This window comes from Pseudomonas sp. BNK-7 (assembly GCF_048072025.1).
GTDB lineage: Bacteria > Pseudomonadota > Gammaproteobacteria > Pseudomonadales > Pseudomonadaceae > Aquipseudomonas > Aquipseudomonas danubii.
The window spans coordinates 5999585-6056829 of sequence record NZ_CP182252.1 but is presented as its reverse complement, the minus strand read 5'-3'; the positions used below and the strand labels follow the sequence as shown (position 1 = coordinate 6056829).

General features: G+C 59.8%; 48 protein-coding genes (2 of these 48 running past the window's edge). 35 read left to right on the top strand and 13 right to left on the bottom strand.

The genetic code is table 11. From position 1 onward, the window contains the following. The 3 genes in view from aroC to ACMGF8_RS27150 are tightly spaced (at most 28 nt apart) and all read left to right on the top strand, a layout consistent with a single transcriptional unit that may run on beyond the window. On the top strand, window positions 1-1036 hold the 3' portion of the coding sequence (gene aroC, locus ACMGF8_RS27160; protein WP_102860816.1) for a chorismate synthase. The gene continues 56 nt to the left of window position 1, outside the view; 1036 of the gene's 1092 nt are visible here — the last part of the coding sequence; its start codon lies off the left edge, out of view; its stop codon occupies window positions 1034-1036. A gap of 28 nt (window positions 1037-1064) precedes the next feature. Continuing rightward, window positions 1065-2222, top strand: a complete 1158-nt coding sequence (locus ACMGF8_RS27155; RefSeq protein ID WP_416760386.1) for an MFS transporter — start codon at window positions 1065-1067, stop codon at window positions 2220-2222. Beyond that, complete coding sequence (locus ACMGF8_RS27150) at window positions 2219-2764, top strand: 1,2-dihydroxy-3-keto-5-methylthiopentene dioxygenase (RefSeq protein ID WP_102860817.1); 546 nt, start codon at window positions 2219-2221, stop codon at window positions 2762-2764. The genes ACMGF8_RS27155 and ACMGF8_RS27150 overlap by 4 nt, the downstream gene beginning before the upstream one ends. 71 nt (window positions 2765-2835) lie before the next feature. Here ACMGF8_RS27150 and ACMGF8_RS27145 read toward each other — a convergent pair whose 3' ends face one another. Beyond that, window positions 2836-3114 (bottom strand): DUF3509 domain-containing protein, encoded by a 279-nt coding sequence (locus tag ACMGF8_RS27145; protein ID WP_019093389.1) that lies wholly within the window; start codon window positions 3112-3114, stop codon window positions 2836-2838. A 678-nt stretch (window positions 3115-3792) separates the two neighbouring features. Between ACMGF8_RS27145 and ACMGF8_RS27140 the strand changes: the two genes are divergently transcribed. The 9 genes from ACMGF8_RS27140 to ACMGF8_RS27100 all read left to right on the top strand — a co-directional run bounded on the left by ACMGF8_RS27140 (window position 3793) and on the right by ACMGF8_RS27100 (window position 14966). Then, the gene (locus ACMGF8_RS27140) at window positions 3793-5631 is read left to right on the top strand and encodes a long-chain-acyl-CoA synthetase (protein WP_102860818.1); all 1839 of its coding nucleotides are present in this window, start codon (window positions 3793-3795) and stop codon (window positions 5629-5631) included. A gap of 97 nt (window positions 5632-5728) precedes the next feature. After that, window positions 5729-6247 carry an ankyrin repeat domain-containing protein gene (locus ACMGF8_RS27135; protein ID WP_102860819.1) on the top strand — a complete coding sequence of 173 codons (519 nt, stop codon included), beginning with the start codon at window positions 5729-5731 and terminating at the stop codon, window positions 6245-6247. Window positions 6248-6361: 114 nt separating this feature from the next. Further along, window positions 6362-6892, top strand: a complete 531-nt coding sequence (locus tag ACMGF8_RS27130) for a hypothetical protein (protein ID WP_102860820.1) — start codon at window positions 6362-6364, stop codon at window positions 6890-6892. 84 nt (window positions 6893-6976) lie between these two features. Then, window positions 6977-7168 (top strand): PLDc N-terminal domain-containing protein, encoded by a 192-nt coding sequence (locus tag ACMGF8_RS27125; RefSeq protein WP_102860821.1) that lies wholly within the window; start codon window positions 6977-6979, stop codon window positions 7166-7168. 339 nt (window positions 7169-7507) lie between these two features. After that, window positions 7508-9595, top strand: coding sequence for an LTA synthase family protein (locus ACMGF8_RS27120; RefSeq protein ID WP_115580667.1), 2088 nt, complete (start codon window positions 7508-7510; stop codon window positions 9593-9595). A gap of 354 nt (window positions 9596-9949) precedes the next feature. Beyond that, complete coding sequence (locus ACMGF8_RS27115; RefSeq protein WP_102860823.1) at window positions 9950-10474, top strand: fimbrial protein; 525 nt, start codon at window positions 9950-9952, stop codon at window positions 10472-10474. 55 nt (window positions 10475-10529) lie between these two features. Further along, window positions 10530-11267 carry a fimbria/pilus periplasmic chaperone gene (locus ACMGF8_RS27110; protein ID WP_416757866.1) on the top strand — a complete coding sequence of 246 codons (738 nt, stop codon included), beginning with the start codon at window positions 10530-10532 and terminating at the stop codon, window positions 11265-11267. Between the two features lie 233 nt (window positions 11268-11500). Further along, window positions 11501-13993 (top strand): fimbria/pilus outer membrane usher protein, encoded by a 2493-nt coding sequence (locus ACMGF8_RS27105; protein WP_240322033.1) that lies wholly within the window; start codon window positions 11501-11503, stop codon window positions 13991-13993. Window positions 13994-14000: 7 nt separating this feature from the next. Beyond that, window positions 14001-14966 (top strand): fimbrial protein, encoded by a 966-nt coding sequence (locus ACMGF8_RS27100; RefSeq protein WP_060844319.1) that lies wholly within the window; start codon window positions 14001-14003, stop codon window positions 14964-14966. A gap of 99 nt (window positions 14967-15065) precedes the next feature. On the opposite strand, the gene ACMGF8_RS27095 is transcribed toward ACMGF8_RS27100, so the two are convergent. Then, complete coding sequence (locus ACMGF8_RS27095) at window positions 15066-15218, bottom strand: DUF3309 family protein (RefSeq protein WP_007945780.1); 153 nt, start codon at window positions 15216-15218, stop codon at window positions 15066-15068. Window positions 15219-15514: 296 nt separating this feature from the next. Here ACMGF8_RS27095 and ACMGF8_RS27090 point away from each other — a divergent pair, with 296 nt between their 5' ends. Continuing rightward, window positions 15515-16330: an SDR family oxidoreductase gene (locus ACMGF8_RS27090; RefSeq protein WP_102860826.1), complete on the top strand. Its 816-nt coding sequence runs from the start codon at window positions 15515-15517 to the stop codon at window positions 16328-16330. 64 nt (window positions 16331-16394) lie between these two features. Beyond that, window positions 16395-16727 carry a YnfA family protein gene (locus tag ACMGF8_RS27085; protein WP_102860827.1) on the top strand — a complete coding sequence of 111 codons (333 nt, stop codon included), beginning with the start codon at window positions 16395-16397 and terminating at the stop codon, window positions 16725-16727. A 35-nt stretch (window positions 16728-16762) separates the two neighbouring features. On the opposite strand, the gene ACMGF8_RS27080 is transcribed toward ACMGF8_RS27085, so the two are convergent. The 5 genes from ACMGF8_RS27080 to mnmC form a co-directional block, all read right to left on the bottom strand. Beyond that, complete coding sequence (locus ACMGF8_RS27080; protein WP_025127101.1) at window positions 16763-16990, bottom strand: YheU family protein; 228 nt, start codon at window positions 16988-16990, stop codon at window positions 16763-16765. Between the two features lie 86 nt (window positions 16991-17076). Beyond that, window positions 17077-18261, bottom strand: coding sequence for an osmoprotectant NAGGN system M42 family peptidase (locus ACMGF8_RS27075; RefSeq protein WP_115580662.1), 1185 nt, complete (start codon window positions 18259-18261; stop codon window positions 17077-17079). A gap of 127 nt (window positions 18262-18388) precedes the next feature. Beyond that, entirely contained in the window at window positions 18389-20134 is a 1746-nt protein-coding gene (gene ngg / locus ACMGF8_RS27070) for an N-acetylglutaminylglutamine synthetase (RefSeq protein ID WP_102860829.1), read from the bottom strand. Between the two features lie 3 nt (window positions 20135-20137). Continuing rightward, complete coding sequence (locus tag ACMGF8_RS27065; RefSeq protein ID WP_416757861.1) at window positions 20138-21910, bottom strand: N-acetylglutaminylglutamine amidotransferase; 1773 nt, start codon at window positions 21908-21910, stop codon at window positions 20138-20140. Window positions 21911-22113: 203 nt separating this feature from the next. Further along, the gene (gene mnmC / locus ACMGF8_RS27060; protein ID WP_416757859.1) at window positions 22114-24090 is read right to left on the bottom strand and encodes a bifunctional tRNA (5-methylaminomethyl-2-thiouridine)(34)-methyltransferase MnmD/FAD-dependent 5-carboxymethylaminomethyl-2-thiouridine(34) oxidoreductase MnmC; all 1977 of its coding nucleotides are present in this window, start codon (window positions 24088-24090) and stop codon (window positions 22114-22116) included. 148 nt (window positions 24091-24238) lie between these two features. Between mnmC and pap the strand changes: the two genes are divergently transcribed. The 3 genes from pap to ACMGF8_RS27045 all read left to right on the top strand — a co-directional run bounded on the left by pap (window position 24239) and on the right by ACMGF8_RS27045 (window position 28172). After that, on the top strand, window positions 24239-25762 hold the full coding sequence (gene pap / locus ACMGF8_RS27055; RefSeq protein ID WP_102860832.1) for a polyphosphate:AMP phosphotransferase: 1524 nt from the start codon (window positions 24239-24241) through the stop codon (window positions 25760-25762). Window positions 25763-25865: 103 nt separating this feature from the next. Then, complete coding sequence (locus ACMGF8_RS27050) at window positions 25866-27050, top strand: thiolase family protein (RefSeq protein WP_416757857.1); 1185 nt, start codon at window positions 25866-25868, stop codon at window positions 27048-27050. Window positions 27051-27212: 162 nt separating this feature from the next. Beyond that, entirely contained in the window at window positions 27213-28172 is a 960-nt protein-coding gene (locus ACMGF8_RS27045; protein WP_102860834.1) for a DMT family transporter, read from the top strand. Between the two features lie 72 nt (window positions 28173-28244). Here the strand turns inward: ACMGF8_RS27045 and ACMGF8_RS27040 are convergent, their stop codons facing one another. After that, entirely contained in the window at window positions 28245-29639 is a 1395-nt protein-coding gene (locus ACMGF8_RS27040) for a class II fumarate hydratase (protein WP_416757854.1), read from the bottom strand. Window positions 29640-29832: 193 nt separating this feature from the next. Between ACMGF8_RS27040 and ACMGF8_RS27035 the strand changes: the two genes are divergently transcribed. The 7 genes from ACMGF8_RS27035 to ACMGF8_RS27005 all read left to right on the top strand — a co-directional run bounded on the left by ACMGF8_RS27035 (window position 29833) and on the right by ACMGF8_RS27005 (window position 37655). Next, complete coding sequence (locus tag ACMGF8_RS27035) at window positions 29833-30348, top strand: DUF2059 domain-containing protein (protein ID WP_102860836.1); 516 nt, start codon at window positions 29833-29835, stop codon at window positions 30346-30348. Between the two features lie 12 nt (window positions 30349-30360). After that, complete coding sequence (locus ACMGF8_RS27030; RefSeq protein ID WP_102860837.1) at window positions 30361-30660, top strand: BolA family protein; 300 nt, start codon at window positions 30361-30363, stop codon at window positions 30658-30660. Between the two features lie 104 nt (window positions 30661-30764). Then, window positions 30765-31706 carry a rhodanese-related sulfurtransferase gene (locus ACMGF8_RS27025; protein ID WP_102880484.1) on the top strand — a complete coding sequence of 314 codons (942 nt, stop codon included), beginning with the start codon at window positions 30765-30767 and terminating at the stop codon, window positions 31704-31706. Window positions 31707-31742: 36 nt separating this feature from the next. Further along, window positions 31743-32345 carry a DsbA family protein gene (locus ACMGF8_RS27020; RefSeq protein ID WP_170003873.1) on the top strand — a complete coding sequence of 201 codons (603 nt, stop codon included), beginning with the start codon at window positions 31743-31745 and terminating at the stop codon, window positions 32343-32345. After that, on the top strand, window positions 32338-34158 hold the full coding sequence (locus ACMGF8_RS27015) for an ABC transporter ATP-binding protein (protein ID WP_102860840.1): 1821 nt from the start codon (window positions 32338-32340) through the stop codon (window positions 34156-34158). The genes ACMGF8_RS27020 and ACMGF8_RS27015 overlap by 8 nt, the downstream gene beginning before the upstream one ends. A gap of 207 nt (window positions 34159-34365) precedes the next feature. Then, window positions 34366-36825 carry an EAL domain-containing protein gene (locus ACMGF8_RS27010; protein WP_102860841.1) on the top strand — a complete coding sequence of 820 codons (2460 nt, stop codon included), beginning with the start codon at window positions 34366-34368 and terminating at the stop codon, window positions 36823-36825. Between the two features lie 77 nt (window positions 36826-36902). Next, complete coding sequence (locus ACMGF8_RS27005; protein ID WP_222933806.1) at window positions 36903-37655, top strand: TenA family transcriptional regulator; 753 nt, start codon at window positions 36903-36905, stop codon at window positions 37653-37655. Between the two features lie 100 nt (window positions 37656-37755). Here the strand turns inward: ACMGF8_RS27005 and ACMGF8_RS27000 are convergent, their stop codons facing one another. From ACMGF8_RS27000 to ACMGF8_RS26980, 5 genes are all read right to left on the bottom strand, one after another. Continuing rightward, window positions 37756-38682, bottom strand: coding sequence for a GGDEF domain-containing protein (locus ACMGF8_RS27000; protein WP_102860843.1), 927 nt, complete (start codon window positions 38680-38682; stop codon window positions 37756-37758). Between the two features lie 368 nt (window positions 38683-39050). Further along, on the bottom strand, window positions 39051-39791 hold the full coding sequence (locus tag ACMGF8_RS26995; RefSeq protein ID WP_102880480.1) for a YciK family oxidoreductase: 741 nt from the start codon (window positions 39789-39791) through the stop codon (window positions 39051-39053). A gap of 57 nt (window positions 39792-39848) precedes the next feature. Beyond that, window positions 39849-40520, bottom strand: a complete 672-nt coding sequence (gene mupP, locus ACMGF8_RS26990) for an N-acetylmuramic acid 6-phosphate phosphatase MupP (RefSeq protein ID WP_102860845.1) — start codon at window positions 40518-40520, stop codon at window positions 39849-39851. Between the two features lie 3 nt (window positions 40521-40523). After that, the gene (gene ubiG / locus ACMGF8_RS26985; protein WP_016964097.1) at window positions 40524-41222 is read right to left on the bottom strand and encodes a bifunctional 2-polyprenyl-6-hydroxyphenol methylase/3-demethylubiquinol 3-O-methyltransferase UbiG; all 699 of its coding nucleotides are present in this window, start codon (window positions 41220-41222) and stop codon (window positions 40524-40526) included. A 62-nt stretch (window positions 41223-41284) separates the two neighbouring features. Further along, window positions 41285-42616 carry a TRZ/ATZ family hydrolase gene (locus ACMGF8_RS26980; RefSeq protein WP_416757850.1) on the bottom strand — a complete coding sequence of 444 codons (1332 nt, stop codon included), beginning with the start codon at window positions 42614-42616 and terminating at the stop codon, window positions 41285-41287. A 108-nt stretch (window positions 42617-42724) separates the two neighbouring features. Between ACMGF8_RS26980 and mtnA the strand changes: the two genes are divergently transcribed. From mtnA to gmd, 11 genes are all read left to right on the top strand, one after another. Next, window positions 42725-43801 (top strand): S-methyl-5-thioribose-1-phosphate isomerase, encoded by a 1077-nt coding sequence (mtnA, locus tag ACMGF8_RS26975; protein ID WP_416757848.1) that lies wholly within the window; start codon window positions 42725-42727, stop codon window positions 43799-43801. Window positions 43802-44154: 353 nt separating this feature from the next. Continuing rightward, the gene (gene gyrA, locus ACMGF8_RS26970) at window positions 44155-46824 is read left to right on the top strand and encodes a DNA gyrase subunit A (RefSeq protein ID WP_115580653.1); all 2670 of its coding nucleotides are present in this window, start codon (window positions 44155-44157) and stop codon (window positions 46822-46824) included. A gap of 64 nt (window positions 46825-46888) precedes the next feature. Then, window positions 46889-47974, top strand: coding sequence for a 3-phosphoserine/phosphohydroxythreonine transaminase (gene serC / locus ACMGF8_RS26965; RefSeq protein WP_102880987.1), 1086 nt, complete (start codon window positions 46889-46891; stop codon window positions 47972-47974). Further along, window positions 47974-49068 carry a prephenate dehydratase gene (pheA, locus tag ACMGF8_RS26960; protein WP_016964092.1) on the top strand — a complete coding sequence of 365 codons (1095 nt, stop codon included), beginning with the start codon at window positions 47974-47976 and terminating at the stop codon, window positions 49066-49068. The genes serC and pheA overlap by 1 nt, the downstream gene beginning before the upstream one ends. 10 nt (window positions 49069-49078) lie before the next feature. Next, window positions 49079-50191 (top strand): histidinol-phosphate transaminase, encoded by a 1113-nt coding sequence (gene hisC / locus ACMGF8_RS26955; protein WP_102860849.1) that lies wholly within the window; start codon window positions 49079-49081, stop codon window positions 50189-50191. A 28-nt stretch (window positions 50192-50219) separates the two neighbouring features. Then, window positions 50220-52427, top strand: coding sequence for a bifunctional prephenate dehydrogenase/3-phosphoshikimate 1-carboxyvinyltransferase (locus ACMGF8_RS26950; RefSeq protein ID WP_115580652.1), 2208 nt, complete (start codon window positions 50220-50222; stop codon window positions 52425-52427). Next, window positions 52424-53113, top strand: a complete 690-nt coding sequence (gene cmk / locus ACMGF8_RS26945) for a (d)CMP kinase (protein WP_416757845.1) — start codon at window positions 52424-52426, stop codon at window positions 53111-53113. The genes ACMGF8_RS26950 and cmk overlap by 4 nt, the downstream gene beginning before the upstream one ends. Before the next feature lie 121 nt (window positions 53114-53234). After that, window positions 53235-54929 (top strand): 30S ribosomal protein S1, encoded by a 1695-nt coding sequence (gene rpsA / locus ACMGF8_RS26940; protein WP_007931318.1) that lies wholly within the window; start codon window positions 53235-53237, stop codon window positions 54927-54929. 198 nt (window positions 54930-55127) lie between these two features. Beyond that, complete coding sequence (locus tag ACMGF8_RS26935) at window positions 55128-55409, top strand: hypothetical protein (protein ID WP_207166357.1); 282 nt, start codon at window positions 55128-55130, stop codon at window positions 55407-55409. A 146-nt stretch (window positions 55410-55555) separates the two neighbouring features. Then, window positions 55556-55846 (top strand): integration host factor subunit beta, encoded by a 291-nt coding sequence (gene ihfB / locus ACMGF8_RS26930; protein WP_102860853.1) that lies wholly within the window; start codon window positions 55556-55558, stop codon window positions 55844-55846. A gap of 599 nt (window positions 55847-56445) precedes the next feature. Continuing rightward, window positions 56446-57245, top strand: partial view of a GDP-mannose 4,6-dehydratase gene (gene gmd / locus ACMGF8_RS26925; protein ID WP_102860854.1) — the 5' portion only. It continues 325 nt past the right edge of the window; only the first 800 of its 1125 coding nucleotides appear in the window; its start codon is at window positions 56446-56448; its stop codon lies beyond the right edge, outside the window.

Below are 57245 nucleotides of genomic sequence, written 5' to 3'. Positions count from 1 at the left end.
TGGTCCGGCGTTGGTCGCCATTGTCGACGGCTGCCCGCCGGGCCTCGAGCTGTCCCTGGAAGACCTGCAGCGTGACCTGGACCGGCGCAAGCCCGGCACCAGCCGTCACACCACCCAGCGCCAGGAACCCGATGAAGTCGAGATCCTTTCCGGGGTGTTCGAGGGCAAGACCACGGGCTGTTCCATTGGCCTGTTGATCCGCAATACCGACCAGAAGTCCAAGGACTACTCGGCGATCAAGGATCTGTTCCGTCCGGCTCACGCCGATTACACCTACCACCACAAGTACGGCATTCGTGATTACCGTGGCGGCGGTCGCAGCTCGGCGCGGGAAACCGCCATGCGCGTGGCGGCCGGGGCCATCGCCAAGAAATACCTGGCAAGCCAGGGCATCGTGGTGCGCGGTTACATGAGTCAGTTGGGCCCGATCGAGATTCCTTTCAAGACCTGGGATTCGGTGGAGGACAACGCATTCTTCAGCCCCGATCCGGATAAGGTTCCGGAGCTTGAAGCCTACATGGACCAATTGCGCCGGGATCAGGACTCCGTGGGAGCGAAGATCACCGTGGTCGCCGAAGGCGTGATGCCGGGCCTGGGCGAGCCGATCTTCGACCGGCTGGATGCCGAACTGGCTCATGCGTTGATGAGCATCAATGCGGTCAAGGGCGTGGAAATCGGCGCCGGTTTCGCCTGCGTCGCCCAGCGCGGCACCGAACACCGTGACGAGCTGACCCCGCAAGGTTTCCTCAGCAATAACGCCGGCGGCATTCTTGGCGGGATCTCCTCGGGGCAGCCGATCGTTGCCCACCTGGCGCTCAAGCCGACGTCCAGCATCACCACGCCAGGTCGCTCCATCGACGTTGATGGCAATCCGCTGGACGTGATCACCAAGGGCCGTCACGACCCTTGCGTGGGCATTCGTGCCACTCCCATTGCCGAAGCCATGATGGCCATCGTGCTGCTGGATCACCTGCTGCGTCACCGCGGCCAGAATGCCGACGTGCGCGTCAGCACGCCGGTACTGGGCCAGCTGTAATGGCGGTTCTGCCAGTCGCTACGGTCTGATGACCGTGGCGGCGCTGCCGTACTGGCGGCTTTCCAGTTTCTACCTGTTCTATTTCGCTCTGCTGGGGTCGACGGCGCCGTTTCTGGCGCTGTATTTCGATCACCTGGGGTTTTCCAGCGCGCGGATCGGTGAGCTGGTGGCCATTCCCATGCTCATGCGCTGCGTGGCGCCCAACCTTTGGGGCTGGCTGGGGGACTACACTGGCCGGCGCCTGGCGATCGTGCGTTGTGGCGCCATCTGCACCCTGATCTGTTTCTCGCTGATCTTCGTCAGCAAGAGCTACGCCTGGCTGGCGATGGTCATGGCCCTGCATGCATTTTTCTGGCACGCAGTCCTGCCGCAGTTTGAGGTGATCACCCTGGCGCACTTGCAGGGGCAGACCTCACGCTACAGTCAGATCCGTCTTTGGGGTTCCATCGGTTTTATTCTTACCGTGGTGGCTTTGGGGCGCCTGTTCGAGTGGTTGAGCCTGGATATCTACCCGGCGGCACTGGTGGCGATCATGGGCAGCATTGTGCTCAGCAGCCTGTGGGTGCCCAACGCCCAGCCTGTGGTGCAGGGGCCGCGGTTGGCCGGGGAGGGCTTTATCAAGCAGCTGCGCGGCCCCGGGGTGCTGGCCTTCTACCTGTGTGTGGCCCTGATGCAGATGAGCCACGGTCCTTACTACACCTTCCTGACCCTGCACCTGGAGCACCTGGGCTATACCCGTGGCCTGATCGGCATGCTCTGGGCTCTGGGTGTGGTGGCCGAGGTGCTGATGTTCCTGGCCATGAGCCGGATTCTGGCGCGATTTTCCGTGCGCAGGGTGTTGCTGGCGAGTTTTCTCTTGGCGGCTTTGCGCTGGCTGCTGCTGGGCAGCCTGGCGGAGCATCTCGGGGCACTGTTGTTGGCGCAGGTGCTGCATGCGGCAACCTTCGGCAGCTTTCACGCCGCAGCCATTCATTTTGTCCAACGCAGTTTCGGTGCTCGCCAGCAGGGCCAGGGCCAGGCGCTGTACGCCGCCCTGGCGGGAGCCGGAGGTGCCTTGGGCGCCCTGTATTCCGGCTACAGCTGGAACGCCCTGGGCGCCACATTGACCTTTAGTATTGCTAGCGTCGCCGCCCTGGCCGCAGCCGTTATCATTGCCACCCGCATGCAAGAGGAGTTGCCGTCATGAGCAGCCTGTCCGTCTACCACGTATCCAGCCCGGACCTGCCGAACAAGGTTCTGACCCACTTTGACGATATCGCTGCGACCTTGGCCGAACAGGGGATTGGCTTTGATCGTTGGCCAGCCTCGACGCGGATCGAGCCGGGGGCCAGCCAGGAAGAGGTGGTTGCGGCCTATCAGGAGCAGATCGATCGGCTGATGACCGAGCAGGGTGATGTCAGCGTGGATGTGATCAGCCTCAACCGTGACCATCCACAAAGAGCCGAGTTGCGTGCCAGCTTTCTCGACGAGCATCGCCATGACGAGGATGAAGTGCGGTTATTCGTCGCCGGACGTGGGCTGCTAAATCTGCACATCGACGACTACGTCTATGCCGTTCTTTGCGAAAGAAACGACCTGATTTCGCTGCCGGCGGGCACTGCCCATTGGTTCGATATGGGGGAGGAGCCGCACCTGGTCGCCATCCGCCTGTTCAGTAATCCCCAAGGCTGGTCGGCCAGCCTGACCGGCGACGCTATCGCCAGCCAGTTCCCACGCCTGGACGATTGAGCGGGAAGCGCTACGTCAACGGGCCGGTCCCACGCAAGGTGGGCCGGCCCGAGCAGGAAACCGAAGGTGGCTTACGCGGAGTGGTAAGTCGGCAAGGCAAAGCGGTTCTGGCTTTGCAGCATGGAAATCTGCGGCAGCTCACTGGCCTGTTCGGCCAAGTCACGACGAATTGCACTGATGACCCAGGACAGCTGGTCGGCGGCATGCAGCTGCGCGTAGGAAATCGAACGCTTGAACTGTTTGCCTTCGCTGTTACGCAGGGTGAGCAGGATGCCACCGTCAGGACGGGGTTGAGTGGTCACTTCGAAGTTGGAGAACAGGGAAGAAAACTTTTCTTGGATCAGGCTCATGTCTATCAGCTCCGTTAGCTCTTGAAGGGCAAGCGTGGAGTGATAGGTGCAGCGATTGTGCCAGTATTGTCTTTTTATAAAATCCTTATAAATCAATAGTTTATGATTTTTATGAAATTTCGATCTCGTGCAAATTGCATGAATGGCCATCGTGCATCCTGCATTTTGCAGGTTGGCGGCGATTGGCCGTGGGCGTGGCTACAGCGTTATGACCGCTGGCCCCGTGAGAAAATTCAATCGTTTATGGATGGGGCTGGAGGGCCCTGGAGATAACCGGCGGGGAGATACAAAAGTTTGCAAAAACTCCGTGTACAGGCCCGCGACGGCTGACGTATTTTCCAGCCTGTCACGCCGTTTCAATGCTGCCTCGGCGACCCGGCCGAACAGGTTTGAAAGGTGTTTCTGCGACATGGAATGTGTTGCGGCGCGATCCAGCGATCCTGCCCGACGAATAATAAGAAACAGGACGCCCTCCATGAACGGTCCCACTGCATTAGTGCCGGTGCTGTCAGCAGCGCTGCACTTGCCCTGCCTTTATCCCTTTGCGGGTGATCCCCGCAGTCTTCGCTTGCCGGTTGCCGAACCCTGGGTCGCCAACCCCGGTTGAGCCTTGCGCTGGCTGTTGCCAACGCCCGGCCTGGCCCGGGCACAGACCTTTGCTGTCGAACCGGAGCCACCATGAACAAGTACAAGAGCGACATGATCACCTGGGGCATGATGCTGCGAAAGGTGCCGTCCATTGCCAAGGCGCTACCTCGGGTGGTGCGAGGCATGAGGGCAGGGAACATCGACAACCCTGACCAACCCTGTGGACTGGGCTGGAGTTTCGAGCAGGCCACCCTGCGCAATCCCCAGGGGCCGGCCCTGTTGTATGGCGATCGGGTACTCAGTTACTCCCAGGTCAATCAATGGGCCAACCGCATCGCTGCTTACCTGCGGGAGCAGGGCATCGGCAAGGGCGATGTACTGGCGATTTTCATCGAGAATCGCCCTGAGCTGCTGGTCACGGTGCTGGCGGTGGCCAAGCTTGGCGGGATCTGCGCGATGCTCAACACCGCGCAGACCCAAAGTGTGCTGGCGCACAGCCTGGAACTGGTGAAGCCGGTGGGCATCATGGTCGGTGGTGAGTTGCTGGCGGCTTTTTCCGCAGTACGCGATCAAGTGGATATCGATCCGGCTCGCACCTGGTTCGTGGCCGATCAGGACACCTTCGTCGACCCTGGACCGACTCCGCAGGACCTGGTCAACCTGATGGCCGAGAGCGCCGGTTATCCAGCGGACAATCTGCTGCAGACCCAGCGCATCTTCTTCAACGACCCTTGTTTCTACATCTATACGTCCGGCACCACGGGCCTGCCCAAGGCGGGGATTTTCAAGCATGGGCGCTGGATGCGCACCTCTGCCGGTTTCGGCACCATCGCCCTGGATATGCAGCCCGGCGACGTGGTGTATTGCACCTTGCCGCTGTACCACGCCACCGGACTGTGCGTCTGTTGGGGCTCGGCCATCACCGGCGCCTCGGGGTTCGCCATTCGCCGCAAGTTCAGCGCCAGTCAGTTCTGGGACGATGCGCGTCGGTTCAAGGCGACGACTGTGGGCTATGTCGGTGAGTTGTGTCGCTACCTGATCGATCAGCCCAGCACTGCCCGGGATACCGAGCATGGCGTGTTGAAGATGATCGGCAATGGCCTGCGTCCGGGAGTCTGGAGCGAGTTCAAGCAGCGTTTCGGCGTCGGTCATGTCTGTGAGCTGTACGCGGCCAGCGACGGCAATATCGGCTTCAGCAATATCCTCAACTTCGACAACACCGTGGGTTTTTCCCTGATCCCCTGGGCATTGGTGGAGTACGCCCACGACACCGGGGCGCCATTGCGCAACAGCCAGGGCTTCATGCAGAAGGTCGCCAAGGGCGGTCAGGGCCTGCTGTTGGCGAAGATCGACGACAAGGCGCCGCTGGATGGCTACACCGATCCGGAAAAGAACCTCAAGGTGATCCTCAAGGATGTGTTCGAGAAGGGCGATTGCTACTTCAACACCGGTGACTTGCTGCGCGACATCGGTTTTGGCCATGTGCAGTTCGTCGATCGGCTGGGGGACACCTATCGTTGGAAGGGCGAGAACGTCTCCACCACCGAGGTGGAAAACATTCTCCTGGGGCACCCGCAAGTGGCCGAAGTGGTGGCCTATGGCGTCGAAATCCATAACACCAACGGCCGTGCCGGAATGGTGGCTATTACCCCGGCGGAGTCGCTGGCAACCCTGGATTTCAGTGAGTTGCTGCAATATGCCAGGCAGCAGCTTCCGGCTTACGCGGTGCCGCTGTTCCTGCGGATCAAGGTGAAAATGGACACCACTGGCACCTTCAAATATCAGAAGAGCCGACTCAAGGAGCAGGCGTTCGACCTCGAACGGGTCGGCGACGATCCGGTCTATGCCTGGCTTCCCGGGTCGGATACCTATGTGCAACTGACCCCGCAGATTTTTGCCGATATCCAGGGCGGGCGTCTGCGTTATTGATTCTGCCTATGGCGGCTCTTGGGAAAAAAGGGATGACAGGCTGCGGCCGGCTTGGGGAAACTAGCGCCTTTCCGATTTGCCGAACCTGGAGTTTCCGATGACCGACAAAAGCCGCCAGATGACTGAAGAAGAGGCCGCCCAGTTTGTCGAACAGGTATTCAACGTGGCCCGTCAGGGCGACGCACAGATGCTCGACAAGCTGGCGGCCAGTGGCCTGCCGGTCAACCTGCGCAACCACAAGGGTGACACCTTGCTGATGCTGGCCGCCTATCACGGGCATGTGGACGCCGTGCAGGTGCTGCTCAAGCACCAGGCCGATCCCGAGATTCGCAACGACAATGGCCAGAGCCCGATCGCCGGCGCCGCCTTCAAGGGCGACCTGGCGGTGGTCAAGGCCCTGGTGGAAGGCGGAGCTCAAGTGGAAGGTTCGTCCTTTGACGGGCGTACCGCGCTGATGATGGCAGCGATGTTCAACCGCACTGAAATCGTCACTTACCTGATCAGCCAGGGCGCCGATCCCAAGGCTTGCGACAGCAATGGTGTCAGTGCCCTGGAAGCTGCCAAGACCATGGGTGCGCAGGACACTGCCGCACAGCTGGAAAAACTCCTGGCCTGAGCCGTCAAGGTTCGAGGGGCGAGGGCGCCAGGCCCGCGTCACAGGCGTAGGTCTGGGGGCGCACTTTAGGCTATCCTTCGCGCCCTCGAATTTCCTTGTCTTCAGGATGTCCCCATGAAAACCGCCCTTATCGAACTCATCAGCAAAATCAGCTCCGGGTGCATGGGCGATGCCGAGATCCAGCAGATCGCCGACGAAGCGGCCCAGGCCTACGCCGATCCCCAGGCGTTCCTGGCGGCCAATCCGGACATCAACTACGACGACAGCTTCCCCATTCCCCTGGGCGAGTGGGTGGTGGTCGGCAGCCTGCCGGAGACTGTGCTGTTTCAGGCCGACACTTATGTTGATCTGTTCGCACAGATCGTCGCGTCTTTCGGCAAGGACGTGCCTTTCAACATCAAGCCCAAGCAGTTGGCGAAGATCGAAGCCTTGACGGCCTTGAACCGCATCCAGATCCAGATGGGCAGCATGAACCCGGAAAACGGCGGCTATGTGCTGATGAATTTCAGCCAGTTGCTGGATGACGAACTGCAGATGGTGCTGGTCTACGGCAATGACCTGCCGCGAGTGCTGGAGTTGTGTGCCGAAGTCGGTATCGCCGCAGCGCCGGCCCTGGAAGCGTTGAAGATTGCCGTGCACGTCTGAATCCGCCATAGCGGTGGAATAAAACGGAACCCTGATTCAGCGCGACTATCCTAAAGAGGCACACCTTCATTTGGGAGCGACACCATGGGTTCCACCTTCAATGGCCTGGTTGGCCTGATCATTCTGGCCCTGGATATCTGGGCCATCATCAACGTGCTGAAAAGCAGCGCTGAAACCGGGATGAAGATTGTCTGGGTGTTGTTGATCATCTTCCTTCCCGTACTTGGGTTGATCATCTGGGCCATTGCCGGTCCCCGAGGTAATGTCAGGCTCTGAACCAGGACACGTGACGAACAGCCCCGGCATCATGGCCGGCGATGGAAAAAAAGGGCCGCCAGGCCCTTTTTTGTGTGACTAAACATGCGTTGAACGAAATTTTCACAAGGCCTCAAAGACAATTCGCCGGCGTTTTTCCCCTGGTGCGAATCCCGGCAATCTGTTGTTCCAGAGCCGTAGGAGCTGGGCTTGTGGGGAGCGCCCACTAATCAATGGCAATGCCTTCAGTGATCGTGCAACATCTGCGCACCGCGTAATCCCCGTCGCCCTGGCGACAAAAAGAGGGCAGAACGCCACTTTTTCTCTGCAACTTAAACTTCCAATGGGTCCTAAAACCACATGGCAAACTCGGATGCCCTGAGTCAGCAGCGATCCTCGAATCGCCTGCTGCAACCGACCGTCAAATCCCATCTGGCCTACACGCTGCTGTGCGCGCTGGTCATGATGGTGATGTTTTCTTTGTTGCGCGTCGCGCTGTTGGTCTACAACCGCGAGATGATTCTCGACACCCCGGCTTCGACCTTCCTCGAAGCGTTTGCCAATGGGCTGCGTTTTGACCTGCGGCTGGTGGTCTACCTCAGCGTACCGCTGGTGCTGGCCATGCTCAGTGCCCGGGCCATGGCGGCTCGCGGGCTGCTGCGCTTGTGGCTGACGGTGACCTCCAGCATTGCCTTGTTCCTTGGCCTGATGGAGATGGATTTCTACCGTGAGTTCCACCAGCGTCTCAACGGTCTGGTCTTCCAGTATGTGAAGGAGGACCCGAAAACCGTGATGAGCATGCTCTGGTACGGTTTCCCTGTGGTTCGCTACCTGCTGGCCTGGGTCGTGGGAGCCTGGATCCTCAGCCTGGCGTTCAAGTGGGCCGACCGTGCCACTCGGCCTCGCGGTCCGTTCAGCGGTGGCAATGTCGGCGCACGCCAGGTTGCGCCCTGGTATGCACGTATTGCGGTATTCGTGGTCTGCCTGCTGATCTGTGTGGTGGCGGCTCGTGGCACCCTGCGCCAGGGGCCGCCGATGCGTTGGGGGGATGTCTACACCACCGAATCGAACTTCGCCAACCAGCTGGGCCTCAACGGCACCCTGCAGTTGATGGCGGCAGCCAAGGATCGCTTCTCCGAAGACCGCACCAATATCTGGAAGGCGAGCTTGCCTCAGCCGTTGGCTCAACAGACCGTACGCGACATGCTGCTGGTGCCGAACGACAAACTGGTGGATGCGGACATCGCCGCCGTGCGCCGTAATTACACGCCGGATGCGGACAAGACCCTGCCGATCAAGAACGTCGTGGTGATCCTGATGGAAAGCTTCGCCGGGCATTCGGTGGGCGCGCTGGGACGTCCTGGGGAGATCACTCCCTACTTCGACAAACTGTCGACACAAGGCCTGCTGTTCGACCGCTTCTTCTCCAATGGCACCCATACCCACCAGGGCATGTTCGCCACCATGGCCTGCTTCCCCAACCTGCCAGGCTTTGAATACCTGATGCAGACCCCGGAAGGCAGCCACAAACTGTCTGGCCTGCCGCAGCTGCTGAGCGCCCGCCAGTATGACGATGTGTATGTCTACAACGGTGATTTTGCCTGGGACAACCAGTCGGGGTTCTTCAGCAACCAGGGCATGACCAACTTCATTGGTCGCAATGACTTCGTCAATCCGGTGTTCTCCGACCCGACCTGGGGTGTGTCCGACCAAGACATGTTCAACCGTGGCCTGGAAGAGTTGAAGGCCCGTGAAGGCAAGGGGCCGTTCTACGCCCTGCTGCAGACCCTGTCCAACCACACCCCGTACGCATTGCCGACGCCATTGCCCGTGGAGAAGGTCACCGACCGCGGTAGCCTCAATGAGCACTTGACCGCCATGCGCTATTCCGACTGGGCGTTGGGCCAGTTCTTCGAGAAGGCGAGCAAGGAGCCGTACTTCAAGGAGACGCTGTTCGTCGTGGTCGGCGATCACGGTTTCGGCAACGAGCAACAGATCACCGAAATGGACCTGGGTCGTTTCAACGTGCCGATGCTGATGATTGCACCCGGTATCCAGGAGAAGTTCGGCCAGCGCGACCACACCGTGGGCACGCAGATCGATATCGTGCCGACCATCATGGGCCGCCTCGGTGGTGATGTGTTGCACCAGTGCTGGGGGCGTGACCTGCTCAACCTGCCCGAAGGCGACAAGGGCTTTGGCGTGGTCAAACCGTCGGGCAGCGATCAGACCGTGGCGCTGCTGACGGCGGATCGGGTGCTGGTCCTGCCCAAGGAAATGCCGCCCAGGCTGTACAAGTACGAGCTGGGTGCAACCCCTGGCGGCGAGCTGATTTCCGGAGCCGCCGATGAGGCGCAGCTCAAGCAGAAGCTGGAATCCTTCCTGCAGACGGCGACCAAGAGCCTGATCGACAACACCGCCGGCGTGGTCAACGGCAAGCCGGATTGACCCTTGGACTTGTCGGCGCTTGTAGAGCGTTGGCAAGACCTTGCTGATAAAGAAAACACCTCTGATGGGGTGTTTTTTTTTGCCTGTCGACAGATGAGGCCATTGATTTGTCTTGAGGTATTTCCCGTTCTTCTTGGGAAAAGTTTCTCGGTGATTAGTCGATTTCTCGCGTTTAAATGGGAAATTTCTTGGATTTTAGGATTCATCTGATGTTAGCCAATACAACAGACTGTAATGATCGCATCCGCTTCGGTCTGGACTGATACACGCAAAACTCCAGACCTGGAACGTAGCATTGATTATTAAATGGGGTGCTGGGTAGTACGCCATGATGATGGTTAAAGGGAGAGTTAAATGAAAAAGTTTCGTTTGGCGGCTGGTGTTGTATCGGCTCTACTCTTCGCGGCAAACAGTGCTTTTGCATATGATGTGCTGTTGAAGTTTGAGGGGAAGGTCGTGCCCACAACATGTCAAGTGGACGGACTTAATGAAATTGGAATGAACCCCGTTAGTACCGAGGCTCTTAAAGAACCAGGTGGTTACGCAGGTGAAAAGGTCTTTTTTATCAGCGTGTCGGGGTGTGATGGCACTAAGTTGAAAGGAATGTTTAGTCCTGATTTTTCTAAAGTTGACCATAAAACAGGCGCCCTTAAAAACAGTGTGCCCGATGGCTCCACGGCTATGATTCAACTGCTTGATCATGAAAGTAAACCTATTGATCTAATGCTCGATTCTATTAGTAAACCCTATTTTGCGCCTCTGTCTGTAAGTGCAAATGCCGCGCAATTCGTACTAGCTGCTCGGTACTTGGCAGGTGATGTCCCGGTCACAGCAGGTGATGTTAAAGCCGAACTAACCTTTGACCTTGTCTACGAGTGAAATCAAAGCCTTGAAGCCTGAGCTTCAAGGCTTAATCCTGTGAGCGATAGAGCCCATGTTTTGTTGTTTCTTTTCGCGTCTTATCACTTGTATCGCTATTTTGCTGTGCTCTCTCTCCGTCCAAGCCAGCGTGGTGGTTGATGCCACGCGAATTGTCTATCCAGCCAAGGAGCGCGAGGTTTCTCTCAGGCTGAGCAATCAGGGGCAACAAGCAGCGCTGGTACAGACCTGGATCGACGATGGCCGCGTCGATGCCAAGCCGGATGAGGTGGATACACCTTTCATGGTGACGCCGCCCATGGTGCGGATCGATCCCGACAAGGGGCAGTCGCTGCGGATTGCCTTTGTACCGTCAACTCATTTGCCCAAGGATCGCGAGTCGGTGTTCTGGCTCAATGTGCTGGATGTACCCCCATTGGCGAGTGCGCAGGTCGGCAATCACATGCAACTGGCGTTTCGTACGCGTCTGAAGTTGTTTTTCCGTCCTGCGGATCTTCCGGGAAGTTCCACTGAAAGCGCGGAGAAACTGCGCTGGAACTTATTCAGATCTGGCAAGGACACTGTCTTGCAGGTGCACAATGATGGAGCCTTTCATGTGTCTTTCAAGTCGGTTGAGTTAAAGCTCAACAATGGTCGGGCTCTAACAGTAAAAAGTCATATGGTCGCTCCAAAATCATCTGCTGATTTTGTTTTTGAAGAAACACCCAAAGCCTCGGATGTCGGGGTGGGTGTGATGTACGAATGGATCAACGATTTTGGAGCCAATATGCGTGTTGAGGCCAAGCTTAAATAATAAAGTGCTCCAGGAAAGTTCTTGGTTTTATCCCTTGCTTAATGTTCGTGCCGAGGCATTTGCCTCGGTATTTTCGTCATTGACCCATCGTACTGACTGTTCGGGCAGGTTAGATGAGTGCTTTGTCAAAAAAGTTGTTGTTAGTTATGAGTTACGTACTTGCTTGCTCTAGAAAGTGTTTGGTTGTGCGTGATGGTTTTATTCTGGGCAGCATGACGCTGATCGGATCGTGGATGGTTATTGATGTCAGCGCGGCTGACGAGCCGATTCGTTTCAATCCGGCGTTCTTTGGCAACAGTCGTGGAGAAACGCTGGACCTGTCCAGGTATGAGCAAGGTAATCCGCTGACGCCCGGGACTTATCGCCTTGATGTGTATCTCAATCAAAACCGGGTTGGGACTCAAGAGATCCTGCTCAGGACTGTGGCCGATGGTTCAAGGGTCGAGCCCTGCCTGCCACCCGCTTTGCTGGAGCAACTGGGCGTCGATTTCACCCGGCTGCCCGAGGACCAGGCCAACCGGGCCCGCGCCGCCGAGTGCCTGGGGCCCGACGAAATGGTGCCTCAGGGGCGCCTGGAAGTGGACATGGCCGACTTGCGCGCTGATCTGTCCATTCCTCAGTTGTACCTGAGCCGGACCCAGCGCGGTTATGTGTCTCCCAAAGAGTGGGATGCGGGGGTCAATGCAGGCTTTCTCGGCTACAGCAACAACCTGTCCGAGAACCGTAGCAACGGACAGCGCAGTCGCCAGTTTTATAGCGGCCTCAATACGGGGCTCAACCTGGGCCAATGGCGCCTGCGACACAATGGCTCCTACAGTTATGACGATCAGTCAGGTTCCGGCGGTCGCAGCCAGTACAACGCCTTGAGCAGCTATGTGCAGCGCGATATCACAGCGGCCCAGGCCCAGCTGACCCTAGGGGAGTTCTATACCCCCGGCAGTCTGTTCGACAGTTTTTCCTTTACCGGCGTACAACTGCGCAGCGATGAGCGCATGTTGCCTGATTCGATGCGTGGGTTTGCGCCCGTGGTGCGTGGCGTCGCCGATACCACCGCCAAGGTCAGCGTGCGCCAGGGCCAGAACCTGTTGCATGAAACTACGGTGCCCCCGGGGCCGTTTGCCATCGATGACCTGAACAGCGCGGGCTACGCCGGTGACCTCAATGTCACCATCACCGAAGCCGATGGGCGGACCAAAAGTTTTGTGGTGCCCTATGCCTCGATGGCCCAGTTACTGCGACCCGGCAGTTCGCGCTTCAGCCTGAGCGCCGGCCGCTACCGCGATGACAGCCTGGATACGCTGCCCGGTTTTGTTCAGGGAACCTATCAGTACGGCTTGTCCAATCTGTGGACCGGTTATGGCGGCAGTATCCTGGCTCAGGATTATCGAGCGTGGCAGGGCGGCGTGGCCTTGAGCACCTCCCTGGGAGCGGTGGCGCTGGATCTGACCCATTCCCAGGCCTCGGGCTTGAACGATTCAGAGGCTGACGGCCCCACGCAACTCAGTGGTCGCAGCCTGCGCTTGTCGTACAACAAGCTGATTGAAACCACTGCCACCAACTTCAGCGTGGCGGCCTATCGGTTCTCCAGTGAGGGTTATCTGAACTTCGACGAGTACGCTCGCCTGCGGGACAGCCCGTCGCAAGACCGGTCGTTCAAGCAACGCAGTCGGCTGCAGTTGAGCCTGAGCCAGCCGATAGGCGAGCGCATGGGGCAGCTGAACTTTTCCGGTCTGGCGCAGGATTACTGGCGTCGCGATCAGGGGCGGGATCTGAGCTATCAGGTGGGGTACTCCAACAGTTACAGCTGGGGAAGTTTCAGTTTCAGCGCCGCCCGCACCCGCAGCGGAGGGGGCAGCATGGACAATCAATACCTGCTCAGTATCAGTTTGCCTCTGGGACGCAGCCGCTATTCACCCTACCTGAGCTCGTCCATCAACTACGACGGCAGCGGCAATCACGGCGTCAATAGCTCCTTGAGTGGCAGTCTCGGCGAAAACGCCCAGGTCGGTTACAGCCTCTACGGCTCACGTGATCGTTATGCGGGGCAAAGCAACAGCAACTATGGCGGCAACCTGCGTTATGACGCGGCCCATGCCAACTACAACCTGAGCGCCAGCCGTGGCCAGAACTATCAGCAAGCCAGCTTCGCCATGCAAGGCACCCTGGTCGCCCACCCGGGCGGCATCAACGCCACTTCGGGGCAGGGCGAAACCATGGCCGTGCTCGAAGCCGCCGGGGCCAAAGGGGCTCAGGTCCTGAGTAACGCCAACACGCGGATCGCTGATAACGGTTATGCAGTCGTGACCGGACTTACGCCTTATCGACGCAACGATATGGCCCTGGACCCTAAGGGCACTTCCCGGGATGTCGAGCTGGAGATGACCTCGCAACAGACAGCTCCGCGTGCGGGGGCGGTGGTCATGCTGCGTTATCCGACCGTGGTGGGGACGGCCGTGCTGCTCAAACTGGTACGCGATGATGGCCAGATGATTCCCTTGGGCGCGCAAGTTCTCGGTGCCAATGGGGAGGTGTTGACGCAGGTCGGACAGGGCGGCCGAGCCTTTGTTCGGGGGTTGGAAGGTCAGGGCCAGTTGTTGATTCAGTGGGGGGCAGGGCAGAGTTGCCTGGCCTCTTATCGCATGCCCACCGACCCCTCCTCGAATGACGAGTATTACCAGCAATTGGAGTTGCCCTGCCATAAGGGCGGCGCAATCTTAAACAGGTAGGTAAGGGATGAGTATCAAAGTCCTGCTCAACAATCGATGGTCCTTAATGGCTTGGTTACTGCTTGCCACCATTCATGGCGGTCACGCTTGGGCCAATAAATGCATCGGAGAGCCATTGGCGACGCACTTCACCAGTGCCGATTTCGCCATGCTCAAGCCTCCGCGCGATATTCCGGTGGGCAGCACTATCCTGGTCAAGGAGATAGACCAGGGCAAAACCACCATGAACTGCAACGGCGATGGACTCTGGTTTGACTACGGCTTTGTCGGTGGCGCTACCAAGACCGCCTATGAACATGTCTATGAGACGGGAGTGCCTGGGATTGGCATGCGGATTTACTGGTACAACGAGGGAGGGGTTTATATGGACTGGCCCAGGTTCGAGCGTCGAATAACCCCCAACGCCTATTTACCACCGCACAAGTTCAAGTTCGAACTGGTGAAGACCGGCACCATCAGTTCGGGAAAGTTTATCGATCACAAGATCAGGATTTATTATCACAACCAACTGAGCAATGAGATTTTGTTCAATAACGTGTCCTACACCGCTCAGAGCAGGGGGTGTACTGTCGCCCGTCCGGTGCAAACGGTCACCATGCCCACTGTTCCACTGGGCAAGTTCAAGCCGGATGCCACTCCGATCGGCCCCAAGTCGTTTGCGATCGATCTTGAGTGTGACAAAGGCGTCAAGGTTGCCTATTACATCACCGGGCTCAACAGCAACCTGCATATTCTAAAAAATAGCGAGGGGAAGGGCATGGCCAAGGGCGTGGGCCTGTTCCTGGTACAAGGTGATGCCAGCAGCCCGATTCTGCAAGAGCTCAGCACCCGCACTGAATTCAAGACTTCGCAAACCACTGTCGATGGCGAATTGCTGAGTATCCCGCTCACCGTCTTTTATTTTCAGTACGGTCCGGAAGTAACGGCAGGCGATGTCCTGGCCAACGCCACGGTTACGTTCATGTATGAATGAACGGGGGTTCTTCACTCGTCTGTGAACCCTGCCCAGCGTCCTGTCGTCAGGACGCTGGCTGTTTCAGTAGTCAGTTCACGCTAAAGCGGTCTGGCTGATTCAAATCCTGCCCAGCAGCAATAACACCAAGAGCACCACCAGCACGACGCCGATGATTCCCGAAGGGCCATAACCCCAACTTCTGGAGTGGGGGAATACAGGCAGGCCGCCAATCAGCAGCAAAATCAGAATGACGATCAGAATGGTGCCCATGGTGGTTTCCTTGAATTGAATAGAGTTGAACAACACAGTTGTTCAAGGACAACTTGGCTTTATGAATAAAGCCAAGCGCTTAATAAATCCGACTCTGCGCCTATCGAGATAATTCCAAATTTTTTAATGCATTGCGCTGCCCGGGTTATTTCCTTTGCGTCTGTCATCGGTCGCGCGGCACCGTGCACCCGGCCAGTGGTTTGCCCGGGGCATTCAGCAGCCTGATGGTGCGTGGGTGGCGCAGGGGCCTTCGCTACACTGCGGCCCATCTTCCCCGGAACAACAAGGCAACTCTTATGCACAATCGCATGATGATCACTGGCGCGGGCTCCGGCCTGGGTCGCGAAATCGCTTTGCGCTGGGCCCGCGATGGCTGGCGGCTGGCCTTGTCCGATGTCAGCGAAGCGGGTCTGCAGGAAACCCTGAAACGGGTCCGCGAAGCTGGTGGCGACGGCTTCGTGCAGCGCTGCGATGTGCGTGATTACAGCCAGTTGACCGCCTTTGCCCAGGCTTGCGAAGTCAAGTTCGGCGGCATCGACATCATCGTCAACAACGCCGGTGTGGCTTCGGGCGGTTTCTTCAGCGAGCTGTCCCTGGAGGATTGGGACTGGCAGATCGCGATCAACCTGATGGGCGTGGTCAAGGGCTGCAAGGCCTTTCTGCCGCTGCTGGAACAGAGCAAGGGCAAGATCATCAACATCGCCTCCATGGCCGCCTTGATGCAGGGCCCGGCGATGAGCAACTACAACGTGGCCAAGGCCGGCGTGGTGGCGCTGTCCGAGAGCCTGCTGGTCGAGCTGGCGCAGCAGGAAATCGGCGTGCACGTGGTCTGCCCGTCGTTCTTCCAGACCAACCTGCTGGATTCCTTCCGTGGTCCGACCCCGGCCATGAAGGCCCAGGTGGGCAAATTGCTGGAAAGCTCGCCGATTACCGCCGCCCAGATTGCCGATTACATCCACACCCAGGTCAACGCCGGTCAGTTCATGATCCTGCCCCACGAGCAGGGACGCATGGCCTGGGCCCTGAAGCAGCAGAACCCTCAGGCGCTGTACGACGAAATGACCCTGATGGCCGACAAGATGCGCGCCAAGGCCAAACAGAGCGCTCCTTGAGCTTGCTCCACCCCCTTGGCCTCGTTAGGGTTGCCGGCACCTGGCAATCCTGACGAGACCTTGCATGCTCAATTACCTGTGGTTCTTCCTCGCCGCGCTGTTTGAAATCGCCGGCTGCTATGCCTTCTGGATGTGGCTGCGCCAGGGCAAGAGCGCCTTGTGGGTGATTCCCGCCCTGATCAGCCTGACCCTGTTCGCCCTGCTGCTGACCAAAGTCGAAGCCACTTACGCCGGACGCGCCTATGCCGCCTACGGTGGCATCTACATCGTTGCGTCCATTGGCTGGCTGGCGGTGGTGGAGCGGGTGCGGCCCCTGGGCTCGGACTGGCTGGGGCTGTTGCTGTGTGTGATCGGGGCCAGTGTGATTCTGTTCGGCCCGCGCTTTTCCAACGGTTGAGCATCCCGGCCCAAAGGTTTGGGCCGGTCCAGGCATCAGTCGAACAGCTCCTTGGGCACGTCGTGCTTGAGCATCAACTGGCACTGTTCGCTGTCTGGATCGAAAACGATCACCGCCTGGCCCTTGCTCAGGGCCTGACGAACCCGCAGCACGCGGGTTTCCAGAGGCGTCTCATCGCCGTTATCGGTGCCCTCGCGGGTGACGAAGTCTTCGATCAGACGGGTCAGGGTGTCGACTTCAAGTTGGTCGTGGGGAATCAGCATGGGGGGCCTCCGAAAAACAATCCCGGATGCTACTGCGCCCGGGGGTATGCCGCCAGTTGTAGCGCGCACAAACCCCGGGTTGCGGTTCAGGACTTGTTGCCCACCAAGCTGTCCACCGAGGGCACCCGAGTGTCGCTTTCCATCTGTGTGTCGTGTTCCAGCTGATGACTGAAACGGTCCAGGGAGCCCTGGGCCGGCTGTGCATCGCTGGCGAACACCGGTGGGCTGAGGATATAGGCGCTGAGCAAGCGGCTGAGCGCCGCCAGGCTGTCTATATGGGTGCGCTCGTAGCCGTGGGTGGCGTCGCAACCGAAGGCCAGCAAGGCGGTGCGAATGTCATGGCCGGCGGTGACCGCCGAATGGGCGTCGCTGAAGTAGTAGCGGAACAGGTCGCGGCGCACCGGCAGTTCGTGCTCGGCGGCCAGACGCAGCAGGTGCCGGGACAGGTGATAGTCGTAAGGGCCGCCGGAGTCCTGCATGGCCACGCTCACCGCGTGCTCACTGGAGTGCTGGCCCGGTGCGACCGGGGCGATGTCGATGCCGACGAATTCGCTGACGTCCCAGGGCAGGGCCGCCGCCGCACCGCTGCCGGTTTCCTCGGTGATGGTGAACAGCGGGTGGCAGTCGATCATCAAGCTTTCACCGCTGTCGACGATGGCCTTGAGCGCTGCCAGCAGGGCGGCGACACCGGCCTTGTCATCCAGGTGCCGGGCGCTGATGTGGCCGCTTTCGGTGAACTCCGGCAGCGGGTCGAAGGCGACAAAGTCGCCCACGCCTATACCCAAGGATTCGCAATCGGCGCGGGTGGTGCAGTAGGCGTCCAGGCGTAGTTCGATGTGGTCCCAACTGATGGGCAACTCGTCCACCGCGGTGTTGAAGGCGTGGCCGGAGGCCATCAACGGCAGCACGCTGCCGCGCAATACGCCGTTGTCGGTGAACAGGCTGACCCGGCTGCCCTCGGCAAAGCGGCTGGACCAGCAGCCTACGGGTGCCAGGATCAGGCGGCCGTTGTCCTTCACCGCACGGACGCTGGCGCCGATGGTGTCCAGGTGCGCCGAGACGGCCCGGTCGGGGCTGTTCTTCTGGCCCTTGAGGGTGGCGCGGATGGTGCCGCGCCGGGTCAGTTCGAAGGGGATGCCCAGTTCTTCCAGGCGTTCGGCAACGTAGCGCACGATGGTGTCGGTAAAGCCGGTGGGGCTGGGAATGGCGAGCATTTCCAGGAGGACTTTCTGCAGGTAGGCGAGGTCCGGTTGGGGAATCGGGCGGGTCATGGAAACTCCTGATGAAAAAAGGCCATCGATGGTTTCGATGAGGGCGTGGATGGAGGGCCTGGGGGGGCGCCTTCGCGGGCGAGCCAGCTCCTACCAATGGGGCAGGAGCCGGCTGGCCGTCGAAGGATCAAGGCGCCGGTTGGCTGTGGGGAAACAGCAGATCGATAAAGCGCTCGGCGGTGGGCTGCGGTTCGTGGTTGGCCAGCCCGGCGCGTTCGTTGGCTTCGATGAACACGTAGTCCGGCTGGTCTGCTGCCGGCACCAGCAGGTCCAGGCCGACCACCGGAATGTCCAGGGCCCGGGCCGCGCGGATGGCGGCGTCGGCCAGGGTCGGATGGAGAATGCCGGTGACGTCTTCCAGGGTGCCGCCGGTGTGCAGGTTGGCGGTGCGCCGGACGAACAGCCGCTCGCCGGCCGGCAGCACGCTGTTGTAGTCGTAACCGGCGGCATGCAGGGTGCGCTGGGTTTCCGCGTCCAGGGGGATCTTGCTTTCGCCGCCGGTGGCAGCCTGGCGTCGGCGGCTGCGGGCCTCGATCAAGGCACCAATGGAATGCCGACCGTCGCCGATGATCTCGGCGGGACGGCGGATGGCCGCGGCCACCACTTCAAAGCCGATCACCAGGATGCGCAGGTCCAGCCCTTCGTGGAAGCTTTCCAGTAACACTCGGCTGTCAAAGCGGCGGGCCTGGTCGATGGCGCGCTGCACCTCTTCAATCGTGCTCAGATCCACGGCCACGCCTTGTCCCTGTTCTCCGTCCAACGGCTTGACCACCACCCGCTGGTGCTCGTCGAGAAACTCCAGGTTGTCGTCGGCGTTGCCCGCCAATTGCTGGGCGGGCAGCTTCAGGCCGGCCTCTTTGAGCACCTTGTGGGTCAGGCTCTTGTCCTGGCACAGGCTCATGCTGATGGCACTGGTCAGGTCGCTCAGGGATTCCCGGCAGCGCACCCGGCGCCCGCCGTGGCTGAGGGTGAACAGCCCGGCGTCGGCGTCATCCACCTGGACATCGATGCCACGGCGATGGGCCTCCTCGACGATGATCCGTGCATAGGGGTTGAAGTCCGCCTGGGGCCCGGGGCCGAGGAACAGCGGCTGGTTGATGCCGTTCTTGCGCTTGATGGCAAAGGTCGACAGGGTGCGAAAGCCCAGCTTGGCGTAGAGGTTCTTGGCCTGGCGGTTGTCGTGCAGCACCGACAGGTCCAGATAGCTCAGGCCGCGGCTCATGAAGTGTTCGATCAGATGCCGCACCAGCACTTCGCCCACGCCCGGGCGGCTGCAATCGGGGTCCACCGCCAGGCACCAAAGGCTGCTGCCGTGCTCCGGGTCCTGGTAGGCCTTGTGGTGGTTCAGGCCCATGACGCTACCGATCACCGCGCCGCTGTCTTCGTCCTCGGCCAGCCAGTACACCGGACCGCCCTGATGGCGCGGAGTCAGCAGCTTCGGATTGATGGGCAGCATGGCCCGGGCCTGATACAGCTGATTGATGGCCTGCCAGTCCGATTCGCTCTGGGCCCGACGGATACGGAAGCCGCGAAACACCCGGGTGGCCTGGCGATAGTCGCTGAACCACAGACGCAGGGTGTCGGAAGGGTCAAGGAACAGTTGCGCCGGTTCCAGCCCGAGCACCTGTTGCGGCGCCGCCACATACAGAGCGATGTCGCGCTCGCCGGGACGCTCGTTGAGCAACTCCTCGGCGAGGCGGGTGGGGTTGGGAAAGGTATGGCCGATCAGCAGTCGGCCCCAGCCGCAATGCACGGCGATGGGTTCATTGCCGGGTTCGCTGCCGTCTTCGGCAAAGCGCGCTTGCAGACGTTCATAGGACGGCGCCTGGCCGCGCAGCAGGCGTTGGCTGTAAGCCGTGGCGTGAGCTTTCATCGGTCAGATTCCTTGTTCGCTGAGCCACAGGTTCAAGGCCGCCAGTTGCCACAGCTTGGAGCCGCGCAGGGGCGTCAGTTGGCCCTGGGGATCGGTCAGCAGGCGATTGAGCATGGCCGGGTTGAACAGGCCGCGATCCTGGCTCGGGTCCAGCAGCAGTTCACGCACCCAGTTCAGGGTGTCGCCTTGCAAATGCTTGAGGCCCGGCACCGGGAAGTAGCCTTTCTTGCGGTCGATGACCGCGCTGGGGATCACCCGCCGCGCCGCTTCCTTGAGCACCTGCTTGCCACCGTCCGGCAGCTTGAAGCGCGCCGGCACCCGGGCCGACAGCTCCACCAGGCGGTAGTCGAGGAACGGCGTGCGCGCCTCCAGGCCCCAGGCCATGGTCATGTTATCCACACGTTTGACCGGGTCATCCACCAGCATCACCGTGCTGTCCAGGCGCAGGGCCTTGTCCACAGGCGCGTCGGCGCCGGGTTGGGCGAAATGCTCGCGGACGAAGTCGCCGGCGGCGTCGTGTGCCGTCAGCCATTGTGGCTGCACGGTGGCCGCGTAGTCGTCGTAGCTGCGATCGAAGAAGGCCGCACGGTAGGCGGCATACGGGTCGCTGGCGCCGTCTACCTGCGGGTACCAGTGGTAGCCGGCGAACAGTTCGTCGGCGCCCTGGCCGCTTTGCACCACCTTGCAGTGCTTGGCCACTTCTCGGGACAACAAATAGAAGGCGATGCAATCGTGGCTGACCATCGGTTCGCTCATGGCGCGGAACGCCGCCGGCAACTGGTCGATGATCTCGCCCTCGTCGATGCGCAACTGGTGATGCCGGGTGCCGTAGTGGCGGGCAATCAGGTCCGAGTACTGGAACTCGTCGCCGCGTTCGCCGCCGGCATCCTCGAAGCCGATGGAGAAGGTCGACAGGTCGTCTACCCCGACTTCCCGCAGCAGGCCTACCAGCAGGCTGGAATCGACACCGCCGGACAGCAGCACGCCGACATCCACCGCCGCCCGTTGCCGGATGGCCACCGCCTCGCGGGTGCTTTCGAGCACTCGGTCAGTCCAGTCTTCCAGCGTCAGCCGGGCTTCGTCGGCACGGGTGCCGTAGGGCAGGGACCACCAGGTCTGCTGTTCGCTGCGGCCGTCGGCTTCGATGCGCATCCAGGTGGCCGGTGGCAGTTTCTCGATGCCCGCCAGCAAGGTGCGTGGCGCCGGCACCACGGCGTGGAAGTTCAGGTAGTGATTGAGCGCCACCGGGTCGAGGATCGGGTTGATGTCGCCGCCCTTGAGCAAGGCCGGCAGGGCTGAGGCGAAGCGCAGCCGCTGGCCGGTGCGCGACAGGTACAAAGGCTTGACCCCGAGGCGGTCGCGGGCGATGAACAGGCGCTGGGCATCGCGCTCCCAGATGGCGAAGGCGAACATGCCGTTGAGCTTGGGCAGCAGGTCGGCGCCCCAGGCGTGGTAGCCCTTGAGCAGCACTTCGGTGTCACCGCCGGAATGGAAGGCATAGCCCTGGGCTTCCAGTTCGGCGCGCAGTTCGGGGAAGTTGTAGATCGCGCCGTTGAAGGCCAGGGACAGCCCCAGCTGGTTGTCGATCATGGGCTGCGCCGAGCCATCCGACAGGTCCATGATTTTCAACCGCCGATGGCCGAGGGCGATCGGGCCCTGGCTGTGAAAGCCCCAGGCGTCGGGGCCACGGGGGGCCAGGTGATGAGTGATTCGTTCAACCGCTGCCAGGTCGGCAGGTTGATGATCAAAGCGTAATTCGCCAGCTAATCCGCACATAAGTCCTTACCGGTTTTTCCGTTGGGGAGAGTCAATCTGCAGTCGCCAAAAGGGCGGCTACCTGGAAACTGACCTGTGCATAACTCGGGAGTTTTAGATCAATCGGTTATAAGCAGTTGAGCGAGGGCGGGCTGTTGGATGGAGTCGGTCGTGCTGGCTAGCGGTCATGGGCGGCGCTGAAAAATCAGCGCCGCCGCTCTGCTTCAGGCCTGGCCGCGAATCAGGCGACGCAGGGCGAAGCGATTGGGATGGCAGGCTTCGGCCACGCTCCTGGGCAGTGGCAGCGGCTCGTTTTCCAGCCAGGCGGCCAGCAGTTCGCCTGACAGCGGCGCGGTGATCAGCCCGCGAGAACCATGACCGCTGTTGATGTACAGGCCGTCGAGCCAGGGGCAGGGCAGGTCCGGCACCTGGCGCGCGTCCTTGCCCAGGGCGGCGTAGGTGTCGGCGAACGCTTCCGGGTCCGCCAGAGGACCGACGATGGGCAGGTAGTCCGGGCTGGTACAGCGGAAGGCCGCGCGACCTTGCAGGCGGTCCAGGGGTAACTGTTCAGCGTTCAGGCGTTGCAGCAGGTCGCTGGAAATTTCCCGCAGCATCGCAAGGTTACCGGCATGTTCGGCAGTGCTCGGCGTCAGGTCCTGGTTCTTGAAGTCGAAGCTGGCGCCCAGGGTGTGCTCGCCCAGTCGCGGCGGAGCGACGTAACCCTCGGCGCAGACCACGGTGGCCAGGCTCTGACTGTGCTCGGTTTGTGGCAAGCGGGTGATCTGCCCGCGAATACGTTTGAGGGGCAATTCGGCGCTGGCCGGGAAGCGTTTGATTTCGGCGGCACCGGCAAGGATCACCACCGCTGCGCTGGCCAGCATCCGTTCGCCGTCCCAGGCTTGCCATTGCTGGTCGACCCGGCGTAACTCCAGCACGTCCTGATGAGTCAGGAGCCGGATCTGCGGATGCTTGGCCTGCCACTGGCACAGGGCGGGCGGATGCACCCAGCCACCTTCGGGATAGAACAGGCCGCCGTGGTCCAGGCCGATGCCGGCCAGGGCCTGGGCCTCTGGCTGATCCAGCCGCCGCAGCAGGTCGGTGGGGAAGGCCGCGGCCAACTGCGCCTGGCGTTCGGCCTCCTTGGGATTGAACGCCAGTTGCAGCACTCCGCAAGCGTCCCAGTCCTGGCCGCGTTGCAGGTGTTCCAGTTGGCGTCGGGTGTAGCCGAAGCCACTGAGGATCATCTGCGACAGTGCTGTGCCGTGGGCTGAAAGCTTGAGGTAAAGCACCCCTTGCGGATTGCCCGAGGCTTCCTGGGCCAGTTGCTCATGGCGTTCCAGTAATTGCACCTGCCAACCGCGGGCAGCGAGGCTGGCGGCGCTGGCGCAACCGGCCAGCCCGCCGCCGATCACCAGCGCGGTTTTGGCCTGGACCGGCGGGCGGGCGAACCAAGGCTTGGCTCGGGCTGGCGGCGGCGTGTCTTCCGGCCAGCCGAGGAAGTCGCCGCGCAGCACTTCCCATTTGCGACCGATGCCCGGGGTGCGCTTCATCTTGAAGCCCGCCGCGTTCAACAGGCGGCGTACCCAGCCGGTGCTGGTGAAGGTGCTGAGGGTGGAGCCCGGCGCCGCCAGGCGCGCCAGTTCTGCGAACAGTTCCGGGGTCCACATGTCGGGGTTCTTTGCCGGGGCGAAGCCGTCGAGAAACCAGGCGTCGATCTGGGCGTCCAGTTGCGGCAGTTGCTCCAGGGCATCGCCGATCAGCAGGGTCAGGGTGACCCGGCCATCGTCCAGCACGATGCGCTGGAAGCCAGCGTGCACGGCGACGTAGTGCTTGAGCAGCGGTTGGCTCAGGTCCGCCAGTTCCGGCCACAGGGCCAGGGCCCGTTGCAGGTCGGCCGGACTCAGGGGGTACTTTTCCACGCTGACGAAATGCAGCCGGGCAGTGGCCGGCGCCTGCTCCTGGAACAACTGCCAGGCGCAGAGAAAATTCAGCCCGGTGCCGAAGCCGGTTTCACCGATGACAAATTTTTCGCCTGCCTCGAGCGCGGCAAAGCGCTCCCGCAGGCGGTTCTGTTCGATGAACACATGGCGGGTTTCATCCAGGCCCGAGTCGCTGGAGAAGTACACATCATCGAAGACCCGCGAGCGCGGGCGTCCTTGGTCGTCCCAGTCGAGCTGGGCGTGGGGCAGTTCAGGTGTCATGTTCGGCTCGTTTGGCGCAAGGCGGCCATTCTAGCCGATCACCGGCCCCGTGCCTGATCCACGGCAAGCCGCGGCGGGTTCAGGGATTTGTTTTCCTTGGCGCAGGTCCATCCGCTAGTCTTGGACAATTCTTGGAAGGGAGCCACCCATGTTCGAATCCGCTGAAATCGGTCACGCCATCGACAAAGAAACCTACGATGCCGAGGTGCCGGCCCTGCGCGAGGCCTTGCTCGAAGCCCAGTTCGAGCTACGGCAGAAGGCCAAGTTTCCAGTGATCGTGCTGATCAATGGTATCGAGGGCGCGGGCAAGGGCGAGACGGTCAAGCTGCTCAACGAATGGATGGACCCGCGGCTGATCGAGGTGCGCACCTTCGACCAGCAGACCGACGAGGAACTGTCCCGGCCACCGGCCTGGCGTTACTGGCGGATGCTTCCGGCCAAGGGGCGCATGGGGGTGTTTTTCGGCAACTGGTACAGCCAGATGCTCCAGGGCCGGGTGCATGGCCAGATCAAGGACCCGCGCCTGGACCAGGCAATCAATGGCGCCGAACGCCTGGAAAAGATGCTCTGCGATGAAGGCGCGTTGATCTTCAAGTTCTGGTTTCACCTGTCCAAGAAACAGATGAAGGACCGCCTCAAGTCCTTGCAGGATGACCCGCTGCACAGCTGGCGCATCAGCCCGCTGGACTGGCAGCAGTCGCAAACCTACGACAAGTTCGTCAAGTACGGCGAGCGGGTGTTGCGCCGCACCAGTCGTGACTACGCGCCCTGGCATGTGATCGAGGGCGTCGATCCGCATTACCGCAGCCTCACTGTGGGCCGGATTCTGTTGGAAGGATTGCAGAATGCCTTGAGCCGTCAGCCATTGAAGTCGACCCAGGTCAACGCCGCGCCGTTGCCGACAGCGGTGGATCAACTGAGTCTGCTGGACAGCCTGGACATGACCCAGCACCTGGACAAGGATGACTACGAGGAACAGTTGATTACCGAGCAGGCGCGTCTGGCCGGTTTGCTGCGGGACAAGCGCATGCGCAAGCATGCCCTGGTGGCAGTGTTCGAAGGCAACGACGCGGCCGGCAAGGGCGGCGCCATTCGCCGCGTCGCGGCGGCGCTCGACCCGCGCCAGTACAGCATCGTGCCGATTGCCGCGCCCACTGAAGATGAACGGGCGCAGCCTTACCTCTGGCGTTTCTGGCGGCATATTCCGGCGCGCGGCAAGTTCACCATCTTCGACCGCTCCTGGTACGGCCGGGTGCTGGTGGAGCGGGTCGAGGGCTTCTGTCAGCCCACTGACTGGCTGCGGGCCTACAGCGAGATCAACGACTTCGAAGAGCAGTTGGCCGATGCCCGGGTGATCGTGGTGAAGTTCTGGCTGGCCATCGACAAGGACACCCAACTGGAGCGCTTCCAGGCACGGGAGGCGATTCCCTTCAAGCGCTTCAAGATCACCGAGGACGATTGGCGCAACCGCGACAAGTGGGGTGACTATCGTGCCGCTGTCGGCGACATGGTGGACCGGACCAGCACCGAAGTGGCGCCCTGGACGCTGGTGGAGGCCAACGACAAGCGCTGGGCACGGGTCAAGGTCCTGCGCACCATCAATCGGGCCCTGGAGACCGCGTTCGAGCGTTCCGACAAGCACGACAAGAAACAGAAGAAGGACAAGAAGTAGACCGATGGTCGCGCATACGCCCAGTGAATGATTGTCGCGGTGGGCGAGGAGGGGGATCTATGCTCGATGCTCTTTCCTGCCGCCAACAACAGTGAGGTGCGTCATGCGTGAAGTGGTGATCGTCGACAGCGTGCGGACTGGCCTGGCCAAGTCCTTTCGCGGCAAGTTCAACCAGACCCGTCCGGATGACATGGCCGCTCACTGCGTCAATGCGCTGCTCGCCCGCAACGGCATCGACCCGGCCAGTGTCGAGGACTGCATCGTCGGCGCCGGCTCCAATGAAGGCGCCCAGGGTTTCAATATCGGTCGCAACGTTGCCGTGCTCTCGGCTCTGGGCACTGGCACCGCGGGCATGACCCTCAACCGATTCTGTTCTTCAGGCCTGCAGGCGATCGCCATCGCCGCCAACCAGATCGCCTCCGGCTGCAGCGACATCATCGTCGCCGGTGGCGTCGAGTCCATCAGCCTGACCATGAAGAGCGTCAATACCGACAACCTGATCAACCCGCTGCTCAAGGAGCAGGTGCCGGGCATCTACTTCCCCATGGGCCAGACCGCCGAAGTGGTCGCCCGGCGCTACAACGTCAGCCGCGAGGCCCAGGACCTCTACTCCCTGCAAAGCCAGCAACGTACCGCCCAGGCCCAGGCTGATGGCCTGTTCAGCGACGAGATTGTGCCGATGACGGTCAAGTACAAGGTCGAGGACAAGAACACCGGACAGGTGCAGATGGTTGACGGCGTGGTGGATCGTGACGACTGCAACCGCCCCGATACCACTCTGGAGAATCTCGCAGCGCTCAAGCCGGTGTTTGCCGAGGATGGTTCGGTCACTGCGGGCAACTCTTCGCAGCTGTCCGATGGTGCCTCGATGACCCTGGTGATGAGCCTGGAGCGGGCCCTGGCCCTGGGACTCAAGCCCAAGGCGTTCTTCCGCGGCTTTACCGTGGCCGGCTGCGAGCCTGATGAAATGGGTATCGGCCCGGTGTTCTCGGTGCCCAAGCTGCTCAAGGTCAAGGGGCTGACGGTGGATGACATCGACCTGTGGGAACTCAATGAGGCCTTTGCGTCCCAGTGCCTGTATGCCCGCGACCGGCTGGAGATCGATAACGCCAAGTACAACGTCAATGGCGGTTCGATTGCCATTGGCCACCCGTTTGGCATGACCGGTTCCCGTCAGGTGGGGCATCTGGTGCGTGAGTTGCAGCGGCGCAACCTGCGGTATGGCATCGTCACCATGTGCGTGGGGGGCGGCATGGGCGCCACCGGGTTGTTTGAGGCAGTCCGTTAGGTTTCTAGTGCATCACCGACCAAGCCGGCCCCTGTGGGGGACGGCTTGTGCTGTTTACGACCGGCACAATCGTGTTTGCGCTTTGCTGCCAACTGTCTCTGTGTCGGCCCCTGGCCCGGGCCTAGAATGTGGACCTTGCTCGTCAGGCTTTGTGGGGGTCGCATGCATGTCTCGTCCGGTCGTTGGGTTTATGGCTTGTTCCTCGCCTTATTGACCGCGTTGTTGTGGGGCATCCTGCCCATCAAGCTCAAGCAAGTGCTGCTGGTGATGGACCCGGTGACCGTGACCTGGTTTCGCCTGCTGGTGTCCGGCGGCTGTCTGTTTTTCTATCTGGCGGCGGTGGGGCGTTTGCCGCGTTGGCGCGCGCTCGGTCCCAAGGGTGTGTGGCTGGTGCCGATTTCGGTCTTGGGGCTGGTGGGCAACTATGTGTTGTACCTGATGGGCCTGAACCTGCTGAGCCCGGGCACGGCGCAACTGGTGGTGCAGATGGGCCCGATCCTGTTGCTGATCGCCAGTGTCTTTGTGTTCAAGGAGCGCTTCAGTCTGGGGCAGGGCCTGGGACTGCTGGTGCTGTTGCTCGGTTTCGGGCTGTTCTTCAATCAGCGCCTGACCGAGCTGCTGACCTCCCTGAGTGACTACACCGCCGGAGTTCTGACCATTCTCGCGGCTTCGGCGGTCTGGACTTTTTATGCCCTGGGCCAGAAGCAATTGTTGAGCGTGTGGAATTCCTTGCAGGTGATGATGGTGATCTACCTGTTCTGTGCCTTGCTTCTGACGCCTTGGGCGCATCCGCTGGAAGCCTTGGAACTGAGCCCGTTGCAGGGCTGGCTGTTGTTGGCTTGTTGCCTGAATACCCTGATCGCCTATGGCGCCTTTGCCGAAGCCCTGGCCCATTGGGAGGCGTCGCGGGTCAGTGCGACTCTGGCAATCACGCCCCTGGTGACCTTTGCCGCGGTGGCCTGGGCGGCCTGGCTCTGGCCAGAGTATGTACACGCCGAACAGATCAATGGCCTGGGTTATGGCGGGGCGCTGCTGGTGGTACTGGGGTCGGCCTTGACGGCGTTGGGGCCGTCGCTGATGGCGGGGTTGCGCGCCCGACGGCAGCGGATCGCTGCGGGGTGAGTTTCGCTGGCAAGCCAGCTCCTACAGAAGTGTGGCGGTAGGAGCTGGCTTGCCAGCGAAAAAGACGCTGCGCTAACCCTGTATTCCAGCCTCCAGCATGTTTTCCGGTCGCACCCAGGCATCGAACTGCTCATCCGTCAGGTACCCCAGGGCCAACGCCGCTTCCCTGAGGGTCAGGTTCTCGGCATAGGCCTTCTTGGCGATTTCGGCGGACTTGTCGTAGCCGATGTGGGGATTGAGCGCGGTCACCAGCATCAGGCCTCGTTCCAGGTGCTCGGCCATCTGTTGGGGATCGGGCTCCAGCCCGGCGATGCAGTGCTGCTGGAAGTTGCTGCAGCCATCGGCCAGCAGGCGGATCGATTGCAGCAGGTTGTGAATGATCACCGGCTTGAACACGTTCAGTTGCAGATGGCCCTGGCTGGCGGCAAAGCCGATTGCCACGTCGTTGCCCATCACCTGGCAAGCCAGCATCGATAGGGCTTCGCATTGGGTTGGGTTGACCTTGCCGGGCATGATCGAGCTGCCCGGCTCGTTGGCCGGCAGCTTGACCTCCGCCAGTCCCGCTCGCGGGCCAGAGCCCAGCAGGCGCAGGTCGTTGGCGATTTTCATCAGGCACACGGCGAGGGTTTTCAGCGCGCCGGACAGCGTGGTCAGCGGCTCGTGGCCGGCCAGGGCGGCGAATTTGTTGGGGGCGGTGACGAAGGGCAGGCCGGAAAGGGCGGCCAGTTCGGCGGCGATGGCTTCACCAAAACCGTGGGGCGAGTTCAGTCCGGTGCCCACGGCAGTACCGCCCTGGGCCAGCTCGCACACCGCAGGCAAGGCGCTGCGGATGGCTCGTTCGGCGTATCCCAGTTGGGCGATAAAGGCAGAGATTTCCTGGCCAAAGGTGATCGGGGTGGCATCCATCATGTGGGTGCGGCCGGTTTTCACCAGCTTCATGTGCCGGGCCGACAGCTCGGCCAGGCCACCGGACAGTTCGCTGATCGCTGGCAGCAACTGGAACTGCACGGCCTGGGCTGCTGCGATGTGCATGGCGGTCGGGAAGCAGTCGTTGGAACTTTGCGAGCGGTTGACGTGATCGTTGGGGTGTACCGGGGACTTGCCGCCGCGTGGGTTGCCCGCCAGTTCGTTGGCCCGGCCGGCCAGCACCTCATTGACGTTCATGTTGCTCTGGGTGCCGCTGCCGGTCTGCCACACCACCAGGGGAAACTGGTCGTCATGCTCGCCAGCCAGTACTTCGTCGGCGGCCTGTTCGATCAGTCGGGCAATGTCGGCGGGCAGGTCGCCATTGCGATTGTTGACTCGGGCGGCGGCTTTCTTGATCAGGGCCAGGGCATGCAGCACGGATAGAGGCATGCGCTCGTTGCCGATGGCGAAATTGACCAGCGAACGTTGGGTCTGTGCGCCCCAATAGGCTTGTTCCGGGACTTCAACCTGGCCCAGGCTGTCGGTTTCGATTCGATTCATCGTGGCATTCCTCCAAGTCTGACTGGCCAGTTTAGGCCCTGATCTGCGGCTCGGGTTCCGTGGAAGGGGTTTTCCGCCCGCCGCCCGGGCAAAACCAGGGGGCGCCAGGGGGTGGGGTTGAGGGACGCGGATTAATAGGCGCAGAATGGGCGCCCTTGGGGTTCTACCTCGCCTGCTAGATAAAGGAAACTCGATGACCCGTTTTCGTGCCATCTGTACCGCGGTTGTTCTGGTGTGTGCCAGCGGCCAGGTTCTTGCCGATACCGCCAGCCACAACGCCAGTGCCGAGGCCTTCCTGACCCTGGCCCATGCGGACAAGCTCGGTACGCCGGTGTACATGCAAGTCCAGCAAATGTTTGCCCAGCGTTTTGAGCAGACCAAAGCCCCGGAATCCAAACGCGCCCTGCTGGAAACCTACCAGGCCAAGGCCAACGCGGCCCTGGACCAGGCCATTGGCTGGAACAAGCTGAAGCCGGACATGGTCAAGCTCTACACCAGCAACTTCAGCGAGTCAGAGCTCAAGGAACTGGTAGCGTTCTACCGGTCGCCACTGGGCAAGAAAGTCCTGGAAAAAATGCCTCAGCTGACTCAGCAATCGGCGCAGATGACCCAGGCCAAGCTGGAAAGCGCGGTACCGGTGGTGAACAAGCTGCTGGCCGACATGACCGCCGAGCTCGAGCCTAAGGCTGCTCCGGCGAAGAAGAAGTAAGCGGAGCCTGCAATGACCATGCAACAACGTATCGAAACGGCGCTCGGGGCCTTGCAGCCCGAGCACCTGCAAGTGCTGGATGAAAGCCACATGCACAGCCGTGGCCTGGAAACTCACTTCAAGGCGGTACTGGTCAGCGAGCAGTTCGCCGGCCTCAACAGCGTCAAGCGTCATCAGAAGGTCTACGCCACCCTGGGTGAGCTGATGGGCCAGTTCCATGCGTTGGCGCTGCACACTTACACACCCGAGGAATGGTCGAAGATCGGTGTGGCTCCGGCTTCGCCGACCTGCGCCGGAGGCAGTAAGCATTAATCGCGGTTTTTTTGATAGAATCCGCAACGCGCCGCTTATGCCGGCGCGTTTTTTTTTGCATCCGGTTCACCCTTTACGAGGGTAGCCACCTGGAGAGATTTCCCATGACACAACCCATTGTCGTGGCGGCACTGTACAAGTTCGTCACCCTCGAAGATTACGTCAGCCTGCGCGAGCCCCTGCTGCAGGCCATGCTCGACAACGGCATCAAGGGCACCCTGCTGATCGCCGAAGAAGGCATCAATGGCACGGTATCTGGCAGTCGTGAAGGCATCGACGGGCTGCTGGCCTGGCTGAAGAACGATCCACGCATGGTGGATATCGATCACAAAGAGTCGTATTGCGACGAGCAGCCGTTCTATCGCACCAAGGTCAAGCTCAAGAAAGAGATCGTCACCCTGGGTGTGCCCGGCGTGGACCCCAACAAGAAGGTCGGTACTTACGTCGAGCCTCAGGACTGGAACGCCCTGATCAGCGATCCCGAAGTGCTGCTGATCGACACCCGTAACGACTACGAAGTGTCCATCGGCACCTTCGAAGGCGCCATCGACCCCAAGACCACCAGCTTCCGCGAGTTTCCGGACTACATCAAAGCCCACTTCGACCCGAGCAAGCACAAGAAAGTGGCGATGTTCTGCACCGGTGGCATCCGTTGCGAGAAGGCGTCGAGCTACATGCTCAGTGAAGGCTTCGACGAGGTGTTCCACCTCAAGGGCGGGATCCTCAAGTACCTCGAAGAGGTACCGCAGCAAGAGAGCAAATGGCAGGGCGACTGCTTTGTATTCGATAACCGGGTCACTGTGCGCCACGACCTGAGCGAAGGCGACTACGATCAATGTCATGCCTGCCGTACTCCGGTGAGCGTCGAGGATCGGGCTTCCGAGCACTATGTGCCGGGCATCAGTTGCCCTCATTGCTGGGACAAGCTGAGCGAGAAGACTCGCCGCAGCGCCATCGATCGGCAGAAACAGATTGAGTTGGCCAAGGCCCGCAACTTGCCGCACCCGATTGGTTACAACTACAAGCAATCACCTTCCGAGGCTTGAGCCATGTCTGCCCGCCTGCTCTATGTGATGGACCCGATGTGTTCATGGTGCTGGGGCTTTGCGCCCGTGGCCCAGGCCCTGGCGGAGCAGGCCCAGGCCGCCGGAGTCGAGTTGCATCTGGTGGTGGGCGGCTTGCGCACCGGCAGCGGGGCGGCACTGGAGCCCAATACCCGGCGCTACATCCTTGAACACTGGCAGGCGGTGCATCAGGCCACCGGCCAGCCGTTCACCTTCGAGGGTGCCTTGCCCGATGGCTTTGTCTATGACACCGAGCCGGCTTGTCGCGCCATCGTCACTGCTCGCAGCCTGGCTCCGGACTGTGCCTGGAAACTGTTGGGGTTGATCCAGCGGGCGTTCTATGTCGAAGGCCGCGATGTCACCCTGGCCAGTGTGCTGGTGGAGTTGGCGGAGCAGGCCGGGGTTCCTCGGATCGAGTTCGCCGAAGCCTTCGATCGCGCCGAGCAGCATGCCGCCACGGCGGCGGATTTTACTTGGGTCCAGGACCTGGGGATCGCCGGATTTCCCACCTTGCTGGCGGAACGCAACGGCCAGTTGGCCTTGCTGACCAACGGCTATCAGCCGCTGAGCGAGTTGTCGCCGTTGCTGGGACGCTGGTTGGAGCGCGCCGCCTGTGCCTGATTCAGTCGATTCAAGCCCCACCGGTAAAACCGTAGATCGTTTGAGCTGGGGGGAAATCCGTCGCCTGGCCCTGCAACATAGAAAGTCGCTGTGGATTGCCAATGGGGTGGCCGTGCTGGCGACGCTGTGCAGTGTGCCGATTCCGCTGTTGCTGCCGTTGCTGGTGGACGAGGTGCTGCTGGGCCATGGCGATGGCGCATTGCAAGTGATGAACCGCCTATTGCCCGATGGCTGGCAAACTGCGGCGGGCTATATCGGGTTGATGCTGTTGATCACCCTGATCCTGCGTTGCTCCGCCCTGGTGTTCAACGTGGTCCAGGCGCGGCTGTTTGCCGGTTTGGCCAAGGACATCGTCTATCGGATCCGCGTGCGCCTGATCGAACGGCTCAAGCGCATTTCCCTGGGGGAGTACGAAAGCCTGGGGGGAGGCACGGTCACTACGCATCTGGTCACCGACCTGGACACGGTGGACAAGTTTGTCGGTGAAACCCTGAGCCGATTCCTGGTGGCCATGCTGACCCTGGTGGGTACGGCCGGCATTCTGATGTGGATGCACTGGAAGCTGGCGCTGCTGATTCTGCTGTTCAACCCGTTGGTGATTTTTGCCACGGTGCAACTGGGCAAGCGGGTCAAGCACCTGAAGAAGCTCGAAAATGACAGCACTTCGCGTTTCACCCAGGCCCTGACCGAGACCCTGGAGGCGATCCAGGAGGTCCGCGCCAGCAACCGCCAGGGCTACTTTCTTGGACGCTTGGGCCAGCGTGCCGAGGAGGTTCGGGACTACGCCGTGGCCTCGCAGTGGAAAAGCGACGCCTCGGGCCGGGCCAGTGGTTTGCTGTTCCAGTTCGGTATCGACATTTTTCGTGCGGCGGCGATGCTCACAGTGCTGTTCTCCGACCTGTCCATCGGCCAGATGCTGGCGGTGTTCAGCTACCTGTGGTTCATGATCGGCCCGGTGGAGCAGTTGCTGAACCTGCAATACGCCTATTACGCCGCGGGCGGGGCCCTGACCCGGATCAACGAGTTGCTGGCGCGGGCCGATGAGCCGCAGTACAGCGGTGGCGTGGATCCGTTCCAGGGGCGCGAAACCGTCGGCATCGAGGTCCGCGGCCTGAGCTTCGGCTACGGCGATGAGCGGGTGCTGGACAACATGAATCTGTCGATTGCGCCTGGTGAAAAGGTGGCTATTGTCGGTGCCAGTGGTGGGGGCAAGAGTACCCTGGTGCAGCTGTTGCTGGGGCTGTATACGCCGCAGACCGGGGTGATCCGCTTTGGCGGTGCCACTCAGCAGGAAATTGGCCTGGAAACGGTACGGGATCACGTCGCCGTGGTGCTGCAGCATCCTGCCTTGTTCAACGATACGATTCGCGCCAACCTGACCATGGGCCGTGAGCGCAGTGATAGCGCTTGCTGGCAGGCCCTGGAAATTGCACAGCTCGAACCCACCGTCAGGGCGCTGCCCCAGGGCCTGGACAGTGTGGTCGGGCGCTCAGGTGTGCGTCTTTCCGGTGGGCAACGCCAGCGCCTGGCTATTGCGCGGATGGTACTGGCCGAACCCAAGGTGGTGATTCTTGATGAAGCCACGTCCGCTCTGGACGCAGCCACCGAGTACAACCTGCATCAAGCCTTGACGCGTTTTCTGCGTGGGCGGACTACGCTGATCATTGCTCATCGCCTGTCGGCGGTTAAACAGGCTGACCGGGTTTTGGTGTTCGATGGCGGGCAGATCGCCGAAGATGGCGACCATCAGCAGCTGATTGCTGATGGCGGCCTTTATGCCAAGCTATACGGGCATTTGCAGCAGGTTCGATAGTCTTGAGTTTTGTCCGGGTTTCTGTGTTTAGTGCTTGAATTTCCTGGTGGAATAACCGCTTCGGCTTGAGAGAGCGGCCGTTTCCCCGTGAAGGTTCGCCCCGGACGCTGCCCAGCCTGCGTCGGAGCTATGGAAATTCGCCTAATCTGTGCTGTCTGAGTCGGGACTACTGGGTGTTCATTTGGCAGTGCGCAAGCAAGGACCCTCATGAAGCAAAAGCGGACTTTCGCAACGCCGCGGTTGTTGGGCATCGTCTGGCCCTTTATCGCCGTGGTGTTATTTCAAGCGCTGTTGGGCGGCCTCAGCCTGTATGTCCTGTCGGCAGTGCGTGGCTATGTTGCCGGTGAGAGCTTGTGGTCCAAAGGCCAGAAAGACGCCATCTACTACCTCAATCTGTACGCCGACAGCCGTGACGAAGGCACCTTCCTCAAGTACCAGAACGCCATAGCCGTACCCCAGGGCGGGCATGAGTTGCGGGTGGCCCTGGATAGCCAGCCGCCGGATCTTGAGGCGGCGCGCCTGGGGATTCTCAAGGGCGGCAATCACCCGGATGACGTTCCTAGCCTGATCTGGCTGTACCTCAACTTCCGCCATTTCAGCTATCTGGAAAAGGCCATCGATTTGTGGACCGTGGGCGACGGCTACCTGCTGCAGCTCGATACGGTAGCCCGAGAGATGCACAAGGGGATCGGCAGCAACAGTGCCAGCGAAGCCGACGTGCAACGTTGGAAGAGTCAGATCTTTGCTATCAACGATGGAGTCACGCCGGCGGCCAAGGCCTTCAGCGATGCCTTGGGGGAAGGCTCGCGGGTGATCCTGCGCCTCTTGCTGGTGACCAACCTGGCCACAGCGCTGATCCTGATTGCCCTGGCCTTGCTGCGTACCCACAAGCTGCTGGCCCAGCGGCATGCCTTTGCCGACGCGTTGCAACTGGAGAAGGAGCGCGCGCAGATCACCTTGCAGTCCATTGGTGACGGGGTGATCACCACGGATGTCGAGGGCGCTATTGCCTACATGAACCCCGCGGCGGAAGAACTGACTCGCTGGAAGGCCGAGCAAGCGGTGGGGTTGCCCCTGGCGGCGTTGTTCAATCTCTTGGACGAAAACGCCCAGGCCGACGGCTTCACTCTGATCGAACACATCCTCAGTGGCCAGCTCAGTGGCGGCAGCGAGCATTCCAAGCTGATCCAGCGCCTGGATGGCAGTACGGTGTCGGTGACCCTGGTGGGTGCGCCGATCCGCAATGCCGGGAAGGTCAGTGGCACGGTACTGGTGTTGCACGATATGACCCAGGAGCGGCAGTACATCGCCAATCTGTCCTGGCAGGCGACCCACGATGCCTTGACCGGCCTGGCCAATCGCCGGGAGTTCGAATTCCGCCTGGAGCAGGCGTTGCACGGCTTGATCCGCCAGCCCGCCAGGCATGCGCTGATGTTTCTGGACCTGGACCAGTTCAAGCTGGTCAACGACACCTGTGGCCATGCGGCTGGGGATGAGTTGCTGCGGCACATCTGCGCGTTGCTGCAGTCGGGGCTGCGCGAAGGTGACACCCTGGCGCGATTGGGCGGGGACGAGTTCGGGATTCTTCTGGAGAACTGCTCGCCGGAGGCGGCGGAGAAGATTGCCGAAGGGCTGCGTCAGACTGTGCAGAACCTGCATTTCGTCTGGAAGGGCCGGCCATTCGTGACCACCGTGAGCATTGGGCTGGTGCATATCGCCCAGACTCCCACCACGCTTGAGGCGTCGTTGCGGGCAGCGGATATGGCCTGTTACATGGCAAAGGAGAAAGGTCGCAATCGGGTGCAGGTCTATCATGCCGACGATTCAGAACTGTCCCTGCGATTTGGCGAGATGGCCTGGGTTCAGCGGCTGCACATGGCCCTCGAGGAAAACCGCTTCTGCCTCTATTCCCAGGAAATCACCGCCCTAGGTCGTACCGAGCATGATGGTGGGCACATCGAGATTCTTCTGCGCCTGCACGACGAGGCCGGCCGGATGATCCTGCCGGACAGCTTCATTCCGGCGGCGGAGCGTTACGGCCTGATGACCTCTCTGGACCGCTGGGTGGTACAGAACGTATTCAAGATCATCGCCCAGTGCATTGCCGAGGGCCGGGAAGGACCAATGGCGATGTGTGCGATCAATCTGTCGGGTACCACCATTGGCGACGACGAGTTTCTCGACTTCCTGCGAGAGCAGTTCGTGGTCTATGGCGTACCGCCGAAGATGATCTGTTTTGAAATTACTGAAACCAGTGCAATTGCCAATTTGGGCAGTGCGATCCGTTTTATAAATGAACTCAAGGGTTTGGGCTGCCATTTTTCCCTGGATGACTTTTGTGCGGGAATGTCGTCGTTCGCTTATCTCAAACATTTGCCTGTAGACTTCCTCAAGATCGATGGAAGTTTCGTAAAGGATATGCTGGACGACCCGATTAACCGCGCCATGGTCGAGGTGATCAACCACATCGGGCATGTCATGGGTAAGCGCACGATTGCCGAGTTTGTTGAAACACCGCAGATCGAGCAGGCCCTGCTTGAGATCGGCGTGGATTATGCTCAAGGCTACATTGTTGAACGTCCGCAATTGTTCACCTGTGACAGCTTGCAGTGTCGACCCGTGCGGCCACAGCCGCTGTTGTTCAAGGCGCCCGGCACGTTCCGTTGAAACCTCTTTTGGATCCGCATATCACAATCAAAAGGAGCCCGACAGTGATCGACACATTCAACCGAACCGGCCCGCTCATGGAAGCTGCCAGCTACCCCGCCTGGACTCAGCAATTGATCCGGGACTGCAGCGAGAGCAAGCGCCGTGTTGTGGAGCATGAGCTGTATCAGCGCATGCGTGACAACAAACTCAGTGCCAAAGTCATGCGTCAGTACCTGATCGGCGGCTGGCCTGTGGTTGAACAGTTCGCCCTGTATATGGCGCAGAACCTGACCAAGACCCGTTTTGCCCGTCACCCTGGCGAAGACATGGCGCGTCGCTGGCTGATGCGCAACATTCGGGTCGAACTCAATCATGCCGATTACTGGGTGCATTGGAGTCGGGCCCATGGTGTGACCCTGGAGGATTTGCAAGCTCAGCAAGTGCCACCGGAGCTGCATGCCTTGAGTCACTGGTGCTGGCACACCAGTTCGGCGGATTCGCTGATCGTGGCGATCGCTGCAACCAACTACGCCATTGAAGGGGCGACGGGCGAATGGTCGGCCCTGGTCTGTTCCAGCGGCGTCTATGCCGCTGCGTTCCCGGAAGAAGACCGCAAGCGCGCCATGAAGTGGCTGAAGATGCATGCCCAGTACGATGATGCTCATCCCTGGGAAGCCCTGGAAATTATCGTCACGCTGGCGGGTTTGAATCCGAGCAAGGCCCTGCAAGTTGAGCTGCGCCAAGCCATCTGCAAGAGCTATGACTATATGTACCTGTTCCTGGAGCGCTGCATGCAGCAGGAAAAAACCACAGTGACTCGCGAGCGCCTAGCGCTGGCTGAAGGGTAAGTCGGGCGGGGGCTTTACGGGCAGGTCGATTGTCATGGGCAAGGGTTGCCTGAGGCAGTGGAGTTGCCCGTGATTGATATACAAGTGCGAGGCCTGCTACCTAGCCCGCCATTGCCAGCCGATTGCGTCCTTCCCGCTTGGCCACGTACAGCGCGCTATCGGCGCGGCGCAACAGGCTCTCTGCGGACTCACCCGGCAACAGGGTCGAACAGCCCAGGCTGACGGTCAGTTCGATCAGTTTGCCGTCAGCCTGGTATTCCTGGGCTTGGGCGGCATTTCTCAGCCGTTCGCCCACCATCGCCGCTGCGTCGCGCCCGGTGTTGGAGAGCAGGATCAGGAATTCTTCCCCGCCAAAGCGAAAGACCATGTCCACATTGCGCAGTTGCCCCTTGATCGAGGCGGCAACGGCCTTGAGCACTTCGTCGCCAGTGCTGTGGCCGTAGCTGTCGTTGATGCGCTTGAAGTGGTCGATGTCCAGCATCAGCAGTGACAGAGGGAGTGAGTGGCGGCGAGCCATCTCGATTTCCCGTTGCAGGGTTTGGTCCATGGCAATCCGGTTGCCGGTATCGGTCAACGGATCGCGCAGGGCGCTGCGGGTTGCGGCGCGATACAGCAAAGCGTTGCGCATCGGGTACAGCAGGGTTGAGAGCAACGACTCCAGGTAACCCTGTTCGGTCTCGCTGAAGCGTTGGCTGCGGCGGAACACCAGCTCGCCCATGGACTCGCCTTCGTGGCTCAGGTTGTAGCTGATGGAGTGGTGACCGCGCTGGCCGAACTCCAGGCGCAGGTCGCTGAGTGGGTGCTGGTAATGGAGGGCGTCGAGGGGGACCAGGCGTTGCACTTCGCGAAAGAACAGGCCGAGGATGCGTTGCGGCTCAAGGCTGGTTTGCAGTTGCAGTCCCAGTTGTTGGCGCAATTGTCCGAGGCTGACGGGCTGTTTGATCAGCGGTGTCTGTTGGCCAAAGCCCAGGCGTTGCAATTTGGCGCTATCGAAGTCAATTGCGTTGGTCTGGGTCGGTGTTTTCATTTGAGCTTGAGCCCCCTGAGCACTAATTACGGTGTTTCTGCCTGGGTGAGAGCGGCTCTGAGCTGCGCGTCATACTGTTCCTTCAGTCCCGTAGGACAATCGCGCACATTTTAGGCCGCTTCGCCTTTGGCTATAAAGCCCTCGGCACAAGCCGTTTCCCGCAGCGTCAATGCACCGTGGGTTGAGTGTTGTTAGAGCGAAACTCGTGCCATTCGGTTCATACGAATAAAACTTGTTTGAATTCAAATGGTTGGTGAGTGTGCGGGAGCACGACTTACCTTGGCTGACATTTGTTTGGCTTGAAACCCGTTGGGGATTGGGCTTGCCAAGGCGTCGCGACAGTATTCTGTCGCGACGAACGGAGAGGGTTACTGTGCGTTGAAAGCCTGGCCGTTGATTCCGGTGCTGTCCGGGCCCATCAGATACAGGTAGACCGGCATGATCTCTTCCGGTGTCGGGTTGTTGCTGGGGTTCTCGCCCGGATAAGCCTGGGCACGCATGCTGGTACGGGTGGCGCCCGGGTTGATGCTGTTGGCACGGACCGGCGCCACAGTGTCCAGCTCATCGGCCAGGGTTTGCATCAGACCCTCAGTGGCGAACTTGGACACGCCGTAGGCGCCCCAATAGGCCCGACCCTTGCGGCCGACGCTGCTGGAGGTGAACACCACCGAAGCATCCTGGGACAGTTTGAGCAGGGGCAGCAGGGTGCTGGTCAGCATGAACATGGCGTTGACGTTGACTTGCATCACTCGCATGAAGTTTTCCCCCGACAGCTGCTCCAGCGGCGTGCGAGGGCCAATGATCGAGGCATTGTGCAGCAGGCCGTCGAGGTGGCCGAACTCGGTCTCGATCATCGCTGCCAGTTCGTCGTACTGGTGCGGCAGGGCGGTTTCCAGGTTGAACGGAATCACTACTGGCTGGGGGTGGCCAGCCGCTTCGATGGCGTCGTAGACCTCGGTCAGGTTGGCTTCGGTCTTGCCCAGCAAGAGTACAGTGGCGCCGTGGGCGGCAAAGGTCTTGGCGGCGGCGGCGCCGATGCCACGCCCGGCGCCGGTGACCAGAATGACCCGGTCCTTGAGCAGTTCAGGGCGAGCGGAATAATCAAACATAAAAGGCCTCAACAGAAATTCGATCGTCTCCGGCGCTTAGCCGGGAATTGCTGCCGCTTAGCAGCTGCACAATGCGTTATCCAGAACCTGGCGCAGCTCCAGCGGATGGTTGACCACCACGTCGGCACCCCAGTGCCGGGGATTATCGTCCGGATGGATGTAGCCATAGGTCACAGCGGCGGTCTTGGTGCCGGCGTCGCGGCCGGATTCGATATCCCGCAGATCGTCGCCGACGAACAGGACGCTGGAAGGGTCCAGGTCGAGCATCTTGCACGCCAGGATCAGCGGCTCCGGATCGGGCTTGCTGTTCTTGACGTGGTCAGGGCAGATCAGTAGCGCCGAGCGCTCGGCCAGCCCGAGTTGCTGCATGATCGGCTCGGCGAAGCGCAGTGGCTTGTTGGTGACCACGCCCCAGATCAGATTGGCTTTTTCGATATCGGCCAGTAGCTCCGCCATGCCGTCGAAGAGCTTGCTGTGCACGGCGCAATGCTTGAGGTAGCGCTCGAGGAATTCCAGGCGTAACTCCTCGAATCCCGGGGATTCCGGGTCCATGGAAAACGTCACGGCTACCATGGCCTTGGCGCCGCCCGAAACTTCGTCGCGGATATGTTGGTCGGCAATCGGCGGCAGGCCGCGATCACGGCGCATGCCCTGGCAGACTGCGATGAAGTCGGGCGCGGTGTCGAGCAGGGTGCCATCCATATCGAAAAGAACGGCTCTGATGGCCATGTCTCACTCCTCTCGCAGGGTCTGGATCATGTAGTTGACGTCAACGTCCGCTGCCAGTTTGTAGTGCTTGGTCAGGGGGTTGTAGGTCAGGCCGATGATGTCCTTGACGGTCAGGCCGGCGGAGCGGCTCCAGGCGCCGAGTTCCGAAGGACGGATGAACTTCTTGAAATCATGGGTGCCGCGAGGCAGCAGTTTCATGATGTATTCCGCACCGATGATGGCGAACAGGTAAGCCTTCGGGTTGCGGTTGATGGTGGAGAAGAATACTTGGCCGCCGGGCTTGACCATGCGGAAGCAGGCGCGAATCACCGATGAAGGGTCAGGGACGTGCTCAAGCATTTCCAGGCAGGTAACCACGTCGAACTGCTCAGGCATCTCCTCGGCCAGGGCTTCGGCGGTGATCTGCCGGTATTCGACATTGACGCCGGATTCCAGCTGGTGCAACTGGGCGACCGCCAGAGGTGCCTCACCCATGTCGATCCCGGTCACGGTGGCGCCGCGCTGAGCCATGGCCTCGCTGAGGATGCCGCCGCCACAGCCGACGTCGAGGACTTTCTTGCCGGCCAGGCCGACCCGTTCGTCGATCCAGTTGACCCGAAGCGGGTTGATGTCGTGCAGGGGCTTGAATTCGCTTTCGCGGTCCCACCAGCGATGGGCCAGGGCTTCGAATTTGGCGATTTCAGCGTGGTCGACGTTGCTCATGGGTGATACTCCAAAGCTAAGAAATTCTCTGTTGGGCCTCGAGCGTCCGCTCAAGGTCCGGGTTATTGGGCGTGGCCGCTGATGCGCTGGCCCCAGTTGCGGGCGGTGGCGCTCAGCTGTTGTTCGTCCTGGCGAGTCAGGCGCCGGTCATCCAGCAGTTGCTTGCCGGCGACCCACAGGTGTTTCACGCAGTCCCGGCCAGTGGCGTAGATCAGTTGCGACACGGGGTCGTAAATCGGTTGCTGGGCCAGACCGGACAGGTCGAAGGCCACCATGTCTGCGGCCTTGCCGATTTCCAGAGAGCCCACTTCGCTTTCCAGCCCCATGGCTCTGGCGCCATTAAGGGTGGCCATGCGCAGGGCGCGATGGGCATCCAGGGCGGTTGCCGAACCTGCCACGGCCTTGGCCAGTAGTGCGGCGGTACGAGTTTCCCCCAGCAGGTCCAGATCGTTGTTGCTGGCCGCGCCGTCGGTGCCCACCGCGACGTTGACCCCGGCCTGCCACAGGCGCTCTACCGGGCAAAAGCCGCTGGCCAGTTTCAAGTTGGATTCCGGGCAATGAATGACGCTGGTGTTGGTTTCTACCAGTAAAGCCAGGTCGTCATCGCTGATTTGGGTCATATGAACCGCCTGGAAGCGCGGCCCCAGGAGGCCCAATCGAGCCAGGCGCGCCAGTGGGCGCTCGCCACGCTGCTCCAGGGATTGCTCCACTTCGAACGCGGTTTCATGCACATGCATGTGGATCGAGGCGTCGAGTTCTTCGGCGATCACCCGGATCTTTTCCAGATTCTCATCGCCTACGGTATAGGGCGCATGGGGGCCGAAGGTGATCTTGATCCTTGGGTGGTGCTTGAGATCACCAAACAGTTCGACGCCCTGACGAATGGCTTCGTCGGCGTCGTGGGCTCCAGGAATGGGGAAGTCGAGGATCGGTATGGCGAGTTGGGCGCGTATGCCGCTGTTGTGAACGCGCTCGCTGGCAACCTTCGGAAAGAAGTACATGTCAGAGAAGCAGGTGATGCCGCCTTTGATCTGCTCGGCGATGGCCAGGTCGGTACCGTCACGGACGAAGGCTTCATCCACCCACTTGGCTTCGGCGGGCCAGATATGCTTTTCCAGCCAAGTCATCAGTGGCAAGTCGTCGGCCAGGCCGCGAAACAGCGTCATGGCTGCGTGCCCGTGGGCATTGACCAGTCCCGGGCTGAGCAGCATGCCGGGCAGTTCGCGAACTTCGGTGGCGCGAAGCTTCAATGCCTCGGCTCGCGGGCCGATGAACAGAATGCGCCCGTCGCGGATGCCCAGGCCGTGTTCCTTGAGGACGACGCCGGCTGGCTCCACTGGCACCAACCAGGTCGGTAACAGCAGCAGGTCGAGCGCAGTCTCACGGTTCGGCATCGAATATCGGTCCAAGGCTTCATATAAAGGATGGCGAAGTATACCCGAGCGTCTTGGCGGGGGGATCGCTATAATCCGCGGCTTTTGTTCATGAGTACGGGGTGAGGGATGCGCGATCGTCTGTTGGCTGCGGAGAAGGTCAAGGCCATTGATTGGCGGGATAACACTCTGTACCTGCTCGATCAGCGGAACCTGCCCTTCGAGGAGACCTGGGTTGCCTGCGACAGCGCGGCCAGGGTCGCCGAGGCGATTCGTTCAATGGTGGTGCGCGGCGCTCCAGCCATTGGCATCAGCGCAGCATATGGTCTGGTCCTGGCGGCTCGTGCGCGCTTTGCCGTAGGCGGCGATTGGTTGGCCGCTCTGGAGGCGGATTTTGCCCTGTTGGCGGAGTCTCGCCCGACCGGTGGCAATCTGTTCTGGGCCTTGAATCGCATGCGCGAGCGTCTGGATCGGGTCAAGGATCAGGCTGAGCCGCTGGCGGCGCTGGAAGCCGAAGCCATGTCGATCCATGAGAGTGATCGCGAGGCCAACCTGACCATGGCTCAGCTGGGCGTGGATTTGATTCGTCGGCATCAGGGCAATCCCCAGGCCTTGTTGACTCATTGCAATACAGGCGCTCTTGCGACCGGTGGCTTCGGCACGGCTCTGGGGGTGATTCGTGCGGCTTGGCTGGAAGGCATGGTGGAGCGAGTTCATGTCGATGAAACCCGGCCCTGGCTCCAAGGGTCGCGCCTGACAGCCTGGGAGTTGGCCAGTGATGGCATTCCTGTGACCTTGAACGTCGACGCTGCCGCCGCCCACATCATGAAGACCAAAGGTGTGACCTGGGTCGTTGTCGGTGCTGACCGAATCGCCGCCAATGGCGATGTGGCGAACAAGATCGGCACCTATCAGCTGGCGGTCAATGCCATGCATCACGGCGTGCGCTTCATGGTGGTGGCCTCCAGTTCGACCATCGACATGAATCTGGCCAGTGGGGACGACATTCCCATCGAGGAGCGCGACGCCGCAGAGTTGCTGGAGCTCGCTGGCAAGCGGGTGGGGGCGGATGTGGAGGTCTTCAATCCGGTGTTCGATGTGACGCCCGCGGACCTGATCGACGCCATCGTCACCGAAAAGGGTGTCGTCGAACGTCCGGATGCAGCAAAGATGGCGCAATTGATGTGCCGTAAGCGCTTGCATTGATGTTCGGCCTCGAAGGTTGCTGTCTATGACTTCCGAGGTGGGCCGCCGAGTCGGAAAAAACACATAAATGTGTGCGAATTTGGCCTCTGAGCCTCTCTCGTCTCTTATCAGGCTGTCATCGGTCAACTAACTATGCTCCATGCGCGTCAGGGGGATAGGTGCGTGGCGGCGATTGTGATAACATCCGGCGGTTTCCAAGGCGGTCCGATGCGACTGCCTTCACTGCGCAAATCCATGGCATAACTTGTTGATTTGTCGTAAGTCGGTGCATGGCACTAGGCCTGCAGCGGCGAGCTTCGTTCGTCCCATATGGATGTGACGAAGTTTCACCAGAAAAAGGAATCAGGCTTCTCATGGGCGAACTGGCCAAAGAAATCCTCCCGGTCAATATCGAAGACGAGCTGAAACAGTCCTACCTCGACTACGCGATGAGCGTAATCGTCGGGCGGGCACTGCCTGATGCGCGCGATGGCTTGAAGCCCGTGCACCGGCGTGTGCTGTACGCGATGAGCGAGCTCGGTAACGACTGGAACAAGCCGTACAAGAAATCTGCCCGTGTTGTCGGTGACGTGATCGGTAAGTATCACCCGCACGGTGATACCGCGGTGTACGACACCATCGTTCGTATGGCCCAGCCATTCTCCCTGCGCTACCTGCTGGTAGACGGCCAGGGTAACTTCGGTTCGGTCGACGGCGACAACGCGGCGGCCATGCGATACACCGAAGTGCGCATGACCAAGCTGGCGCACGAGCTGCTGGCCGACCTGCACAAGGAAACCGTGGACTGGGTGCCGAACTACGACGGCACCGAGATGATCCCGGCGGTCATGCCGACCAAGATCCCCAACCTGCTGGTCAACGGTTCCAGCGGTATTGCCGTGGGCATGGCGACCAACATTCCGCCGCACAACCTCGGTGAAGTCATCGACGGTTGCCTGGCGCTGATCGACAATCCCGAGCTGACTGTCGACGAGCTGATGCAGTACATCCCCGGCCCGGACTTTCCGACCGCAGCGATCATCAACGGTCGCGAAGGCATCATCGAGGCCTATCGCACCGGCCGTGGCCGCATCTACATGCGTGCCCGCTCGATCATCGAAGACATCGACAAGGTGGGTGGCCGCCAGCAGATCGTCATCACCGAGCTGCCTTACCAGCTGAACAAGGCCCGCCTGATCGAGAAGATCGCCGAGCTGGTGAAAGAGAAGAAACTCGAAGGCATCACCGAACTGCGCGATGAGTCCGACAAGGACGGTATGCGCGTGGTCATCGAGCTGCGTCGCGGCGAAGTACCCGAGGTGATCCTCAACAACCTCTACGCCCAGACCCAGTTGCAAGCCGTGTTCGGCATCAACATCGTGGCGCTGATCGATGGCCGTCCGCGGATCCTCAATCTCAAGGATCTGCTGGAAGCCTTCGTTCGTCACCGTCGCGAAGTGGTGACCCGTCGTACCGTGTTCGAGCTGCGCAAGGCGCGTGAGCGCGGTCACATCCTTGAAGGCCAGGCTGTTGCCCTGTCCAACATCGACCCGGTCATTGCCCTGATCAAGGCCTCGCCAACACCGTCGGAAGCCAAGGAAGCGCTGATCAGCACGCCATGGGAATCCAGCGCGGTGATGACCATGGTCGAGCGTGCCGGCGCGGACTCCTGCCGTCCGGAAAACCTTGATCCGCAGTACGGTTTGCGCGATGGCAAGTACTTCCTGTCCCCGGAGCAGGCGCAAGCCATTCTGGAGCTGCGTCTGCACCGCCTGACCGGTCTTGAGCACGAAAAACTGCTGGCCGAGTACCAGGAGATCCTCAACCAGATCGGCGAGCTGATCCGCATCCTCAACAGCGCCACGCGCCTGATGGAAGTGATCCGCGAAGAGCTGGAAGTGATCCGTGCCGAATACGGCGATGTGCGTCGTACCGAGATCCTCGATGCACGTCTCGATCTGACCCTGGGCGACATGATTCCGGAAGAAGAGCGCGTGGTGACCATTTCCCACGGCGGCTATGCCAAGACCCAGCCCCTGGCTGCGTACCAGGCTCAGCGTCGTGGCGGTAAAGGTAAATCCGCTACTGGCGTCAAGGATGAGGACTACATTGCTCACCTGCTGGTAGCCAACAGTCACACCACGCTGCTGCTGTTCTCCAGCAAGGGCAAGGTGTACTGGCTCAAGACTTACGAAATTCCTGAAGCATCCCGCGCTGCTCGTGGCCGTCCGCTGGTGAACCTGCTGCCGCTGGACGATGGCGAGTACATCACCACCATGCTGCCGGTAGAGGAATACACCGAAGGTCACTACATCTTCATGGCCACCGCCAACGGCACCGTGAAGAAGACCCCGCTGGAATCCTTCAGCCGTCAGCGTAGCGTCGGTTTGATCGCCCTGGAGCTGGACGAAGGCGACGTGCTGATCAGCGCTGCGATTACCGATGGCGAGCGTGAAGTCATGCTGTTCTCCGATGGTGGCAAGGTGACTCGCTTCAAGGAGTCCGACGTGCGTGCCATGGGCCGTACCGCTCGTGGTGTACGCGGTATGCGTTTGGCCGAAGGCCAGAAGCTGATCTCCATGCTGATTCCGGAAGAGGGCAGCCAGATTCTCACCGCCTCCGAGCGTGGTTTCGGCAAGCGCACGGCCATCAGCGAGTTCCCAGAGTACAAGCGTGGCGGTCAGGGCGTTATCGCCATGGTCAGCAACGAGCGTAACGGCCGCCTGGTAGGCGCGGTCCAGGTGCTGGACGGAGAGGAGATCATGCTGATTTCCGATCAGGGCACCCTGGTTCGTACCCGTGTCGACGAAGTGTCGAGCCTGGGTCGTAACACTCAGGGCGTGACCCTGATCAAGCTGGCCAGCGATGAAACCCTGGTAGGCCTGGAGCGGGTGCAGGAGCCATCGGAGATCGAAGGCGAAGAGTACGAAGGTGAAGAGGGCGCTGAATTCGAGGGTTCCGTGCTGGATACGGTAGCCGAGCCGGATGATGCAACCGATGGCCAACAGGCAGACGCCGCAGGCGAAGAAGAGTCGAAAGACTAAATAAATCGTAGCAGGGCAGAGTGTTTGCTCTGTCCGCTACCGTGAATGCATAGCGAGAGTGGATGTGAGCAAACGAGCCTATAACTTCTGCGCAGGTCCCGCTGCGCTACCTGAAGCTGTCCTGTTGCGTGCCCAGGCCGAATTGCTGGATTGGCATGGCAAGGGCCTGTCGGTCATGGAGATGAGTCATCGCAGTGATGAATTCGTCTCCATTGCCACCAAGGCCGAGCAGGATCTGCGTGATCTGCTGAATATCCCCTCGAACTATAAAGTGCTGTTTCTGCAAGGCGGCGCCAGCCAGCAATTTGCCCAGATTCCACTGAACCTGCTGCCAGAAGGCGGCAAGGCTGACTACATCGACACCGGTATCTGGTCGCAGAAAGCCATCGAAGAGGCTTCCCGCTACGGTCAGGTCAATGTCGCGGCCACTGCCAAGCCTTATGACTACTTTGCAATTCCCGGCCAGAACGAATGGCAGCTGTCGAAGGACGCCGCCTATGTGCATTACGCGCCGAACGAAACCATTGGTGGCCTGGAGTTCAGCTGGATTCCAGAAACCGGCGATGTTCCCCTGGTGGCCGACATGTCTTCCGACATCCTCTCGCGCCCTGTGGATATCTCCCGTTTCGGCATGATCTACGCCGGCGCGCAGAAGAACATCGGTCCTAGCGGCATCCTGGTGAACATCATTCGCGAAGACCTGCTGGGGCGTGCCCGTTCCCTGTGCCCGACCATGCTCGACTACAAGGTCGCTGCGGATAACGGCTCGATGTACAACACGCCGCCGACCCTGGCCTGGTACTTGTCCGGCCTGGTGTTCGAATGGCTGAAGGAGCAGGGCGGGGTGGAAGCCATCGCCAAGCTCAACGAAGTCAAGCAGCGCACCCTGTATGGCTTCATCGATGCCAGCGGCCTGTACAGCAACCCGATCAACAAGTCCGACCGCTCGTGGATGAACGTGCCGTTCCGCCTGGCCGACGATCGCCTGGACAAGCCGTTCCTGGCTGGCGCCGAGGCTCGTGGCCTGCTCAACCTCAAGGGCCATCGCTCGGTGGGCGGCATGCGCGCCTCCATCTACAACGCCGTGGACATCAACGCAGTCAATGCGCTGGTAGCCTACATGGCAGAGTTCGAGAAGGAACACGGCTGATGTCTGAGCAAGAACTCAAGGCCCTGCGCCTGCGCATTGATGCTCTGGACGAGAAGGTCCTGGAGTTGATCAGTGAGCGTGCGCGCTGTGCCCAGGAAGTTGCCCGGGTGAAGATGGCTTCCCTGGCAGAAGGCGAAGTGCCGGTGTTCTATCGTCCCGAGCGCGAGGCTCAGGTGCTCAAGCGGGTGATGGAGCGCAACCAGGGGCCGCTGGGCAATGAAGAGATGGCGCGTTTGTTCCGCGAAATCATGTCTTCGTGCCTGGCGCTGGAGCAGCCGCTGAAGGTGGCTTATCTCGGTCCCGAAGGCACCTTCACCCAGGCTGCGGCCATGAAGCATTTCGGTCATGCAGTGATCAGCAAGCCGATGGCGGCGATCGACGAAGTGTTCCGCGAAGTGGCGGCCGGTGCGGTTAATTTCGGCGTGGTGCCGGTGGAAAACTCCACCGAGGGCGCGGTCAACCATACCCTCGACAGCTTCCTCGAACACGATATGGTGATCTGCGGCGAAGTCGAGCTGCGTATCCACCACCATCTGCTGGTGGGCGAGAACACCAAGACCGACAGCATCAGCCGTATCTATTCCCATGCCCAGTCCCTGGCCCAGTGCCGCAAGTGGCTGGACGCCCATTATCCGAATGTCGAGCGCGTGGCGGTGTCCAGCAACGCTGAGGCGGCCAAACGGGTCAAGGGCGAATGGAATTCGGCGGCTATCGCCGGCGATATGGCAGCGGGTCTGTATGGCCTGACGCGACTGGCAGAGAAAATCGAGGATCGTCCGGACAACTCCACGCGCTTCTTGATGATCGGTAATCAGGAAGTGCCGCCGACTGGCGACGACAAGACCTCGATCATTGTCTCCATGAGCAACAAGCCCGGTGCGTTGCACGAGCTGCTGGTGCCGTTCCACGACAACGGCATCGACCTGACGCGCATCGAGACCCGACCCTCGCGCAGCGGCAAATGGACCTATGTGTTCTTCATCGACTTCGTTGGCCACCACCGTGATCCGTTGATCAAGGATGTGCTGGAGAAGATCAGTCAGGAAGCAGTGGCACTCAAGGTGCTGGGTTCCTACCCGAAAGCGGTTCTCTGAGGCTTTAACAATGAGTGGCGACTTCCTCGCACTGGCACAACCAGGCGTGCAACAACTTTCGCCTTACGTTCCGGGCAAGCCCGTGGACGAATTGGCTCGTGAGCTGGACATCGATCCGGCCACCATCGTCAAGCTGGCGAGTAATGAAAACCCGCTGGGCGCCAGCCCCAAGGCGCTAGCAGCGATTCGCGACGAGCTGGCGGAGCTGACCCGTTACCCTGATGGCAACGGCTTTGCTCTCAAGTCCCTGTTGGCCGAGCGCTGTGGTGTGGAGATCCAGCAGGTAACCCTGGGTAACGGTTCCAACGACATTCTGGAGTTGGTGGCTCGCGCCTATCTGGCGCCAGGCCTGAATGCCGTGTTCAGTGAACACGCGTTTGCCGTCTACCCCATCGTGACCCAGGCAGTCGGTGCCCAGGCAAAAGTAATTCCCGCCAACAACTGGGGGCACGATTTGCCGGCCATGCTCCAGGCGATCGATGAGCAGACCCGTGTGGTGTTCATCGCTAATCCGAACAACCCGACAGGGACATGGTTCAGTGCCGAGGCGCTGGATGAGTTTCTTCAGGACGTGCCTGCCCATGTGCTGGTAGTGCTGGATGAGGCCTATATCGAGTATGCCGAAGGCAGTGACCTGCCTGACGGTCTGGACTTTCTGGCAGCCTACCCGAACCTGCTGGTGTCACGGACCTTTTCCAAGGCCTATGGTCTGGCGGCCTTGCGGGTTGGTTATGGTCTCTCGACCCCGGTGGTGGCGGATGTGCTGAATCGGGTGCGTCAGCCATTCAATGTCAACAGCCTGGCTTTGGCGGCGTCCTGTGCCGCCTTGCTGGACGAGGATTACCTGGCTGAGAGCCGTCGACTGAATGAGTCGGGCATGCAGCAGCTGGAGGCGGGTTTCCGCGATCTGGGGTTGAGCTGGATCCCTTCCAAGGGCAATTTCATCGCCGTGGATCTGGGGCGTGAAGCTGCGCCAGTGTTCCAGGGGTTGTTGCGTGAAGGTGTGATTGTGCGTCCGGTGGCTAACTACGGCATGCCGAACCATTTGCGCGTCACCATTGGCTTGCCTGCGGAAAATACTCGCTTCCTTGAGGCTTTGGCCAAGGTTCTGGCCCGTGGTTGATGTCATTCCAATGCAATCTGCTGTGCCTATGATCGGTCGCCTGGTAGTGATCGGCCTGGGGTTGATTGGTGGCTCCTTTGCCAAGGGGTTGCGCGAAAGTGGTGTATGTCGCGAAGTGGTCGGTGTCGATCTGGATCCGCAGTCCCGCCAGTTGGCGGTTGAGCTGGGGGTGGTGGATCGCTGTGAGGAAGACTTGGCTCTGGCTTGCCAGGGTGCCGATGTGATTCAACTCGCGGTACCGATCCTGGCCATGGAAAAACTGCTGGCAATGTTGGCTGGCATGGATTTGGGGGCGGCGGTGCTGACCGATGTTGGCAGTGCCAAGGGTAATGTGGTGCGTGCGGCGCAGGCGGCCTTTGCGGGTATGCCAGCTCGGTTCGTCCCGGGGCATCCTATTGCCGGCTCCGAGCAGAGCGGCGTCGAAGCCTCCAATGCGCAGTTGTTCCGTCGTCACAAGGTGATTCTGACGCCTCTGGAGCAAACCGATCCTGCCGCGCTGGATCTGGTCGACAAGCTTTGGCGTGAGTTGGGGGCTGATGTCGAGCACATGCAGGTCGAGCGCCACGACGAAGTTCTGGCAGCGACCAGTCACCTGCCGCACTTACTGGCATTTGGTCTGGTCGACTCCCTGGCCAAGCGCAGTGAAAATCTCGATATCTTCCGTTACGCTGCGGGCGGGTTCCGCGATTTCACGAGAATCGCCGGCAGCGACCCGGTCATGTGGCACGACATCTTCCTCGCCAACCGCGAAGCAGTTCTGCGCACACTCGATACATTTCGCAACGATCTCGACGCCTTGCGCGACGCGGTCAATGCAGGGGACGGGCATCAGTTGTTGGGCGTATTCACTCGCGCCCGGGTTGCCCGCGAGCATTTCGGTAAAATCCTGGCCCGCCGGGCCTATGTGGACGCTATGAACTCCAACGATCTGATTTTCCTGGCAAATCCTGGTGGCCGCCTGTCTGGGCGGATTCGTGTACCGGGCGACAAATCGATTTCCCACCGTTCGATCATGCTTGGCTCCCTGGCTGAGGGCACCACCGAAGTCGAGGGGTTTCTCGAGGGTGAGGATGCTCTGGCGACGCTGCAGGCCTTCCGCGATATGGGGGTGGTCATCGAAGGTCCGCACCATGGGCGTGTGACTATTCATGGTGTGGGTCTGCATGGCTTGAAGCCAGCGCCGGGCCCGATCTATCTGGGTAACTCCGGCACTTCGATGCGCCTGCTCTCCGGTCTGCTGGCTGCGCAGAGCTTCGACAGCACCCTCACGGGGGACCCCTCGCTGTCCAAGCGTCCGATGAATCGCGTGGCCAACCCGCTGCGGGAAATGGGTGCGGTGATCGAGACAGCGGCCGAAGGTCGCCCGCCAATGGTGATTCGTGGTGGTCACAAGCTCAAAGGGCTGACTTACACCTTGCCAATGGCCAGTGCCCAGGTTAAGTCCTGTTTGCTGCTGGCTGGCTTGTATGCTGAGGGGAAGACCACAGTCACAGAGCCAGCACCGACCCGCGACCATACTGAGCGTATGCTGCGTGGTTTTGGCTACCCGGTGAGTGTTGACGGTGCAACTGCATCGGTTGAGTCGGGCGGTAAGCTCAAGGCAACTCATATCGAAGTCCCGGCAGACATTTCTTCTGCGGCGTTCTTCCTGGTAGCTGCTTCCATCGCCGAAGGCTCTGAGTTGGTGCTGGAGCATGTGGGAATCAACCCGACCCGTACTGGCGTGATAGATATCCTGCGCCTCATGGGCGCTGATATTCGTCTGGAAAACCAGCGCGAAGTCGGCGGTGAGCCGGTTGCCGATTTGCATGTGCGTGCTGCCAAGCTCAAGGGGATCGAGATTCCTGAAGAGTTGGTGCCATTGGCGATCGACGAATTCCCTGTGCTATTCGTAGCTGCCGCCTGCGCCGAAGGGCGTACTGTGCTGCGTGGTGCGGAAGAGCTGCGGGTCAAGGAGTCCGATCGTATCCAGGTAATGGCTGATGGCTTGCTGACCTTGGGAGTCAAGTGTGAGCCAACTCCTGACGGCATCATTATTGAGGGTGGCCAGATTGGGGGCGGTGAAGTGCACGGTCATGGTGATCACCGTATCGCCATGGCATTCAGCGTTGCTTCGTTGCGTGCCAATGCGCCGATTCGTATCCACGACTGTGCGAACGTTGCTACCTCGTTCCCGAACTTTCTTGCGTTGTGCGCGCAGGTGGGGATTCGTGTCGCGCAAGAGGCTCAGTCGTGAATATCAAGGCGCCCGTGATCACCATTGATGGGCCAAGTGGTTCAGGTAAAGGCACCATTGCTGGCAAGCTGGCCAAGCATCTGGGTTGGTGCCTGCTGGATTCCGGGGCTCTTTACCGGCTGCTGGCTTTCGCCGCACGCAATCATGGCGTTGACCTGACTAACGAAGAGTCGCTGAAGTTGTTGGCAGCTCATCTGGATGTGCAGTTTCTCGGCGCCACTGAAAATCATCCACAGCGGATCATCCTCGAGGGCGATGATGTGACCGACGACCTGCGCAATGAGCAGGTTGGAGCCTGGGCGTCTCAAGTGGCAGCGCTGCCGGCTGTGCGTGATGCCTTGTTACAGCGTCAGCGTGCATTCCAAGAGCCGCCGGGCCTGGTTGCGGATGGTCGCGACATGGGCACCGTGGTGTTTCCTGATGCGCCATTGAAGATTTTCCTGACTGCCAGTGCCGAGGAGCGTGCCCGTCGGCGTTACTTGCAGTTGAAGGGAAAAGTCGATGGTGTTAGTCTGTCGAGTCTGCTAGATGAGATACGTGCGCGCGACGAGCGCGACACCCAGCGAGCGGTAGCCCCGCTCAAGCCGGCGGCCGACGCCATGCAGCTGGATTCCACGGAGTTGTCCATCGATCAGGTGTTGCAACGCATCTTGAGTGAGATCGCCATCCGCGATATCGCCGGGTGAACAAGGAGGATCGCGGGGGACCAGTCATAGTCCTGCGATCTTTCTTTTATATGAACGTAACCCACATTGTCTGGGATGTGGCAGATGGGCGTATTCTTCGCCCTTATCAACAGGAATTAAAATGAGCGAAAGCTTTGCGGAACTCTTTGAAGAAAGCCTAAAAACCCTGAACCTTCAGGCAGGCTCCATCATCACCGGTGTTATCGTCGACATCGACTACCAAGCGCGTTGGGTAACTGTTCACGCTGGTCTGAAGTCTGAGGCACTGATCCCGCTTGAGCAGTTCTACAACGATGCTGGCGAACTGTCCATCAATGTTGGTGATGAAGTTCACGTTGCTCTGGATTCGGTTGAAGACGGTTTCGGTGAAACCAAGCTCTCCCGTGAAAAAGCCAAGCGCGCTGAATGCTGGATCGTTCTGGAAGCAGCCTTCGCAGCCGAAGAAGTGGTCAAGGGCGTTATCAACGGTAAGGTTAAAGGCGGCTTCACAGTCGACGTTAACGGCATCCGTGCGTTCCTGCCAGGTTCTCTGGTTGACGTCCGTCCAGTGCGCGACACTACGCACCTGGAAGGCAAAGAGCTCGAGTTTAAAGTCATCAAACTCGACCAGAAACGCAACAACGTTGTCGTTTCCCGTCGTAGCGTCCTCGAAGCCGAGAACTCCGCTGAGCGTGAAGCTCTGTTGGAATCCCTGCAGGAAGGTCAGCAAGTCAAAGGTATCGTCAAGAACCTCACCGACTACGGCGCATTCGTTGATCTGGGCGGCGTCGATGGCCTGCTGCACATCACTGACATGGCTTGGAAGCGTATCAAGCATCCTTCCGAAATCGTCAACGTTGGCGACGAGATCGATGTCAAGGTTCTGAAGTACGATCGCGAGCGCAATCGTGTTTCCCTGGGCCTGAAGCAACTGGGCGAAGATCCATGGGTTGCTATCAAGGCTCGTTACCCAGAAAGCACCCGCGTTACCGCTCGTGTAACCAACCTGACCGACTACGGCTGTTTCGCTGAGCTGGAAGAAGGCGTGGAAGGTCTGGTGCACGTTTCGGAAATGGACTGGACCAACAAGAACATCCACCCTTCGAAAGTCGTACAAGTCGGCGACGAAGTGGAAGTTATGGTTCTGGACATCGACGAAGAGCGTCGTCGTATCTCCCTCGGCATCAAGCAGTGCAAGTCCAACCCGTGGGAAGACTTCTCTGGCCAGTTCAACAAGGGCGATAAGATCTCCGGCACCATCAAGTCGATCACCGATTTCGGTATCTTCATTGGTCTGGACGGCGGCATCGACGGTCTGGTTCACCTGTCCGACATCTCCTGGAACGAAGTGGGCGAAGAAGCCGTACGTCGCTTCAAGAAGGGCGACGAACTGGACACCGTTATCCTGTCGGTTGACCCAGAGCGCGAGCGTATCTCCCTGGGTATCAAGCAACTGGAAAGCGATCCGTTCTCCGAGTACGTTCAAGAGAACGACAAAGGCGCAATCGTTAAGGGTGTTGTAAAAGAAGTTGACGCCAAAGGCGCCATCATCACCCTGGCTAACGATATCGAAGCTACTCTGAAAGCCTCCGAAATCAGCCGCGACCGCATCGAAGATGCGCGTAACGTTCTGAAAGAAGGCGAAGAAGTTGAAGCCAAGATCATCAGCGTTGACCGTAAGAGCCGTGTAATCCAGCTCTCGATCAAGTCGAAAGACGTTGAAGACGAGAAAGAAGCTATCCAGAGCCTGCGCGACAAGCCAGCTGCTTCGGATATCGCTGCTGGTCCTACCACTCTGGGCGACCTGCTGCGTGCACAGATGGAAAAGCAGAACTAAGTTCTGTCAGACCATAAAAAGGGCGACTTCGGTCGCTCTTTTTTTTGCTCCAAAATCGTTAGTTTGAGAGTTCTCCGCAAGGGAAACCAACACGTACCGTGAGCTGTCTCTTTCTTAGGTGGCCGGCTGCGTATTCGGAGCTAGGCTTTGCCTTGGATGTGCATCATTCGAGCAGCAGGGGCTGCTATAAGGAAGAGCATGAGCAGGCTGGTTATGATTGTTTTGGTTCTTTTGTTGGTTGGTTGTGCGACCAATGTAAAGACTCATGCTGTTCGTGGGGTCAGTGGTATTGAGATCGATTGTTCAGGTTTGGGAGCGGATTGGGGGCAGTGCTACAGGCGTGCTGCGAGCGAATGTAAGGCTGGTGGTTACAAAATCATCACTAAGTCGAGCGACGCCAAGGACGAGGAGGGAGATTTTCCCTTCGGCTGGAATCCGGCGGGGTACCTCACGCGTACGATGCTCGTGATGTGTCGATAGAAAGGCCTGAGTTTACATCTCTGCGTCTCTATCACTGGCAAAAGGAGTTTGTGTTATCTGCGCAGTTCTTGGGCTGTTCAAAACCTTCAGAGCATGCTAAAACCTTTTGAGCACTGACCTAGCTGCTTGAAAAAGAAGGGAAAAATATGACGAAGTCGGAGTTGATCGAACGAATTGTCACCCATCAAGGGCTGCTGTCATCCAAGGATGTCGAGTTGGCTATCAAGACTATGCTTGAGCAAATGTCTCAGTGTCTGGCTACTGGGGATCGAATAGAGATTCGAGGGTTTGGTAGTTTTTCCCTTCATTACCGTGCTCCGCGTGTTGGGCGTAATCCTAAAACAGGTCAATCTGTTAGTTTGGATGGGAAGTTTGTGCCTCACTTTAAGCCGGGTAAGGAATTAAGGGATAGAGTCAATGAGGATGATATTATCTAATGGTCTTCATTTTTTATTCGGATGCCGTAAATGCATGATGGTGCTGATTTGAAATTGGAGTGGATAAGTATGCCAGAATGAATTTCTTCTTCGTGAGAAGTTCTATTTTTTTTGGGGGGGGGATATATTTTTTTGCCGAAGTATTCGGTGGTTTTTGCTAGATTGCCCGCCCACATGCTTTATATTTTGAGTTGTCAGGTCATCGCTAGTTGATTTGGCCAGCAGTAGCCTCTAATAGCATCCTTGTATGAAGGTTGCCCATCCTCGGTGCAAAATAACGCTGGAATTGTACGGCTCCTATTGCTAGGGTTCTGCTTGTTTTTTAGATGAGTATGCGCTCTTAGACGTTTCGATATTGCCAGAGTGTAAAACTGGCATCAAAATACAATGATGTTACATGGTATATACCCAAGCATTGATAATCGAAGAGATTCTGTTGATGATGAAAATGTGTAGGCTCATCTTCGTATCTGTCAAGGGCTTTCAGTTACGCCATTATGCCTTTCTTTGTTTTTTCGGATAATTATCTTCTATTGACATTTTTTTTTGTTTGTGATTTTTTTTTGGCAATATCAGAACTGTAGATTTAGGAAGTGGAAATGACAGCTAAAAAAGCATTGATTACTGGTATTACAGGGCAGGACGGATCATACCTGGCAGAGTTTCTGCTGGAAAAGGGTTATGAGGTCCACGGTATCAAGCGTCGTGCTTCTTCCTTTAATACCCAAAGAGTAGATCATATTTATCAGGATCCACATGTTGATGATCAGCGTTTTATTTTGCATTATGGTGATTTAACTGATTCTTCAAATCTAACTCGGATCATTCAAGAAGTTAAACCTGATGAAGTCTACAACTTAGGGGCTCAGTCCCATGTTGCTGTAAGTTTCGAGTCTCCTGAGTATACTGCGGATGTTGATGCAATGGGGACGCTGCGTATCTTAGAGGCAATCCGTTTATTGGGGCTGGAGAAAAAAACCCGTTTTTATCAAGCTTCGACCTCGGAGCTTTATGGGCTAGTTCAGGAGGTTCCGCAGCGTGAAACAACTCCATTTTATCCACGGTCCCCATATGCTGTTGCAAAACTATATGCTTACTGGATTGTTGTAAACTACAGAGAGGCATATGGAATGTATGCCTGTAACGGAATTCTTTTTAATCATGAATCACCACGTCGCGGTGAAACCTTTGTTACTCGAAAAATTACTCGGGGATTAGCCAATATTGCTCAAGGTCTCGAGCAGTGTTTGTATATGGGGAATATGGATGCACTTCGTGACTGGGGACATGCCAAAGATTACGTACGCATGCAATGGATGATGCTTCAGCAAGATAAGCCTGAAGATTTTGTAATAGCTACTGGTGTGCAATATTCTGTTCGTGATTTTATTTTATGGTC

Bases quoted from the DNA above. Each gene is read 5' to 3' on its own strand.
- ACMGF8_RS27155 (WP_416760386.1), top strand. From the start codon at position 1,065: ATGACCGTGGCGGCGCTGCCGTACTGGCGGCTTTCCAGTTTCTACCTG.
- ACMGF8_RS27150 (WP_102860817.1), top strand. From the start codon at position 2,219: ATGAGCAGCCTGTCCGTCTACCACGTATCCAGCCCGGACCTGCCGAAC.
- ACMGF8_RS27145 (WP_019093389.1), bottom strand. From the start codon at position 3,114: ATGAGCCTGATCCAAGAAAAGTTTTCTTCCCTGTTCTCCAACTTCGAA.
- ACMGF8_RS27140 (WP_102860818.1), top strand. From the start codon at position 3,793: ATGAACAAGTACAAGAGCGACATGATCACCTGGGGCATGATGCTGCGA.
- ACMGF8_RS27135 (WP_102860819.1), top strand. From the start codon at position 5,729: ATGACCGACAAAAGCCGCCAGATGACTGAAGAAGAGGCCGCCCAGTTT.
- ACMGF8_RS27130 (WP_102860820.1), top strand. From the start codon at position 6,362: ATGAAAACCGCCCTTATCGAACTCATCAGCAAAATCAGCTCCGGGTGC.
- ACMGF8_RS27125 (WP_102860821.1), top strand. From the start codon at position 6,977: ATGGGTTCCACCTTCAATGGCCTGGTTGGCCTGATCATTCTGGCCCTG.
- ACMGF8_RS27120 (WP_115580667.1), top strand. From the start codon at position 7,508: ATGGCAAACTCGGATGCCCTGAGTCAGCAGCGATCCTCGAATCGCCTG.
- ACMGF8_RS27115 (WP_102860823.1), top strand. From the start codon at position 9,950: ATGAAAAAGTTTCGTTTGGCGGCTGGTGTTGTATCGGCTCTACTCTTC.
- ACMGF8_RS27110 (WP_416757866.1), top strand. From the start codon at position 10,530: ATGTTTTGTTGTTTCTTTTCGCGTCTTATCACTTGTATCGCTATTTTG.
- ACMGF8_RS27105 (WP_240322033.1), top strand. From the start codon at position 11,501: ATGGTTATTGATGTCAGCGCGGCTGACGAGCCGATTCGTTTCAATCCG.
- ACMGF8_RS27100 (WP_060844319.1), top strand. From the start codon at position 14,001: ATGAGTATCAAAGTCCTGCTCAACAATCGATGGTCCTTAATGGCTTGG.
- ACMGF8_RS27095 (WP_007945780.1), bottom strand. From the start codon at position 15,218: ATGGGCACCATTCTGATCGTCATTCTGATTTTGCTGCTGATTGGCGGC.
- ACMGF8_RS27090 (WP_102860826.1), top strand. From the start codon at position 15,515: ATGCACAATCGCATGATGATCACTGGCGCGGGCTCCGGCCTGGGTCGC.
- ACMGF8_RS27085 (WP_102860827.1), top strand. From the start codon at position 16,395: ATGCTCAATTACCTGTGGTTCTTCCTCGCCGCGCTGTTTGAAATCGCC.
- ACMGF8_RS27080 (WP_025127101.1), bottom strand. From the start codon at position 16,990: ATGCTGATTCCCCACGACCAACTTGAAGTCGACACCCTGACCCGTCTG.
- ACMGF8_RS27075 (WP_115580662.1), bottom strand. From the start codon at position 18,261: ATGACCCGCCCGATTCCCCAACCGGACCTCGCCTACCTGCAGAAAGTC.
- ngg (WP_102860829.1), bottom strand. From the start codon at position 20,134: ATGAAAGCTCACGCCACGGCTTACAGCCAACGCCTGCTGCGCGGCCAG.
- ACMGF8_RS27065 (WP_416757861.1), bottom strand. From the start codon at position 21,910: ATGTGCGGATTAGCTGGCGAATTACGCTTTGATCATCAACCTGCCGAC.
- mnmC (WP_416757859.1), bottom strand. From the start codon at position 24,090: ATGACACCTGAACTGCCCCACGCCCAGCTCGACTGGGACGACCAAGGA.
- pap (WP_102860832.1), top strand. From the start codon at position 24,239: ATGTTCGAATCCGCTGAAATCGGTCACGCCATCGACAAAGAAACCTAC.
- ACMGF8_RS27050 (WP_416757857.1), top strand. From the start codon at position 25,866: ATGCGTGAAGTGGTGATCGTCGACAGCGTGCGGACTGGCCTGGCCAAG.
- ACMGF8_RS27045 (WP_102860834.1), top strand. From the start codon at position 27,213: ATGCATGTCTCGTCCGGTCGTTGGGTTTATGGCTTGTTCCTCGCCTTA.
- ACMGF8_RS27040 (WP_416757854.1), bottom strand. From the start codon at position 29,639: ATGAATCGAATCGAAACCGACAGCCTGGGCCAGGTTGAAGTCCCGGAA.
- ACMGF8_RS27035 (WP_102860836.1), top strand. From the start codon at position 29,833: ATGACCCGTTTTCGTGCCATCTGTACCGCGGTTGTTCTGGTGTGTGCC.
- ACMGF8_RS27030 (WP_102860837.1), top strand. From the start codon at position 30,361: ATGACCATGCAACAACGTATCGAAACGGCGCTCGGGGCCTTGCAGCCC.
- ACMGF8_RS27025 (WP_102880484.1), top strand. From the start codon at position 30,765: ATGACACAACCCATTGTCGTGGCGGCACTGTACAAGTTCGTCACCCTC.
- ACMGF8_RS27020 (WP_170003873.1), top strand. From the start codon at position 31,743: ATGTGTTCATGGTGCTGGGGCTTTGCGCCCGTGGCCCAGGCCCTGGCG.
- ACMGF8_RS27010 (WP_102860841.1), top strand. From the start codon at position 34,366: ATGAAGCAAAAGCGGACTTTCGCAACGCCGCGGTTGTTGGGCATCGTC.
- ACMGF8_RS27005 (WP_222933806.1), top strand. From the start codon at position 36,903: ATGGAAGCTGCCAGCTACCCCGCCTGGACTCAGCAATTGATCCGGGAC.
- ACMGF8_RS27000 (WP_102860843.1), bottom strand. From the start codon at position 38,682: ATGAAAACACCGACCCAGACCAACGCAATTGACTTCGATAGCGCCAAA.
- ACMGF8_RS26995 (WP_102880480.1), bottom strand. From the start codon at position 39,791: ATGTTTGATTATTCCGCTCGCCCTGAACTGCTCAAGGACCGGGTCATT.
- mupP (WP_102860845.1), bottom strand. From the start codon at position 40,520: ATGGCCATCAGAGCCGTTCTTTTCGATATGGATGGCACCCTGCTCGAC.
- ubiG (WP_016964097.1), bottom strand. From the start codon at position 41,222: ATGAGCAACGTCGACCACGCTGAAATCGCCAAATTCGAAGCCCTGGCC.
- ACMGF8_RS26980 (WP_416757850.1), bottom strand. From the start codon at position 42,616: ATGCCGAACCGTGAGACTGCGCTCGACCTGCTGCTGTTACCGACCTGG.
- mtnA (WP_416757848.1), top strand. From the start codon at position 42,725: ATGCGCGATCGTCTGTTGGCTGCGGAGAAGGTCAAGGCCATTGATTGG.
- gyrA (WP_115580653.1), top strand. From the start codon at position 44,155: ATGGGCGAACTGGCCAAAGAAATCCTCCCGGTCAATATCGAAGACGAG.
- pheA (WP_016964092.1), top strand. From the start codon at position 47,974: ATGTCTGAGCAAGAACTCAAGGCCCTGCGCCTGCGCATTGATGCTCTG.
- hisC (WP_102860849.1), top strand. From the start codon at position 49,079: ATGAGTGGCGACTTCCTCGCACTGGCACAACCAGGCGTGCAACAACTT.
- ACMGF8_RS26950 (WP_115580652.1), top strand. From the start codon at position 50,220: ATGATCGGTCGCCTGGTAGTGATCGGCCTGGGGTTGATTGGTGGCTCC.
- rpsA (WP_007931318.1), top strand. From the start codon at position 53,235: ATGAGCGAAAGCTTTGCGGAACTCTTTGAAGAAAGCCTAAAAACCCTG.
- ACMGF8_RS26935 (WP_207166357.1), top strand. From the start codon at position 55,128: ATGAGCAGGCTGGTTATGATTGTTTTGGTTCTTTTGTTGGTTGGTTGT.
- ihfB (WP_102860853.1), top strand. From the start codon at position 55,556: ATGACGAAGTCGGAGTTGATCGAACGAATTGTCACCCATCAAGGGCTG.